Source organism: Ruegeria sp. AB9, assembly GCF_056542585.1.
Genome location: NZ_JBQGAA010000001.1, coordinates 1 through 51103 on the forward strand (window position 1 = coordinate 1; position 51103 = coordinate 51103).

79 protein-coding genes and 1 pseudogene (1 of these 80 cut by a window edge) are annotated in these 51103 nt (G+C 54.9%); 39 read left to right on the forward strand and 41 right to left on the reverse strand.

The genetic code is table 11. The features are described from left to right. From ACR0K5_RS00005 to ACR0K5_RS00125, 25 genes and pseudogenes are all read right to left on the reverse strand, one after another. Positions 1–406, reverse strand: a pseudogene (locus ACR0K5_RS00005) (hypothetical protein); the annotation flags it as partial. Next, positions 406–720 (reverse strand): phage head closure protein, encoded by a 315-nt coding sequence (locus tag ACR0K5_RS00010; RefSeq protein ID WP_480627688.1) that lies wholly within the window; start codon positions 718–720, stop codon positions 406–408. The gene ACR0K5_RS00010 and the pseudogene ACR0K5_RS00005, both read right to left, overlap by 1 nt. Continuing rightward, complete coding sequence (locus ACR0K5_RS00015) at positions 720–1133, reverse strand: DUF3168 domain-containing protein (RefSeq protein WP_480627689.1); 414 nt, start codon at positions 1131–1133, stop codon at positions 720–722. Before ACR0K5_RS00015 ends, ACR0K5_RS00010 begins: the two co-directional genes overlap by 1 nt. Next, a complete protein-coding gene (locus tag ACR0K5_RS00020) occupies positions 1130–1582 on the reverse strand; it encodes an HK97-gp10 family putative phage morphogenesis protein (RefSeq protein WP_480627690.1) in 453 nt (150 codons plus the stop codon). Before ACR0K5_RS00020 ends, ACR0K5_RS00015 begins: the two co-directional genes overlap by 4 nt. A gap of 34 nt (positions 1583–1616) precedes the next feature. Continuing rightward, a complete protein-coding gene (locus ACR0K5_RS00025; protein WP_480627691.1) occupies positions 1617–2087 on the reverse strand; it encodes a hypothetical protein in 471 nt (156 codons plus the stop codon). Positions 2088–2210: 123 nt separating this feature from the next. Continuing rightward, positions 2211–2600 carry a hypothetical protein gene (locus ACR0K5_RS00030; protein ID WP_480627692.1) on the reverse strand — a complete coding sequence of 130 codons (390 nt, stop codon included), beginning with the start codon at positions 2598–2600 and terminating at the stop codon, positions 2211–2213. A 104-nt stretch (positions 2601–2704) separates the two neighbouring features. Then, positions 2705–3289, reverse strand: coding sequence for a head-tail connector protein (locus tag ACR0K5_RS00035; protein WP_480627693.1), 585 nt, complete (start codon positions 3287–3289; stop codon positions 2705–2707). After that, complete coding sequence (locus ACR0K5_RS00040; RefSeq protein ID WP_480627694.1) at positions 3290–3472, reverse strand: hypothetical protein; 183 nt, start codon at positions 3470–3472, stop codon at positions 3290–3292. A 45-nt stretch (positions 3473–3517) separates the two neighbouring features. Then, on the reverse strand, positions 3518–4789 hold the full coding sequence (locus ACR0K5_RS00045) for a phage major capsid protein (RefSeq protein ID WP_480627695.1): 1272 nt from the start codon (positions 4787–4789) through the stop codon (positions 3518–3520). 104 nt (positions 4790–4893) lie between these two features. Next, positions 4894–5541, reverse strand: a complete 648-nt coding sequence (locus ACR0K5_RS00050) for an HK97 family phage prohead protease (protein ID WP_480627696.1) — start codon at positions 5539–5541, stop codon at positions 4894–4896. Beyond that, positions 5498–6715 (reverse strand): phage portal protein, encoded by a 1218-nt coding sequence (locus tag ACR0K5_RS00055; RefSeq protein WP_480627697.1) that lies wholly within the window; start codon positions 6713–6715, stop codon positions 5498–5500. The genes ACR0K5_RS00050 and ACR0K5_RS00055 overlap by 44 nt, the downstream gene beginning before the upstream one ends. A 5-nt stretch (positions 6716–6720) precedes the next feature. Continuing rightward, positions 6721–8568, reverse strand: a complete 1848-nt coding sequence (locus ACR0K5_RS00060; protein ID WP_480627698.1) for a terminase large subunit — start codon at positions 8566–8568, stop codon at positions 6721–6723. Next, complete coding sequence (locus tag ACR0K5_RS00065; RefSeq protein WP_480627699.1) at positions 8474–8827, reverse strand: hypothetical protein; 354 nt, start codon at positions 8825–8827, stop codon at positions 8474–8476. The genes ACR0K5_RS00060 and ACR0K5_RS00065 overlap by 95 nt, the downstream gene beginning before the upstream one ends. Positions 8828–8995: 168 nt before the next feature. Next, on the reverse strand, positions 8996–9283 hold the full coding sequence (locus tag ACR0K5_RS00070) for an HNH endonuclease (RefSeq protein ID WP_480627700.1): 288 nt from the start codon (positions 9281–9283) through the stop codon (positions 8996–8998). A 1683-nt stretch (positions 9284–10966) separates the two neighbouring features. Next, positions 10967–11191: a hypothetical protein gene (locus ACR0K5_RS00075; RefSeq protein WP_480627701.1), complete on the reverse strand. Its 225-nt coding sequence runs from the start codon at positions 11189–11191 to the stop codon at positions 10967–10969. Positions 11192–11194: 3 nt separating this feature from the next. Beyond that, the gene (locus tag ACR0K5_RS00080) at positions 11195–11869 is read right to left on the reverse strand and encodes a hypothetical protein (protein ID WP_480627702.1); all 675 of its coding nucleotides are present in this window, start codon (positions 11867–11869) and stop codon (positions 11195–11197) included. Then, entirely contained in the window at positions 11866–12081 is a 216-nt protein-coding gene (locus ACR0K5_RS00085) for a hypothetical protein (protein WP_480627703.1), read from the reverse strand. The genes ACR0K5_RS00080 and ACR0K5_RS00085 overlap by 4 nt, the downstream gene beginning before the upstream one ends. Further along, on the reverse strand, positions 12081–12725 hold the full coding sequence (locus ACR0K5_RS00090; RefSeq protein ID WP_480627704.1) for a hypothetical protein: 645 nt from the start codon (positions 12723–12725) through the stop codon (positions 12081–12083). The genes ACR0K5_RS00085 and ACR0K5_RS00090 overlap by 1 nt, the downstream gene beginning before the upstream one ends. A gap of 5 nt (positions 12726–12730) precedes the next feature. Beyond that, complete coding sequence (locus tag ACR0K5_RS00095; RefSeq protein ID WP_480627705.1) at positions 12731–13603, reverse strand: hypothetical protein; 873 nt, start codon at positions 13601–13603, stop codon at positions 12731–12733. Further along, on the reverse strand, positions 13600–13860 hold the full coding sequence (locus tag ACR0K5_RS00100; protein ID WP_480627706.1) for a hypothetical protein: 261 nt from the start codon (positions 13858–13860) through the stop codon (positions 13600–13602). Before ACR0K5_RS00100 ends, ACR0K5_RS00095 begins: the two co-directional genes overlap by 4 nt. Further along, entirely contained in the window at positions 13857–14057 is a 201-nt protein-coding gene (locus ACR0K5_RS00105; RefSeq protein WP_480627707.1) for a hypothetical protein, read from the reverse strand. The genes ACR0K5_RS00100 and ACR0K5_RS00105 overlap by 4 nt, the downstream gene beginning before the upstream one ends. Then, entirely contained in the window at positions 14054–14626 is a 573-nt protein-coding gene (locus ACR0K5_RS00110; RefSeq protein WP_480627708.1) for an MT-A70 family methyltransferase, read from the reverse strand. Before ACR0K5_RS00110 ends, ACR0K5_RS00105 begins: the two co-directional genes overlap by 4 nt. Next, entirely contained in the window at positions 14626–15834 is a 1209-nt protein-coding gene (locus ACR0K5_RS00115; RefSeq protein WP_480627709.1) for a hypothetical protein, read from the reverse strand. The genes ACR0K5_RS00110 and ACR0K5_RS00115 overlap by 1 nt, the downstream gene beginning before the upstream one ends. After that, complete coding sequence (locus ACR0K5_RS00120) at positions 15831–16346, reverse strand: hypothetical protein (RefSeq protein ID WP_480627710.1); 516 nt, start codon at positions 16344–16346, stop codon at positions 15831–15833. Before ACR0K5_RS00120 ends, ACR0K5_RS00115 begins: the two co-directional genes overlap by 4 nt. Further along, positions 16343–16693: a hypothetical protein gene (locus tag ACR0K5_RS00125; RefSeq protein ID WP_480627711.1), complete on the reverse strand. Its 351-nt coding sequence runs from the start codon at positions 16691–16693 to the stop codon at positions 16343–16345. Before ACR0K5_RS00125 ends, ACR0K5_RS00120 begins: the two co-directional genes overlap by 4 nt. Before the next feature lie 206 nt (positions 16694–16899). Between ACR0K5_RS00125 and ACR0K5_RS00130 the strand changes: the two genes are divergently transcribed. Continuing rightward, positions 16900–17511: a type VI secretion system-associated protein TagO gene (locus tag ACR0K5_RS00130; RefSeq protein WP_480627712.1), complete on the forward strand. Its 612-nt coding sequence runs from the start codon at positions 16900–16902 to the stop codon at positions 17509–17511. A gap of 2 nt (positions 17512–17513) precedes the next feature. On the opposite strand, the gene ACR0K5_RS00135 is transcribed toward ACR0K5_RS00130, so the two are convergent. Further along, a complete protein-coding gene (locus tag ACR0K5_RS00135) occupies positions 17514–17948 on the reverse strand; it encodes a hypothetical protein (protein ID WP_480627713.1) in 435 nt (144 codons plus the stop codon). 204 nt (positions 17949–18152) lie between these two features. On the opposite strand from ACR0K5_RS00135, the gene ACR0K5_RS00140 reads away from it, so the two are divergent. After that, positions 18153–18386, forward strand: a complete 234-nt coding sequence (locus tag ACR0K5_RS00140) for a hypothetical protein (RefSeq protein ID WP_480627714.1) — start codon at positions 18153–18155, stop codon at positions 18384–18386. A gap of 214 nt (positions 18387–18600) precedes the next feature. Here the strand turns inward: ACR0K5_RS00140 and ACR0K5_RS00145 are convergent, their stop codons facing one another. Beyond that, the gene (locus ACR0K5_RS00145) at positions 18601–18807 is read right to left on the reverse strand and encodes a hypothetical protein (protein ID WP_480627715.1); all 207 of its coding nucleotides are present in this window, start codon (positions 18805–18807) and stop codon (positions 18601–18603) included. Between the two features lie 96 nt (positions 18808–18903). Here ACR0K5_RS00145 and ACR0K5_RS00150 point away from each other — a divergent pair, with 96 nt between their 5' ends. Next, a complete protein-coding gene (locus ACR0K5_RS00150) occupies positions 18904–19200 on the forward strand; it encodes a helix-turn-helix domain-containing protein (protein ID WP_480627716.1) in 297 nt (98 codons plus the stop codon). 279 nt (positions 19201–19479) lie between these two features. Here the strand turns inward: ACR0K5_RS00150 and ACR0K5_RS00155 are convergent, their stop codons facing one another. Further along, entirely contained in the window at positions 19480–19908 is a 429-nt protein-coding gene (locus ACR0K5_RS00155; RefSeq protein WP_480627717.1) for a hypothetical protein, read from the reverse strand. 159 nt (positions 19909–20067) lie between these two features. Between ACR0K5_RS00155 and ACR0K5_RS00160 the strand changes: the two genes are divergently transcribed. Together ACR0K5_RS00160 and ACR0K5_RS00165 are read left to right on the forward strand one after the other, a co-directional pair. Then, positions 20068–20505, forward strand: a complete 438-nt coding sequence (locus tag ACR0K5_RS00160) for a hypothetical protein (protein ID WP_480627718.1) — start codon at positions 20068–20070, stop codon at positions 20503–20505. Then, on the forward strand, positions 20502–20765 hold the full coding sequence (locus tag ACR0K5_RS00165) for a hypothetical protein (protein WP_480627719.1): 264 nt from the start codon (positions 20502–20504) through the stop codon (positions 20763–20765). The genes ACR0K5_RS00160 and ACR0K5_RS00165 overlap by 4 nt, the downstream gene beginning before the upstream one ends. A gap of 90 nt (positions 20766–20855) precedes the next feature. Here the strand turns inward: ACR0K5_RS00165 and ACR0K5_RS00170 are convergent, their stop codons facing one another. Beyond that, positions 20856–21047, reverse strand: a complete 192-nt coding sequence (locus tag ACR0K5_RS00170; RefSeq protein ID WP_480627720.1) for a hypothetical protein — start codon at positions 21045–21047, stop codon at positions 20856–20858. Between the two features lie 545 nt (positions 21048–21592). Between ACR0K5_RS00170 and ACR0K5_RS00175 the strand changes: the two genes are divergently transcribed. From ACR0K5_RS00175 to ACR0K5_RS00310, 28 genes are all read left to right on the forward strand, one after another. Next, positions 21593–21838, forward strand: coding sequence for a hypothetical protein (locus ACR0K5_RS00175; RefSeq protein WP_480627721.1), 246 nt, complete (start codon positions 21593–21595; stop codon positions 21836–21838). A 5-nt stretch (positions 21839–21843) separates the two neighbouring features. Then, complete coding sequence (locus ACR0K5_RS00180) at positions 21844–22044, forward strand: hypothetical protein (protein ID WP_480627722.1); 201 nt, start codon at positions 21844–21846, stop codon at positions 22042–22044. Further along, positions 22041–22238 carry a hypothetical protein gene (locus tag ACR0K5_RS00185; protein WP_480627723.1) on the forward strand — a complete coding sequence of 66 codons (198 nt, stop codon included), beginning with the start codon at positions 22041–22043 and terminating at the stop codon, positions 22236–22238. Before ACR0K5_RS00180 ends, ACR0K5_RS00185 begins: the two co-directional genes overlap by 4 nt. Then, on the forward strand, positions 22235–22633 hold the full coding sequence (locus ACR0K5_RS00190) for a hypothetical protein (protein WP_480627724.1): 399 nt from the start codon (positions 22235–22237) through the stop codon (positions 22631–22633). The genes ACR0K5_RS00185 and ACR0K5_RS00190 overlap by 4 nt, the downstream gene beginning before the upstream one ends. Continuing rightward, positions 22630–22959, forward strand: a complete 330-nt coding sequence (locus ACR0K5_RS00195) for a hypothetical protein (protein WP_480627725.1) — start codon at positions 22630–22632, stop codon at positions 22957–22959. The genes ACR0K5_RS00190 and ACR0K5_RS00195 overlap by 4 nt, the downstream gene beginning before the upstream one ends. Continuing rightward, positions 22952–23182 (forward strand): hypothetical protein, encoded by a 231-nt coding sequence (locus ACR0K5_RS00200; protein WP_480627726.1) that lies wholly within the window; start codon positions 22952–22954, stop codon positions 23180–23182. The genes ACR0K5_RS00195 and ACR0K5_RS00200 overlap by 8 nt, the downstream gene beginning before the upstream one ends. Then, positions 23179–23559, forward strand: coding sequence for a hypothetical protein (locus ACR0K5_RS00205; protein ID WP_480627727.1), 381 nt, complete (start codon positions 23179–23181; stop codon positions 23557–23559). The genes ACR0K5_RS00200 and ACR0K5_RS00205 overlap by 4 nt, the downstream gene beginning before the upstream one ends. Further along, the gene (locus ACR0K5_RS00210; RefSeq protein WP_480627728.1) at positions 23556–23774 is read left to right on the forward strand and encodes a hypothetical protein; all 219 of its coding nucleotides are present in this window, start codon (positions 23556–23558) and stop codon (positions 23772–23774) included. The genes ACR0K5_RS00205 and ACR0K5_RS00210 overlap by 4 nt, the downstream gene beginning before the upstream one ends. Further along, positions 23767–24516, forward strand: a complete 750-nt coding sequence (locus ACR0K5_RS00215) for a hypothetical protein (protein ID WP_480627729.1) — start codon at positions 23767–23769, stop codon at positions 24514–24516. The genes ACR0K5_RS00210 and ACR0K5_RS00215 overlap by 8 nt, the downstream gene beginning before the upstream one ends. Continuing rightward, positions 24516–25679: a recombinase RecT gene (locus ACR0K5_RS00220; RefSeq protein WP_480627730.1), complete on the forward strand. Its 1164-nt coding sequence runs from the start codon at positions 24516–24518 to the stop codon at positions 25677–25679. Before ACR0K5_RS00215 ends, ACR0K5_RS00220 begins: the two co-directional genes overlap by 1 nt. After that, the gene (locus tag ACR0K5_RS00225; protein ID WP_480627731.1) at positions 25676–26020 is read left to right on the forward strand and encodes a hypothetical protein; all 345 of its coding nucleotides are present in this window, start codon (positions 25676–25678) and stop codon (positions 26018–26020) included. Before ACR0K5_RS00220 ends, ACR0K5_RS00225 begins: the two co-directional genes overlap by 4 nt. Next, the gene (locus tag ACR0K5_RS00230; protein ID WP_480627732.1) at positions 26020–26505 is read left to right on the forward strand and encodes a hypothetical protein; all 486 of its coding nucleotides are present in this window, start codon (positions 26020–26022) and stop codon (positions 26503–26505) included. The genes ACR0K5_RS00225 and ACR0K5_RS00230 overlap by 1 nt, the downstream gene beginning before the upstream one ends. After that, positions 26502–26918 (forward strand): zinc-finger-containing protein, encoded by a 417-nt coding sequence (locus tag ACR0K5_RS00235; protein WP_480627733.1) that lies wholly within the window; start codon positions 26502–26504, stop codon positions 26916–26918. The genes ACR0K5_RS00230 and ACR0K5_RS00235 overlap by 4 nt, the downstream gene beginning before the upstream one ends. After that, positions 26915–27265 carry an HNH endonuclease gene (locus tag ACR0K5_RS00240; protein WP_480627734.1) on the forward strand — a complete coding sequence of 117 codons (351 nt, stop codon included), beginning with the start codon at positions 26915–26917 and terminating at the stop codon, positions 27263–27265. Before ACR0K5_RS00235 ends, ACR0K5_RS00240 begins: the two co-directional genes overlap by 4 nt. An 83-nt stretch (positions 27266–27348) precedes the next feature. Then, positions 27349–27618, forward strand: coding sequence for a DUF6948 domain-containing protein (locus ACR0K5_RS00245; protein WP_480627735.1), 270 nt, complete (start codon positions 27349–27351; stop codon positions 27616–27618). A 137-nt stretch (positions 27619–27755) separates the two neighbouring features. After that, entirely contained in the window at positions 27756–28007 is a 252-nt protein-coding gene (locus ACR0K5_RS00250) for a hypothetical protein (RefSeq protein WP_480627736.1), read from the forward strand. A gap of 55 nt (positions 28008–28062) precedes the next feature. After that, positions 28063–28278, forward strand: coding sequence for a hypothetical protein (locus ACR0K5_RS00255; protein WP_480627737.1), 216 nt, complete (start codon positions 28063–28065; stop codon positions 28276–28278). Next, positions 28275–28856 (forward strand): hypothetical protein, encoded by a 582-nt coding sequence (locus tag ACR0K5_RS00260; protein WP_480627738.1) that lies wholly within the window; start codon positions 28275–28277, stop codon positions 28854–28856. Before ACR0K5_RS00255 ends, ACR0K5_RS00260 begins: the two co-directional genes overlap by 4 nt. A 55-nt stretch (positions 28857–28911) precedes the next feature. Beyond that, the gene (locus tag ACR0K5_RS00265; protein WP_480627739.1) at positions 28912–29286 is read left to right on the forward strand and encodes a hypothetical protein; all 375 of its coding nucleotides are present in this window, start codon (positions 28912–28914) and stop codon (positions 29284–29286) included. A 67-nt stretch (positions 29287–29353) separates the two neighbouring features. Then, positions 29354–30052, forward strand: a complete 699-nt coding sequence (locus tag ACR0K5_RS00270; RefSeq protein ID WP_480627740.1) for a hypothetical protein — start codon at positions 29354–29356, stop codon at positions 30050–30052. A 64-nt stretch (positions 30053–30116) separates the two neighbouring features. Then, a complete protein-coding gene (locus tag ACR0K5_RS00275; protein ID WP_480627741.1) occupies positions 30117–30791 on the forward strand; it encodes a hypothetical protein in 675 nt (224 codons plus the stop codon). Continuing rightward, positions 30791–31012, forward strand: a complete 222-nt coding sequence (locus ACR0K5_RS00280) for a hypothetical protein (protein ID WP_480627742.1) — start codon at positions 30791–30793, stop codon at positions 31010–31012. The genes ACR0K5_RS00275 and ACR0K5_RS00280 overlap by 1 nt, the downstream gene beginning before the upstream one ends. Further along, positions 31009–31836, forward strand: coding sequence for a hypothetical protein (locus tag ACR0K5_RS00285; RefSeq protein WP_480627743.1), 828 nt, complete (start codon positions 31009–31011; stop codon positions 31834–31836). The genes ACR0K5_RS00280 and ACR0K5_RS00285 overlap by 4 nt, the downstream gene beginning before the upstream one ends. A 175-nt stretch (positions 31837–32011) precedes the next feature. Beyond that, the gene (locus ACR0K5_RS00290; protein ID WP_480627744.1) at positions 32012–32344 is read left to right on the forward strand and encodes a hypothetical protein; all 333 of its coding nucleotides are present in this window, start codon (positions 32012–32014) and stop codon (positions 32342–32344) included. A gap of 261 nt (positions 32345–32605) precedes the next feature. Next, entirely contained in the window at positions 32606–32767 is a 162-nt protein-coding gene (locus ACR0K5_RS00295) for a hypothetical protein (protein ID WP_480627745.1), read from the forward strand. 14 nt (positions 32768–32781) lie between these two features. Further along, positions 32782–33297 (forward strand): hypothetical protein, encoded by a 516-nt coding sequence (locus ACR0K5_RS00300; protein WP_480627746.1) that lies wholly within the window; start codon positions 32782–32784, stop codon positions 33295–33297. Positions 33298–33350: 53 nt separating this feature from the next. Continuing rightward, complete coding sequence (locus tag ACR0K5_RS00305) at positions 33351–33635, forward strand: excisionase family DNA-binding protein (RefSeq protein ID WP_480627747.1); 285 nt, start codon at positions 33351–33353, stop codon at positions 33633–33635. A 101-nt stretch (positions 33636–33736) separates the two neighbouring features. After that, positions 33737–34513, forward strand: a complete 777-nt coding sequence (locus tag ACR0K5_RS00310) for a tyrosine-type recombinase/integrase (RefSeq protein ID WP_480627748.1) — start codon at positions 33737–33739, stop codon at positions 34511–34513. Here ACR0K5_RS00310 and ACR0K5_RS00315 read toward each other — a convergent pair. Next, the gene (locus tag ACR0K5_RS00315; RefSeq protein WP_480627749.1) at positions 34506–35054 is read right to left on the reverse strand and encodes an HNH endonuclease signature motif containing protein; all 549 of its coding nucleotides are present in this window, start codon (positions 35052–35054) and stop codon (positions 34506–34508) included. The genes ACR0K5_RS00310 and ACR0K5_RS00315 overlap by 8 nt on opposite strands. Before the next feature lie 302 nt (positions 35055–35356). Between ACR0K5_RS00315 and ACR0K5_RS00320 the strand changes: the two genes are divergently transcribed. Further along, complete coding sequence (locus tag ACR0K5_RS00320; protein ID WP_480627750.1) at positions 35357–36943, forward strand: APC family permease; 1587 nt, start codon at positions 35357–35359, stop codon at positions 36941–36943. A 49-nt stretch (positions 36944–36992) separates the two neighbouring features. Here ACR0K5_RS00320 and lon read toward each other — a convergent pair whose 3' ends face one another. The 4 genes from lon to ACR0K5_RS00340 all read right to left on the reverse strand — a co-directional run bounded on the left by lon (position 36993) and on the right by ACR0K5_RS00340 (position 42230). Beyond that, positions 36993–39401: an endopeptidase La gene (gene lon, locus ACR0K5_RS00325; RefSeq protein WP_480627751.1), complete on the reverse strand. Its 2409-nt coding sequence runs from the start codon at positions 39399–39401 to the stop codon at positions 36993–36995. A gap of 223 nt (positions 39402–39624) precedes the next feature. Further along, positions 39625–40032, reverse strand: coding sequence for a DUF6636 domain-containing protein (locus ACR0K5_RS00330; protein WP_480627752.1), 408 nt, complete (start codon positions 40030–40032; stop codon positions 39625–39627). Positions 40033–40123: 91 nt separating this feature from the next. Further along, positions 40124–41254: a tRNA guanosine(34) transglycosylase Tgt gene (tgt, locus tag ACR0K5_RS00335; protein WP_480627753.1), complete on the reverse strand. Its 1131-nt coding sequence runs from the start codon at positions 41252–41254 to the stop codon at positions 40124–40126. Positions 41255–41318: 64 nt separating this feature from the next. Further along, positions 41319–42230, reverse strand: coding sequence for a nucleoside hydrolase (locus ACR0K5_RS00340; protein WP_480627754.1), 912 nt, complete (start codon positions 42228–42230; stop codon positions 41319–41321). A 175-nt stretch (positions 42231–42405) separates the two neighbouring features. On the opposite strand from ACR0K5_RS00340, the gene ACR0K5_RS00345 reads away from it, so the two are divergent. The 3 genes from ACR0K5_RS00345 to ACR0K5_RS00355 all read left to right on the forward strand — a co-directional run bounded on the left by ACR0K5_RS00345 (position 42406) and on the right by ACR0K5_RS00355 (position 44031). Further along, complete coding sequence (locus tag ACR0K5_RS00345) at positions 42406–43296, forward strand: SPFH domain-containing protein (protein WP_480627755.1); 891 nt, start codon at positions 42406–42408, stop codon at positions 43294–43296. Continuing rightward, positions 43296–43574 (forward strand): NfeD family protein, encoded by a 279-nt coding sequence (locus ACR0K5_RS00350; protein ID WP_480627756.1) that lies wholly within the window; start codon positions 43296–43298, stop codon positions 43572–43574. The genes ACR0K5_RS00345 and ACR0K5_RS00350 overlap by 1 nt, the downstream gene beginning before the upstream one ends. Before the next feature lie 94 nt (positions 43575–43668). After that, on the forward strand, positions 43669–44031 hold the full coding sequence (locus tag ACR0K5_RS00355; protein ID WP_480627757.1) for an SUF system Fe-S cluster assembly protein: 363 nt from the start codon (positions 43669–43671) through the stop codon (positions 44029–44031). A 226-nt stretch (positions 44032–44257) separates the two neighbouring features. On the opposite strand, the gene ACR0K5_RS00360 is transcribed toward ACR0K5_RS00355, so the two are convergent. Then, on the reverse strand, positions 44258–44617 hold the full coding sequence (locus tag ACR0K5_RS00360) for a hypothetical protein (protein WP_480627758.1): 360 nt from the start codon (positions 44615–44617) through the stop codon (positions 44258–44260). A gap of 199 nt (positions 44618–44816) precedes the next feature. On the opposite strand from ACR0K5_RS00360, the gene ACR0K5_RS00365 reads away from it, so the two are divergent. Both ACR0K5_RS00365 and tpiA read left to right on the forward strand, forming a co-directional pair. Continuing rightward, entirely contained in the window at positions 44817–45182 is a 366-nt protein-coding gene (locus ACR0K5_RS00365) for a HesB/IscA family protein (protein ID WP_480627759.1), read from the forward strand. 149 nt (positions 45183–45331) lie between these two features. Next, positions 45332–46081 carry a triose-phosphate isomerase gene (gene tpiA, locus ACR0K5_RS00370; protein WP_480627760.1) on the forward strand — a complete coding sequence of 250 codons (750 nt, stop codon included), beginning with the start codon at positions 45332–45334 and terminating at the stop codon, positions 46079–46081. 9 nt (positions 46082–46090) lie between these two features. On the opposite strand, the gene ACR0K5_RS00375 is transcribed toward tpiA, so the two are convergent. The 6 genes from ACR0K5_RS00375 to ACR0K5_RS00400 all read right to left on the reverse strand — a co-directional run. Next, positions 46091–46537: a nucleoside deaminase gene (locus tag ACR0K5_RS00375; RefSeq protein WP_480627761.1), complete on the reverse strand. Its 447-nt coding sequence runs from the start codon at positions 46535–46537 to the stop codon at positions 46091–46093. A gap of 67 nt (positions 46538–46604) precedes the next feature. Then, positions 46605–46916 carry a DMT family transporter gene (locus ACR0K5_RS00380; protein ID WP_480627762.1) on the reverse strand — a complete coding sequence of 104 codons (312 nt, stop codon included), beginning with the start codon at positions 46914–46916 and terminating at the stop codon, positions 46605–46607. 153 nt (positions 46917–47069) lie between these two features. Then, positions 47070–48446, reverse strand: a complete 1377-nt coding sequence (locus tag ACR0K5_RS00385; RefSeq protein ID WP_480627763.1) for a TRAP transporter large permease — start codon at positions 48444–48446, stop codon at positions 47070–47072. Continuing rightward, a complete protein-coding gene (locus ACR0K5_RS00390) occupies positions 48446–49123 on the reverse strand; it encodes a TRAP transporter small permease (protein WP_480627764.1) in 678 nt (225 codons plus the stop codon). Before ACR0K5_RS00390 ends, ACR0K5_RS00385 begins: the two co-directional genes overlap by 1 nt. Positions 49124–49233: 110 nt before the next feature. Beyond that, a complete protein-coding gene (locus tag ACR0K5_RS00395; protein WP_480627765.1) occupies positions 49234–50235 on the reverse strand; it encodes a DctP family TRAP transporter solute-binding subunit in 1002 nt (333 codons plus the stop codon). A 362-nt stretch (positions 50236–50597) separates the two neighbouring features. Beyond that, positions 50598–51103, reverse strand: the final stretch of a protein-coding gene (locus ACR0K5_RS00400; protein WP_480627766.1) for a sigma-54-dependent transcriptional regulator. 724 nt of this gene lie beyond the right edge of the window; the window shows 506 of its 1230 coding nt (coding positions 725–1230); its start codon lies beyond the right edge, outside the window — the gene reads right to left on this strand; its stop codon occupies positions 50598–50600.

Consider the following 51103-nt stretch of genomic DNA (forward strand, 5'->3'; position numbering starts at 1 on the left):
CGACGCTGATCCGGTTCTGTTCGGCGACAAACGTCCATTCCTGAAAGCTCTGAAGCCCAAGGCCGGATCGCTTGGCTTCATCTCCGATCGAGGCGATGCCTTTGACTGTTCCAGCTATGTTGCCGGTGAACTTGGAAAACGCCGCAGTGATAGCTCCGCCAACCAACCCGCCAATCATCGCCTTGCTGAAGACGCCAATCCTCGTTGTGCTGGCCGCCAGCGCCCGGTTGATGTTCGCCGTGGATCGCATCATGTCCGCTTCCATGGCGCGCGTGGCTGAGCGCGAACCCCTGGACAGGCGTTTGTATGACCGCGTTCCAGTGCGTTCGGCCTTTTTCATTTTCTTCTCGAAATCCGCAACGCGGGCTTCAAGCTGAACAACGAGTCTTTCTTCAGTTTCTGGCATCAGTCCAACGCCTCACACCTGATTTCGAGGCCGTTGCGTCGGCCAATTTCGACCAGGCCCTTGATGTTGTAATCTGCGCCCCGGAACTGAACCCGATCCGCCGCCGTGATGTCTTGAACATAACGAGTCCGGAAGACGATGGTTTCGCGATCATTGGCACCTTGCGAGTTGATGTATTCTTCGGCGGATTGCTGGACAATCTCAGCGCGTAGCCGCTTATGATCCGACCACGTTTCAGTCGGGGTGCCGAACTCATTGGGCACGGTCGCAGATCTTTGAATACGAATGGTGTTAGTCAGTTTTCCTGCCCGCATCACGCCACCTCCGCAACTAGAATTTCGATGGTTACAATCGCGTGCGAGGTTTCCCCGTCAGGATCGCGCACGGATCGCGTGCCCGCGACCTTGATGTCTGCCGCGTGAAAGCCCGGATCAAGATCGATGCGAGTCCATTGCAGAGCGTTGCGGATGGCCCCGCTGATGCGCTTCACCCCTTCAAGCGAGGCTTCCTTTTTCCAGACATGGACCGTGTGATAGACGCGACTGTGCTTGCGCTTCATGGATGTGCCAGCATCCACCACCTGACATTCACCCAGCACGATAGACGGGCTTGGTGCTGGGCGTTGATTGCGATCCAGAATGTTTGCCGCAGGCACAAGGTCAGTGACGGACTGTGTGGCCACGAGGCGCGCGCGGATGGCTTTTTGAGTGGTGAGATCGGGTGTCACTTGCCAGCCTCCCTCACAGCCTTGGAGATGGCGCGTTTGATGCGCCCTGAGGCGCGCTTGCGAAAGAGACGGACAGACGGCCAGAAGAACGGTTGAGGGTCGGTTTTCGTGGTGCCGTATTCTACAAGGTGCGCATAGCGAACATCCTCGTTGCCAACGGTGACAACGGCGGCGTTTTCAGGAACCTTGAACGATCCGCCGGGTTGCGAATAGGGTGGCGTGGTTTCTCCCGGGCCCGTCACTTCGATACTGCCCTGCAAATCGCCGGTATCTTCGGGAACCAGTGCTTCCATAGCGTCTTGCATCTCGTGTGCAGATTGCAGCAATGCAGGCCTGACTGCCTTCCGAACCTCCTTCGGGATTGCGTTCAGGCGCCTCTGAAAACTGGACAGCCCGCCATCTTTCAAAACGTATACCCCCGGTATTCGTTGATGATCACCGCATTCCACGTCGCCCGTGGACCACAGTTAAATGGGAACGCCATCAGGCTGCGTCGACTCGCGTGATTGCCGTTTCGATCCAGAGCGAAACATTTAGTTTCATCACGTTGTCGGCACTGTCCACAGCCTCGCTTGCGGAACCGACCTTGACCAGGCAGTACCGTTCAGACGGCGTGCCGCCGGAGGGCGCATCGTTGAAAACGACCTTGATGGCGTAATCATCGATCGTTTTTTCAGCGGCGATCAGCGCGGCCTGTCCGGCATCGCCATAATCAGCCCCGAAAACAACTTCCATCGTGCCGCCATCGCGGGTGCCCTTGGCACGCCGCGTCCGGTTGTCGGACAAGGATGCGAATGTGATTTCATTCGATGTGTCGCCCAGGGAACCGAGGGTTTCGAGTTCACCACATTCCACATAGGACAGCGCCTGATATGCCGCGGCATCAGCAGGCTCAGAGGTTTGCGCCGTGGTGCAGAAGAACAGCTTTGTGCCGTTCGATGCGAAAATCGTCATGATACGATCCTTTCGTTGCATAAAATTGTGATGGAGTGGCAGTGCTAATTGAGGAACTGCTAAGTGGCACAATCACAGAGCAATGCCCTGCTGGTTTGTTTTGAGGTGCCAATCTCGTTTCGATCAACTCGGTCCTCGAAACACAGCGCGATTGGATGCAAAATCATCGACCTGAGCCTGCACCCACGTTGCAGCGGTTAGCAGACGGATCACGTTGGCTTGAGAAAATGGGATTTGCTCGCCGTATTCCTCGATTTCCCAGCCCAGAACGCACGCGGCCAGGCATTCGATGCGCAGTTTTTCCCGTTTCTCGGCTGAGACCCTACCATCTGGGTATGCGACCATGGCCATGTTGTCCGCGAGGGCCAACTTAGCGCGGTTTTGGGTAGAACTGTCCGGTCCAGCCACTCGCAATTTGATGCCGGTAGGCTCGCCGGTCACAGGATCGACCAGTTCCAACTCACGGCCGCGATCCTGATCCTGCGCGGCAGCTATAATTTCATTCAATTGCATTATCGATCTCTGCGTCTGTGTGCTTCCATTCCGACGGAACCACCGGGGACTGCGTCGCGAAAACCGAAAGCCAAGCTCTCGATCAATCTAACGTCCATTGCTGTTTACTCCCCAATCCAACTACGGCGATTGAGGTTGATGAGGTGCATGGCACCAAAAGGAATTTCCTTGCGCTTCACGTCCGTGCTTGCGGTCGGCTGCTCAAACCATTCGGCGGCAACCATTAGTATCGCTTGACGAAGACTGGGGTGCCTGGCTAGCGCACCACCAACCGTGAATGTAACGGACAAAGCGTCTGGACGGCGCGCCGTTTGTGGCCATGCATTGCCACTGGACGGTTCCAACCATGCGTCGGAGCCATCGTCGTACAGGGTGAAGTCTCCGACGTTTAGCGACTGAGCCGCGTCATTCACATCGAAGTAGTCAATCGAAACAATGCTGGTAACTGGATACCGCGGTAGATAAAATCTCTCTCCACGCAGGTTTTGCGCAGATATCCTCCACGTTTGATCAGAAACAGCGTATCCACTCATTTGCTCGACCATCGAACACGCGGACGAGACTGTTCGGATCAAAAGAATGTCGTCGTCATCCTCGGTGATACGAAGCTGGTCCTTGACTTCTCTCAGGCTGATCGGAGACGTCGCGGCTGCTGCAACCAATGACAGAAGGAAATTTTCGGGAAGCATTTATTTCGCGTCTCGCGTTTCGCTGACACGCTTCTTGGTCGCGGTCTGCCGCGTTTGCTTCACCACAATTGCGTACTTAGCCTTAACCAGGCGCTGCCCTTCATCGTCGGAAACATCGATCTCGTCACCTGGAGCGACGGAAACAGTTGGACCGGACATACCGGTCAGCATCTTGATTTTCATTCTGGCCTCCTTGGAATGGCGGGACCGAAGCCCCGCCGATTGGCTTTAGGCCATGATCAGGTGTTTGATCGCGGCAGTGTCACCGAGTTCACCGTCAAAACGGATCAGACCAGCGATGCCCAGATCTGGCCAGAACCGCTCACGCAAGACGCCGATTGCTGGGGCACCGACGCGGCGCACAAAGTACTTGCCGAAATCACCGAACAGCATTGGCTTGAGGCCGGTTGCAATGTTCGGCATTGCCTGGTTCACCTCGTAGCGATGGCCCAGCAACGTGCCGGGGGCCCCCTTGGTTACATCGCCCATCTGCCACAAGTAATTCCCATCGCCATCTTTCAGTTTCCGCACAGCTGCCAGAGTCGTGTCATTGAACATGAAGCGTACATTCGGGGACATCCGATAGGCCGGGTCCACAGAATGCTGAAGGTCGATGATCTCATCCGCAGCCAATGCAGACGCGGACGCAGCAGATTTGCCCAACGTGGAGGCGGTGACAACTCCATTAGGAGCACCTGATCCGGATCCAACCGTAAGTTGCTGGTTGGCAACCCGACCAAGGCGCTCGCCAAGCAGTTGCGCCAGGAGTGTTTCAACGTTGAATGCAGAGTCCTGGGCCAGTTCCATTGAAAAGCGCACAAACTCAGTATCAAACACATAGGCATCCAACGACTTCTGACCGATTGTGACGTCCTTGCCGCCATCATCTGTCAGAGCCTGACCTTCGGTGTGTGCTTCCGCAGTCACCGCCGTATCATCGACTGTTGGGATCTTGATCGGATTTCCCGAAGAAGTGTCGAAGGTCGTGGTGATACCAGTGTCGTACATTGGGCCCCACATAGCCATGGATTTGACGATCATGTCAGCCAGCTCGGTCGGAACCAGGAAGCCGCCAGCAGTGGTTGTTCCTGCCGTCTGAGCCCGGGTTTCAACCGCAACCGTACCCTGGCGCAGCAGAGCCCGCTCTTCACCGCTCATCTCGCCCATGTCGCCGCCACGTTTCAGGAAGTCGTGAAACACATCGCGATACTGAAGTTCATCTTCTTCCTCCTGGCCACGGGCTTCACCCGGCTTGGGAAGCGGACGTTTGTTCTCACGCTCTTCTTCTTCGGCCTCACGCACCCGACGCTCTGCCTCTTCGACTTTGGCTTCACGCTCGATCTGCTTTTCGATCCTGTCAAACTCTGCCATCGCGGCGTCGTGCTGAGATTCCAACTCTGCAGCGCGGGCTTCATCGGTTTCATCGTTGATTTGGTCGAGGCGCTCGCGAGCTTCTTCAGTGATACGCGCTTGCTTTTCGCGCAGTTCCTTGATGGACATAATGTCTCTCCAAGTAGAGCCGTTAAAACGGCTGTGCTTGGGCTTCAGCGCTCATCGCCTCAGCTTTACTCCGGAGACCCGGGTGCTCACCTGAAAAGGTGGTGTTAAGATTGATTTTGCCGGGATTTCATTACCCGCGTATCAATGCCAAGTTTCATCGCACGACGACGCGCGGCGGCATTGAAATTCTCTCTTTTACGCTCTTTGCGCGCCTCATCCAGCGAACGCAAAGCAACCTTGGTGCCGTCATAGGCGGGTTCGCTGACAATGCTGACCTCATATAGATCAACTGCCATGATGGTCCGCTTCGGTTGGTCCCCGGTTTCATCCCACTCTTCTTTGGTGACACGAAAACCGAAAGACATGCCGCGAATATCACCGCGTTCAATGAGTTCTCGGGCGTCCCGACCGTCGGTCGTATCCGGCAAGTCGATTTCTACAGCCAGCCCTTTGTTGTCTTCTTCGAGCCGGAGTGTTTTCGAGGATTGTCGACCCAATACTCGATTTCTGTCGTGGCCAAAGTAGGCCAGTGCGTCAGATTCCTCCAAGGTGTCCTTGAAAGCTCCTTGAGCAATTTCTTCAATGAAGTACCCACCAATATCCGAGGGTTCACCAAAGACCGCTGCGTACCCCGCAACGGTCATCTTTCCATCATCGTCCGCGCGCTGCTCTACCGGTAGAACGACGGAGCGGACTTCTGCTTTTTCATCAGGCATTTTCGTCTCCTGCATTCTGCCCTTCAGTTGATGCACCCAACGGCACAGTTGCCCCCTGCATGAAGAGATCATCTGCGTTCGGGTTTTCGTGCGCAGGCCGATTTGACAGTTCGCGGCTTTCATTTGGTGTTATCTGACCGGTCATCACTGCCTGTGCCAAAGCCTCCATTCTGCTCTTCAGATCTCCACGCAGCAGACCATCGAGGTTGTGTTCGACATATCGGCGGCGGGTTCTGCCGTAGATTTTGAGGCTCATCTCTCCTTCGAGAGCCTTAGCCCATTGGCCTATCAGGTGCTTCACGAGATGAAGGTCTTGCTGCTCGGCATTTGAGAATGTCGCCCGTGAAAGATCCTGCAGGAACACTGGCGGCAATTGGTACGCACGAGCAATTTCCTCGGTTTGCAACCGCTTGGCTTCGACCATTTGACCTTTTGCCGGATCGAAACCTACCTGCTTGATTTCGTGCCCCGGTGGGATCGGGAACACCGGCTTCTGCGACTGTTTCGCCGTTTCAATCGCGCGCATCATGTCGGACATTGCGCGCTTCAGGCCATCTGCCCCGCTTGGCAATGGGCCAACGAGCGCGAGCGGAGGAACACCGCCGCCAGCGAAGAAATTGGCGCTGTAATCGCTCATAGCAATAGAAAGCTGGATGGCTTTCGAGGCTACCTTGATCGGGCCGTAGTGTTCTATCTGGTTCGCCTTGAGCGCAAATGGAACATCAATGATATCCCCCGCCGGGTACTTCTGATCCCCCACATGGTAGTCGAGTTGCATCCCTGACCGGACAATCCGCACATCAGCCGGGTTCAAGGGCCACAGATTTATGACCTGACCCTCTTTTCTCTCGATCCACGCCAGACCTCGGCCGCATGTGAAGACTTGTTGCCAAAAGTATTGGCGAAACTTGTAGGAATCCATAAAGTCGTTGGCCGTCGTGTGGACGGTATTGGCCGTTACCGTCGTCAGCTTCTTCGGTCCGTCGTTTGATTTTCGGTACGCATGGAGCGGCAGGCTCGCCAGTGTGCGCGACAGGAATGTTACCGCGGCCCAAACCGGCATTACGGACAGTGCACTATCGATCGTGACATTCGGCAAGCCAGCAGAAGTGACGCCAAATAGTGCAAGGAAGTTATCTTGGCTCACCGGAACAGAGATCGTTTCGGCTGTTGGTCCCCGCTTTTCCTTTGATCTTAAAAAATCAAGCATCCCCATTACCCCACCAATGAAAAATCTGGATCATCCCATGGTGAGACAATCTCAGCTTCAGTTTCTCTCGCCGTTGCAGCACCAACTGCCATCGCGAGGGCAACAGCCATGTCAATGCGTCGTGCAGCCTTGTGTTTCGTAAACCGCCGCAAATCTGCTGGCGAAGTGTCGAATGTCGCGCCGGAAACCGCAGACCTCAGAGCAGGATTCACATGAACCCGAATTCTCTGTTCAAAAATAAGCGTTTCCAGTTCATCCACCGATCCCGGCATCCACAGCGTGATTTCCTGCCCGTCAGGGGCTTCTCGCTTTCGCTTATTCCAACCCTGCGGGTGATCCAGCATCGGCAGATCAGCCCCCAAATCCCCCACTACAGCTTCAAAATCGGCAATCAGATAATTGTCGTAAGCGACAAACTCAAAATCATACGCCGAGCTGTCTTCGATCAGGTCAGTGGCGACATAATCCAATCGTGTCTTTTTTCCGGGTGTTGCCGTGATGAACCCAGCTTCCGACCACAAATCATAGGGCGCTCCGTCTTTTTCAGCGCGCGCCTTCATTGTGTCCGCTGGCGTATACCCATGAACAAATGCCGCGAATTTGGGATGCCCATCATCTGTGAAACCATCTTCGAAAACCAGGGCCTTCGCCGTAAGGTCGGCTTTCGCCGACAAGTCCAATCCGGCAAAAGCTCTCTTATCCTTGAAGTCTTCGATGTTGAGAGTGTGATCCTCAATCGCTTCCCACGCAGCCCGGCTAATCCAAGCGCTTTCAGCGTCAGTCCATTCACAGAAATGCAGCCGCCTGATACCGTTAGCCTTCGCCGCAATATCCCGCGCCTGCTTTACCTGAATTCCAAGATAGTCCTCAGTTATTGTAACTCCGAGTAGTGGGTTTGCTTTGATCCAGCATGACGGGTCTTCAAACGGGTCTTCACCTTCGTCCAGCGCACAAACATAGGCGAAGGTGGTATCGTCCTCAACCTGTTGTGCCGCGACAGCGACAGCGTGTTGGCGTTCCTGCCAGCAGATGCTTTGCCGATTTGACCCGCTATTAGTGATCATCACCAGCAGTGGTTGTTCCCGGAACTTGAAACCACGTTCAAGAGTCTCAATCACGCCGCCGTCAGGGTGTTCGTGAATTTCGTCGCAAAGCGCAAAGTGGGGTCGCGGTCCCGAACCTGTCTTTTTCGTCTCTCGCGATACAGGCCTGAAAAATGACCCGCTCTTCAAGTGAGCTAGGTTGTATTCTCTGCCCGGCCCGCCGCTTCGGCGAATATTTGAGTCCAGAGATGGCGATTGATTTACCATTTTGACGGCATCCGCAAACAAAATAGCTGCTTGCGTTTTGTCCGCGCCAGCGCTGTAAACTTGGGCACCTGCTTCGCCATCAGCAACCAAGCCATATAGCCCGATCGCCCCAACCATGGGGGACTTGCCGTTTCCTTTTCCTTGTTCGATGTACGCCCTACGGAATCGGCGCTTGCCGTCTTTTTTGCGTTTCCACCCGAACAACGAACCACAAATAAATTTCTGCGACACGTGAAGCTCGAATGGGATTCCTTCGAATTGCCCCTCACTGAGACGGAGCACCGTGCGGCAGAATCGGAAGAACCGCTCGGCCGCATCCGCGTCAAAATAGAACCCCCGATCCCCCGCGGTGTGCAGGTCATCCATGTGACGCTTACAGGCGTCCCGGACGTGCGGACCCGCTACAATCTCCCCCGCCTCAACGGCCCTTGCATAGGCCGTTACCTCGTCAATTGAGGAATTCGCCTGCCGGGTCATCGTCGTCATCACTTTGAGCAGGCACCATAACCTTGCTGCGCGCTGCAGGTGTGGCGCCCATTGCATTAAGAATTTGTCGCATCTCGGTCATGGCGGTCAGCGACAGCGATCCTTCCTTCATCTTGGCCCGAATGCGGCAGGCCATCTCAAGAATCACGCGATCTGATGCGCCGAGCCAGGGCATTTCAGTTACAAACTGTTTCCAAGCCTTTTTCTCTTCCCGGTCTAGATAAGGCGGTGCAGCTCCTATCGGAGCAACTTTCGGATCGGATCGATCCTTGAAGCGCCCGGCATTCTTAGCAACCGCCCCTGTGATTTTCGCCACGGCCTGCGGCTGCCTTGGTCTACCGCCCATCAAAAAACCTTTTCATTTTGTGGATATGCACGTTTTCCTCCCCGCGCCGGTCCCCAGGTTGGTACATGGAGAAAACCGAATACCCCCCCTTTCCGGGAAGGCGTATATACATTGCATGTCATTTCCATTTGATCGCATTCATTTCAGAGGCCACCCGTCAATCCCAACAATCTCTCTGCTTTTGCTTTCCGTTTTTGTTTTCTCAGAATGACAGTCGCGGCAAATTGCTTGAAGGTTTTCAGGATCATCCGTCCCGTCTTGAGACTTAGAAGTAATATGATCGACTTCTGTTGCAGGCGTAGCTCTACCCAGCTTCCAGCACGGCTGGCATAAGTATCCGTCACGTCGAAGGATCGAGGCGCGCAACTTAGTCCACTGGTACCCGTATCCGCGTTCATGTCGGCTGGTTCTATGCCATCCGGGCATTTGCTCTGCTCATTGCCGAAAGCCGTTCTCAGTCGACGCGGGGTCTGGATCAATTGGATTCATCGCCGTGGCTTCATTACAAAACTATGCCCCGTTTCCTCTTTCAGACGGCGGTCGATGCTGTCGGACGAACCCCCAAGAACCCGGGCGCCTACCTCGGCAGTGCACTGGATTACACAATCAACTTAAGCTGTGCCAATTCGATATCGACCTTGGGCGGCCACCTTTGTTCTTTGCAGTGGTTTTCTTACGGGGTGCCATGGTTTTTCGGTTCTCCCGTGGTTCAAGTGACAAAAAGAACGCATGTGCCAAATTGCACATGCGGCCTAAGGCATCGGGTGAAATAAGTCGGTTGTGGGGGCTCAATCGACCAAATTGATAAGCACTAGGACGAAGAATGATGAATACACGGAAAAGATTAGTCGGGCTGTTTTGCCTGGCACTCACTGTCACTGCAAGCCAGGCATACGCGGCTCAATATCAACTGAAATCTGCGAACAGGTCTGGCGACCACGATGAAAGAATCCACGCTGTCTATGGAAGATACGATGACTGCGCTGTTGCCAAGCGATATGAACAGTCAAAATACCCACAGCGTTATTTCTGGTGCAACGCGATCGACTAAACCAGTTCACTACTGACCACTTCTTTTCAGATCGAAGTGGTGAGACGGGCGCACCTGCTGCCACTGGTGTACCCGTCTCTGCCCAAAGCCAAGTGCTGGTAAGCCCGAGGGGGGATTGTCCCGGAGGATATTGGCTTTGGATAGGTTAAACACGGCGGTCAAACATGCATTCCATTATGCCAGCCGCCTAGGTTCTACCTACACTGGCTACCGTGTGTTAATTGAGCGCGGGCCGGTCGCTAATCCGGCTAGACGGCCTTCCGAGGACGCCCTTTTCACCACCGAGGGAATCCGTCCTTCTCAGCGTGCAGGTTATCGTATCCGTCTCTGCTGTTTCGTGCGTGTCTGCTTTCCACGCCGCCGCGCTCAGGAGTGTGTGCTGATAAGCATCCTTCCGGGTAGCTTCCGCCATCGCACGCAATGGACGGTTGCAACGGAGCACACACACCAAAGAGCGGTTTTGTGAGAGGGCACCGGAACGCCCCCTCTCAAGGCGGCTGACTTCTCGACTCCGGCTGTGAGTCAGCAGACCATTGCTAAAACGTCAGCTTCCATTTGAATGAATGCCAGGCTTTCCCTAGCGAAATGCATGATTGCCTCCCAGAAAGAAAAAAGCGCCGCTACATCTAGTAGGGCGCATCTTCTGATTAAACCCTATGTAGAATCCTGAGGACTCCTTTGCAAGGATTTTTTGAAGATCACGAAGATTATCGCGGTGGACTGTTCAATTCCTTCCTCATCTGAACGATGTAAAGTTCCAAGACTGCTATCGCTCCACCCCAAGTGACCGGCGGGGGAGTGGATCCTATGCTCTCTGCCACATCTTGAGGCGACATTCCTCGCATTCGACACCAATTGACGTGTTCGAGGGCTTCATCGAACGCAGACATTGAATGGTCGTTTTCGATCATCTCTGGATCGGGTCTCTTATCCTGAGGCGGCCGTGGTCTGCGTGGTAGTTTGGCTGGGTAGCGGGTGCTACCATCAACCTGCCAAGCCTGTTTCGCTGCTTCGTTTTCCTGTGACGCTATGACTTGAGGACTAAGCATATCTGCACCTCAAAATGGTATGTTATCGTAGGTGAATTGATTCATATCGATGGGCTGGGCTGATGGCTTTGGAGCCTCGAAACCACCAACCGATTTCAAGACAATGAACTGTTGGCCGGGGTTTTCCTCTGCGAGGCGGCGGGCCTCTGCGTCAGCGCTTTCGCGTGACTCGTGCATGTGACGAGGATTGCGACCGTTAGGGTTCCACACAAACCAAAATTTACCTTGTTCCATCTTTCACCTCACTTTCACGATGCCTATCCTTTGGGCATCTATTCCGTACTCCTGAAATGCGCTGTCGATTGCCTCCAGGGCATCGACCAGCGCGGCCTTGAGTTTCTGGGATTGCTGCTTGGGGACACGGCGCAATTTGGTGTCCTTGTTTTCGACCCACCAACCGAAGCGCATGGCCACCTCTGTTAGGTCGAAGCCATGCACACAAATCGGATCAACCAGGCTCTGTGCCGTGATGTTATTATGTGCGCCCGTCCGGTATTTGCGGCTGTTGACCCGGTGGCGGATGACCGGAAGGGCCTTCATGCACCGCTGCGCGATGTCCGCGATCTGGCGGGCCTCGATCATGGCCGGGGTAACGCCACCCCCTGCCCCATGCTTGCCGCCGTCGACGGACTCCTGCGCGAACGTGTTGCCGTGACCCATTTCCGCCAGCTGCACGCTACCGCCATAGAGGTTTCCGACCGCGCGCAATTCATCATCAATCGTCAGCCGGGCAGACATGATGAACCGGGCGTCGTTTGAGTGGTCCAACCATGTCAGACGCTCTTCCTTGTCTTTCGATCCACCGGGTTTTCGCTCGTAAAGAACCTGTCCGGGCACGAATGACCGACGGGCACCACCTGCCGTCATTCGCCGCATAAACGCAGCTTCTCGCTTATCCGGCTTTTTTGTCACCGCCGCCGCTCCCCATACTGCTTCGTCGCCTCGTTAACGAGCGCCTGACGCGTCCAATCATCCAGAACCGTATCCGGATCGATCACGATGAGGCCGAGCCTTTGCCATGCCTGCCTGTAAGCCTCGTGATTGCGTCGATCCGCTTCCGCCCCGGTTGGCGGTTCAGCGTTCGCCATGCCGTAAATCGAGCTTATCCGGGGGTGTCCGCGCATCAGCTCGCCTTCTTTTCTTCGAAGTCAAAACCGGCGGAGGCTGACTTAGCCTTGTTGCCGTCGATCAGGTCATCCTGTCCACTGAGGCGACGAACTGCATCCTCGTGGATTCGCTCCCGACGGGCTCGTTGATTAAGGGCGTAAACTTCGTCGTATTGCCGTTTTTCGGTCTCAAAAAGACCAACCCGGTAACGGTTCAGATCGACATCATCGATCAAACCGCGATGAACCAATTCGGCGGCGTTTTGACCGTAAATCCAAAACTCCGGTACTGCCTCACCCGATTTAATGCGTGCAGCGTTGATCTCGTGGGGCGTTCGAGGTTTGGTAATGATATCCTCATCATCGAGATCAATTTGTTCGAGCGCCGCGCCCGTCGCAGTGAGTAAAATCTTGATGGATGGCCAACCACGAGCCCCATGCCGGCGACGGACCTGCTGGCCAATGCGCGTCAACAATATGTTGAACGAAGCATCTCCGATCGATGACGGGATTTCCCGATTGACGTCCCCGACCATCAAGTTGATCTCATCTCGGATCCGAACATCCGAAAGGTGCGATGGGACTTCGTATTGTCTCAGCATTCCATCGACGTCGTTGTACAGAAATTGGAAAATCCGGGCTTCGCGGTCTTCGCACTTCAAGGCCATCAGTTGCCCCCTTTCTGGTGCTCAAGGAAGGAATGGCTTCCCTGCGGAAACAGGTTGTTCAGCCGATCGTCAGAAGTGACTTGCGGCGCGCCGCCGCCCTGCATGAGGCCGTCCAGGCGCTGGTCCGAGGTCATCGCAGCGTTGCGGGCATGGGTCTGGTCATCGGTCCAGCGCTCTTTGTTTAGCCAAGTTGCAAAGTGTGGAATTTTGTCCTTGGGGGTGCCTTTCACGCAGCGAATGAACATCCCTAGCGGCTTTGCAATTTCATCAAATTCGAGCTTTTTCCGCGCTTTTTTCCAAGCTATGAGCGCATCCTTTCGACTCACTTTGCGCGGGTAGTATTCCCAAACCTGATCGAACTCTTCCTCCAAGAGCTTTTCTTGTTCGCGCTTTGGAGGCATTCGAACAACATTCGGATCATCACCAAAATTAAACTGACCAGCCCCCTCTGGGGGGTTGGGGGGATGTTTACCAACTGTGTTTATAACTGGTTTACTATCTGGTAATGGTCGGCCCTCTAGGGCAAATGTGTCTGCCCCTGAGGGCAAATCGGTCTGCCCTGTAGGGCAAATGCAATCGCCCGCTACGGCATACCATTTTGTCCGGTCGCGAGCGTCTTTGTTGAAGTTTCCAACCTCAACTAGCCCTTCTTCTTCGAGCCTGTCCAAAGCCGATCTTATTTGCTTCGGCGAGAGGTATGGGAAAAGGTCCTGAAACGCACTCAAGCTGTTGAAAGTCCAAGCCTTATTGTCGTGCATGTTTTTTTTGTTGGCAGCGTTTTTTTCACACCACCATTTCAGGTTTTGGAAGATGACCGCAGCGTTGAGCCCGACCCGTTCTGCAACCTGTGGATCAAAAGAATGGCGGCTCAATGATACACCCTCCAAACGAGTTCTTTGTCATCGACGAAGAAATTCACTCCCTTGAGACGAAGGGAAAATATGGCCTCAGATGTGTCACGCTGAGTAAGCCGACCGTCGGACTGAATGACGCCCATTGGACCACGAAATTCTTGATCTTCAGGATATCCGGTAAGCAGACAGAGAATTCGAAACTCAACGTGCGAGATTTTCGGGCCCATCTCTTTCAGGATGGCCATGCCTTCGGAAGTAGATAGCTGTTTGCTCATTTGCTCACCTCAAGGGCTTTGAACAGCGTCAGAGCCTTTAGATCCGCGCTGTAGTTTTGGGGTCTTTTCTTGGAAAGCTTGCGGTAGAAGGCGATCCAGCCGTCCAGTTCAGACAGCGGGTATTCATTCGTCCACGTCGTCTTTTCGTGGCGGTATTTGGTCCCGCAGGGGCACATGGTAACAACGGCTCGGCTCATGCTGCCACCTCGCCGAATTTACCGACCTCGTTGCCGAAAACATCCCACCCGGGACGCTCCTGCCTACTGAACAGTTCAAGCCGTTGAACGTCACCACATAGCTTTTCTGCCGCCTGAAACGCTTCCTCTGGTTTGCGGGAGTGTTCGCGCGCAACGCCTTCAATCAAAGACCTGACAGAGTTTGAGGTTTGGGGTCGCCCGATCGTTCCAATCAGGAACGGCTCACCCGCGCTTCGAAGAACATAACCCGTTCCAAACACCTGTCGCCCACTAGCGGTTTTCTTCGACCAATGGCCGGCGGTTTTATACGCAAACCCCCAAGCTTTTAGAACTTCGATCGCTTCGGGCAACATTGGGTTGGTAGCCCATAACCACAGCACGCAGTTATTCGCGGCGAGGTGGCCTACCGGTAGTTTCTTGATCCGTTCTTGATCCCAGCATTCATATTGAGATTTGGCGTTCTTTTCATTTCCACCAACAGACCAATTCTCAAAACTCCAGGGCGGATCAGCCATGATCAGGCCATATCGGAACAAGGGGATCTGGTTGAAATCGGTGAAGACAGCCATCAGTGCACCACAAACGCTATGGGCCGGTCAGTGGCCCAACACGCTCCGCAATTGCCGCAATGGATTGATCCTCGGGTTTTTCCCCGGAACCTGGCTTTCTCGTCATTGCTTGCCAGCATGGAATACCGCTGTTCAGGGCAAACCAGGGCGTCTCCGATGGTTTTGGCTGCAGTTGGGAAATCGACCGTGAAGGAGCCCCAGAGGCCGCTTGTGCCGCTCGTGCGGATCATGAATCGGTCAGGGTAGACATCCCGTAGTTTTTCGATGGCGTCGCCAATCTCAGTGCCAGGTTGACGCGCTGTGAAACCAAACACTGTCAGGTTCTCGTGGGTATCCAACAGCTCAGCCCAGAGGCACACATATTCGAAGCTGTAAAAGTCACCGAGAACATGTAAGCGGATCAGAACGTGGTCGTTCTTTTCACAGGCGATTGCGACCTCTTCGCGCAATTGGCTTTCCAACTCTGGACCAGCGGTCCAACGCCGAGCGTGATCCATGGAATTGCCGTAGCAAGATTGCCAATGTCGGCAACTACGGGGACAGGTCGCGCGCTCTTCCAGCGTCAGCGTCGCGATGTAGGCCCCTTTAAGACGGCCAACCAAAACGTCCCCGCCGATCTTGGAGTTATTGGCCCCATCTTTCAGTACCAACTCTTCACCATCAGGTGTGAAAACCCGATTTGGGAACCGAGTTCCTTCAACCGAGGCCGGGAGGATGATCGATGGTTGCCCCATCGGAACCGGAGCAGTCTTAAACCGGCGGCGGTCTTTGACTTTCTTGGCTTTCTTTGCCGCGCGCTCAGCCTTCGCAATTGCCGCGGTATCCCCGCCTGATCGAGGCTTGCGCTTGCGGCTGATCTTAACACCGAGGATACTGACATCGTTATAGATCGTGGATTTTGGAACGGACTCCATCTGTGCGACTTCACCCGCCGATTTACCCTCCGTAACGGCGCGGGCCACCCGTTCACGACGCGCGGCAACCTTCGGATCGGGGGCCTTGCCCCGGTTTTTGCTGTAGAATTGTGTCGTTGACCTGCCAGCCCTCGCTTTGGCGGCGTCCTGGTCGACGTACACCACACGGTTTTTCTCGCCGTCCCACTTCATTTCATGGTTTTGGCCAGAGACGCCTTCGGGGATCTTCTGAAGCTTCCCCTCGGCTATGGCGTTATCGATCAGGGCGCGATCTTCTGGTGACAGGTCTTTCATCCAGTCCTCCGAGATAACAAAGACCCGCTCTGGGCTGCATAGCTGGGGCTCATGTGGACGCACATGGTCTCCCATACGGACCCCGCGTCGGCTTCGTCTTGGGTCTTCGGATTCCACCCACGTGCGCGACACATGTTCCAAATGGCAGCTTTTCGGGCATCCCTGCCCGAACGCTGAGCACACCCGAGGAAGGTGACATCGATGTGAGAAACCTCATGCGTCTTGCATGGGATTTTCTTGAGCGCCGCCCAACTACGAACGTTGAAAATCAATCCCATAAGAAGTTCGTTTTGGGACTTCCGGTGGTGCTTCGCCTGAACCGGCGCTTCGATACCAATGGCTTGAACGCCGTGGGTTTCGATCAAACGATAGGCCAACTTGAGCAGCTTGGCGCCGCGCTCCTCATGTGGGAGCCCGCGGCCAAGATCCTCGGTCCAGAATTCCGGTTTCTGCCCCAGTTTCCCAAGGCAGACTCCGGTTTGCGTGGCAATGTCGAGACCCGCGACGATCATTCGCTCATTGCCCCTTCCATACCCTTGGTCTCAGCTTCCGCCTGATCGACCAGATCACCCATGGTCTGAGACCACTTTGCAGACCACATGGCCTGGTACATCGGCTGGAAAGACCGCATGAAATCCATCAATTTGTCATCAGACATGCCATCAATGCGTTCGATCATTGAAAGCGCGTCTTTGTGGCAACCCAACTGCTCGGCAGACGTCTTGCGCAAATGACCCAGCGCAGACGATGCTTCGGAACTCGACTGCTTCTTGTTGTGGATACGCTCCAGTTCTTTTAGCAGCTTGTTAGGGTCCACCTCGATCAACTGGTTATCGATCTTCGTCGTGTCTTTGGGCATTGTTCGTACCTTTCAAGAAAAAGGCCCCAACCGCGCTAAGCGGTCAGGGCAGTTGTCCAACAGGGAGTGTCCGTGCATTCCCCGGCACGGTCGGGATGTCGCAACCAGTGATTGAGCCATTGAATGGCCGCAATTCTGTTGATTTTATCGGAGCAGATTCGAACCAGATCGGCACATTTTGCCGAAACCATACCTAGGAAAACCTTATGAAGACGCTGATTTCTGCCGCTGTCGCGGCAACCGTTATGTCCTGCGGCACGGCATTTGCCTTGGAAGAATGCGCTGCGATTGACAACGATCTGGACCGCTTGACTTGCTACGACAAAGCCTCTGGCCGCACCCCAAAGACAGAAGTCAATACCGTTCCGACAGGAGATTGGTTGGTGCGGAAGGACAAATCTGATTTTGAAGACACAACGGACGTCTTTGTGTCGATCCGATCCAATGAACCAGCCCAATGTGGCCGCTTCGGCTCCCCTCAAAAAGCAAACCTGATGATCCGGTGCATGGAGAATACAACGTCCATCTATATCTCCACCAATTGCCACTTGGCGTCTGGTCATGGCGGATACGGGATCATCGACTACAGAGTTGACGACAAACCGGCTGGCGATCGTGATTTCGAGGCCAGCACTGACAACAGTGCGCTTGGCCTTTGGCGCGGAGGGAGTTCTATTCCATTCATTAAGAAACTGATCGGGTCGGACCGCCTTCTCATGCGCTTTACGCCGTACAGCGAGTCCAAGACGACGGTCGAGTTCAAAACGACTGGGCTTGAAGAAGCCATCGCACCGCTGAGAGAGGCATGTGGCTGGTAGCGTCATGATCCGGCCTCGATACGAGTACGAGCACGCTCAAGGGCTTCTATCGCTTCGTCTATCTCGACCAACGCCTGGGCGTCGTCTTTGTCGCAATTGGATTGTTGAGCCGAAAGAATTGCGCTGACAGCTTCCCCAGCTTCTTTACTGATCGCGCCGGCATACATGATCATCGAACCGCGAGCTGTTCGCTCATCCGGGTTCAAACGGCGCGCCAATAACCGAGTTACCGGGTGGCATCCGCAGGCGTCCTCAAGCGCGACAACATCATCCACCGGCCAGCCGTGCTGACCTGACAGGCGCTTTGACAGGGTGCCTTTGTTGACACTTTGGCCGGTGCGCGCATTGATCGCCTCAAGCGCGGCATCCAGGCAACCGAACCGCCCGTCGATCATAGCCGACATCTGCGCGTTAATGACTTTCCGCCAGTCAGCCATGAAAAACCCCGTTTCCTTGGTGACTTACCGAGAGCAAGCCATGTTCAGGGCATGTTCGTGAGTGATTTGAGTACGAAAGAAATTGCATGTGGGAGTTCATGCCGACCCTCCCACATTCCGCCCGGGGCGGAGCAAGGGTTTACACAACCCCTGCTCCGCTTCACCTTCGGTTGCGCGACCAAACACAATCGAAGGAATTACCAAGTGATCAACTATTACAGACACGTCACCAAGTACGGAACTTGGATGATCGTCCCTGAAAATTACCTCTGGGAAATTTACTGGAACGATCACAGCATCGGCCATGCAGACACTGCTATCGAAGCTGTGGAGAAGTTGACCGGAAACGATGTCAACTGGCCGAGCGACCAATTCACGGTCAACGATTGCGCGTTTCCTACAAGTATCAAGGATTGGGAAATTGTTCGTCATCGCTAAATCAAATCTTTCAACGGTGGCGGTAGATGTCCGGGCGGGAGCAAGCGACCAATGCTGTGCTGGATCTTCCACATGTCATCGAAAGACAGCGAAAGACCGGTCTTTTTTCCGCTCTCATCGCGGACGAACAAAACAAGACGATCATCAGCGTGATTGTCACCGGACGTCCCAGACCACGTGTAGCGAGGAAACTTCGGAAGCGTCGAACGATAGCTCATTCCACGGCCTCGCTTTCTTCCTCGACCGGGTTGTCATCAATCCAGTTGAGAATTTTCTTCGCGTGAAACTCGTGAAAGTAGCCCTTGAGCATCCGGTCGTAGAACTTCCGGTTCGAAATCGCGTATTGACAGATCGTCGTGGGTTTCAGACCCGACAGAGTTGCATAAGCGTCGATTTTTTTGATTGTAGATGCACGGTCCATACCCCATGAGGTAGACTATTGTCTAATTTTCGTCAACAGACTTCGTTAGACTATCGGCTCGTGGAACCGAGTCATCCATTGGATTATTGTCCAATTATGGAAGAATTAGCGTTTCGCGACCGCGTGTTGCAGGCAATGGAAGAGCAAAAAATCAAGAAAATGGAGCTGCACCGCAGATCCGGCGTCTCTTATCATGCCTTGGACAAATTCTTGAAAAGGGATGGTGCGACGACTAGTGCGGAGAACGCCACAAAGATAGCTCAAGCGTTAGGGATTTCAGTCGAAGAAACTGATGACTACGAAGAACTTCGCTCTATCTACTACCAACTGAGCGAAGAAAAGAAGAAGTTCGCGTTAATGAGTTTGAAGGGCCTTCTGGATCAAAAAGCATAGACCTAAGATCGTCCAACAAATGTGGCCAGGCTTCACGGGGAAGCTTGTCAACCAGCTCAAAGAATTCCTCATCCACACTACTCGCTGCCCCATCTAAATCACTCACTTCCGCAATCCTTCATAATCAGGTCACTCCACCTCCTCCCCGCTCGGGAAGTGTCCGTGCCTTTCATCTCTATTCATCGAAGATAAAACACTGAAATAACGTGTCTTTTTGATAGTAGGATTTTGGAATGTGAAGCGTCAACAGTAGGGGTGTCGAAAATCGACACCCCTAAATCACCGAAAAATGGATAGTTTTTTTTCGAAACAGATTGTTGATGATTCCGGAACAATCTTAGGCAGCCCCAGATCTCGAAACGTGCGAATCAACTCAGTCGAAAAGCCGGTCTGGTATCCGCAAGATATCTGGACCGTTTCGCTATGTACCTGAATTAGCATATCAGAACCCACATCTGAAATACTCCATTTTCGGCAGCCTCCACTGACATAACCCTCTTTCGCGTTCCGCCGGATGACTTTCGCAACTGTTTCCCTGGACGCTCCGACCTGCCGCGCGAGTTCGGAGACCGTCAGGCATTCATCCCGCAGGTAAAGCTCGCGGAAAATTGCCCGGCTGACACGCGTGATCCCCAAAAGCCTGGTTGCATACTCATACCGCTGCATGAACTCCAAAATATCGCGATCTGGTGTAACAAAACCCAGCACAACGGCATCCCCTCACCCTGCTTCGACCAATAAACACATTCATATTGTAACTTTTGTTTGTTCAAAGTCAGTGTCAGAGTGAGATTTTGGAGATTTTACCAAGATTGCCGAATCTACGTACGCTACGTACTATTCAGGTGTTTGACGCTGGGATTTTTTATGTCCGATTTAGAAGATGTCACCTCAGAAACTGTGGCAAGCAAAGGCGATGATGACCTTCGGTCAAGGATTGAAGCCCTGGAAGAAAGGGTAAGAAATCTGGAGAGGATCGAAGGACTTTTGACCAGACTTGAAGGGGCGGTGAAGAGGAGTCTGGAACAATCACAACGGATTGCGGCTATTTCTGAAACCCTTTCCGATGTTGAAAAGAGTATCGAGCCTGTTTCTCAGTGGATAGAAGTTTTGGCAAAACAAGACGCTACCACTGTCTCTGTGATCGGCTTCATGCTCCACAAAGCTCATCCTTCGCTTTATCCAAAGCCAGACATTTCGACCGAAGCGGTAGCAACATTCCTTAACCAGGTGCTGGCCAACGCGCTATCCTTCGATTTGGAAAAAACTGACGAAGGTGCCGACAAGGGAGGAGAAAAACAGTGAGCAAAACACTCCCACGTCCGATTTCTCAAAATGTCGTCGACCTCCCTCATGTAGACCCATCCTTGAAAGGTGGTGGCGGAGATGGCACATATGAAGATATGGAACCGCGTGTAAGACAGCTCGAAACCGATATGGCTTACATAAAGGGTAAGCTTGAGGACATGCCAACAAAGGACTGGATGACAACCCGCCTCATCTGGGTTCTTGGCGCTTTTGTCGTGATTTCTGGCGTTATCCAAGTCATCATCGAAAAGATTTAGGATTAGCTTTAAGGCTGTCGATTTAACCCCGCCCTGACGGGGTTTTTTCATTGCGCGCCGGAGTTTCCTCACACTTCAGCTGGCATTCCCCTACTGAGGGAAACGCCCGACCGCTTCGTCAAAGGACAGTTGCACAAGGAACTCGATGAACTCACGCAATTCCTGGCCCTGCAACTCTGTCGCAGTGTCGATCAGTGCTGACATGTATCGGCTGTGCGACCACTCTTTTGCCTTAGAACTGATATTGCTTAAAAGCGCGCGGATCTCTTCATCAGGTGTCATTTCATCCTCCTACGGGTTGCGCGGAATTTTCATAAAATGTGTATCGATGCCCTATGATAATGAAGAAGGTGTGCTGTCCTATTTGCTTTTCTTTCTTGTGTAAGCCGTTAATCTTAAAACGCTAAAATCAAGAGGTATTTTGAATGGAAATTTTACTCGTAGTTTGGCTGCTGTGTGCAGGTATTAGTTATATGGTTGCCCGGGATCGAGCACCGTCAAAGGCAGGATTGGCCGCGCTACTCGGTTTCTTTCTGGGGCCGATAGGGGTTCTCATCACCTTCTTTCTGAAGGATTAACAACCCAACCTCACGCCGGTCATTGATTTAGCCCCCGATTTCCGGGGGCTTTTTCTTTGGTGAGTCTCCAAGCCGGTGCCACGAGTAGAATCTGCGCGAGTTTCCCTGACATTTCCAAGGATAGGCAGGCACTGATTCTGTTTTTATTTACCAACACCTCGCCTTCTGTCTAACTTTTTTTAGACTTTTGTCTTGTATTTAGACTTGTGTCTAATTATTGTCTCTCTTGTGACACGAAGGAGGACGGACATGCTTACAGCCGTAAACAGCGACAGAGTTTGCCCGGAATGCGGAGGGCACGGCCTAGTCAATATGGGCCCCACCCTGCGCAGCGGAGCGAGTGTTCACGAGCGCTGTGACTGCCAGCCGATCCAATCCGAAACCGATCAGGACTACTTTGCTCGACGCGCTCTTGAAGCGAACGACGAGGCAGATCGGTTGATGGCCCTCCGTGAAACAAAACGCGCCGCAGTTACGGCGTTGGCAGCGGAGTGATCGTCATGGCTTTTCGTTTCAAAAACTCCGTTTACAAAACTTGGGATGGCCGAATTTGCGATGATGCAAATGACCTTCACTACTCCGCGTCAACCAACAAAATCTATGATCGCCACAACCGCTTCCCACCTGTCGAGGTCACTTCGACGGTATGGAACGCGATGGTCAAAGCGTGCGCAATCTACAACCGCGAAGTCACGTCATGAAACGCTGCATCCAGATTGGCGGGACGAACGGTCCCATCACGCAGGGCGAGCTTTGCCGCGCTTGGGAAGAGCCTGTCCGCCGCCCGCCTTTGTTTGAATTGAAGCAACAGCGCCGCGCGACGGTGGAAGTCGATGACCAAGAGCGCACCGGCGATCTGATCCCGAGTGCTCGCCATGGGGAGACTGTTCAGTGAGTGATTATGGAGATTTCTGCCGCGCTCAACGCATTGAGCGTCAAGAGCTTCGCAGGTTCTGGCATGAGTGCCCTCACTGCGCTGTTCGTTTTGGAACTGGCACCAGCGTAGCGCCCGGATCGAAGTGTCGGAATTGCGACTGGATTGCACCGGGCACACGTGGCGATGATCGGCGCTCAGTCGAAGCCATGAAGCGGAAGCAGGAAGAACTGAGAACTGCGATTCAAAAGAAAAAGGAACGCGATTTCGAATTCGAGTGCCCGTACTGCGACCGGAAGTTCAAGAACCCGTTCAATCGCGGCCAGCATGTTCAGAAAGTTCATGCGGAGATTCATGAAGAACGACGCGTGAAAATGGGCAAGCGCAAGACCTTCGAGACGGAGGTCACGTCATGACCCGCACCTCCTCATCCCTTAACGCCGACCGGCCCCTGGCCACTCAAACCCACGGAACCACCTTCCGGTCGGAATGCGCGCAGCCCATCACCAGTGTGAAGGGTAACGAGTACGGCTGCGCGTCCGAGAGTGATCCCCTGACCTCTTCCCCAGGGGATCACTCTCAAGAATCCAACTCAGAAAGCCCGGAAATCCCACGCTATTCAACGGGGGAAATCCTTGGGGTTTACGCGATCTGCGTGGCTCTCGGTTTTGCAGCGATGGCGCTGGCCCACGTGAAACTAGAGCGCGACCTTGATGTGAATTGGGAGCGGATCAATGACTGACATCCGCATTATTCCCGACATGACCCACAGCTTTGTAGACGATACTCCCGTTCCACTCGGCGCCTATTTGGCAGGCGGTTTGCGGTCGGGTCTGCGCGAGGCTGCGCTGATCGCTGCCCTACTCACTCTCCTACACGTTTTCTTGCCTGTGTCCGTACCGGGCGAGGAAAGCCTCGGCGGACGTCACCTATCCACCCAGATAGCCGCCGAGGCACCTAAATGAGACGCCCGTCCACATACGCCGAGATCTACGCGTGGCATCGGGCGTGTCTCGCGGGTGAGCGTCCTGCCACCTACGAAGATGAAGTCCAATGTGGCTGGTTCAGGACACGCATGGTTCGCGGTGGGCCATGGGTTCCCGCCCGCATCTGGCTAACGCGGGTTATCGACATCGAAACCGGCGAGCTGGCCGAGGATGAGACCTACCATGCAGCGATGGACGGTGAATTGCGTGATCCGATCACTGTTTGGAATCGCTGCAACGGCAACCCGATCAGCAAAGAACAATTCGAGGAACTTTGCACCTTGCGTGAGCGCATGCCGTCGATGGCCGCGACCCACGTTCATTTCAACCTTTCAGAAAGAGCAATGAGACCATGACACAGTTCGTAGCCGTTAAGTTCAACCCCGAACACAGCCGCACCTACACCTACGCCAACAATGGCGAACTGGTGGGACCAGGTGACCGCGTGAATGTCCTGACACCGCAAGGTGAAAAGACCGTCGTGGTGGATTCCGTGACGGACGAGGTGCCACCCTTCGCGTGTAAGGAAATCCTCGGAAAGTTCATTCCGGAGGCCACGGCCAATGAATGATCTGTCCAACACCCCCGCAGGTATCGGAGATAACAAGCCTCCCGTTTATGACCCTGAGATTTACGGCGGCTTTGAAAACCGTGTCCGTGATTTCTCAGACGCCGCCGCCGAATGGAAAGAACGCGGTGCTATCGAGAATGAGGAAACCGCCGAAAAAGCCAACGATTTCATAAACGGCGCACGAAAACTGTTCAAAGAGATCGAGGACCAGCGCGTAGTTGAAAAGAAACCGCACCTCGACGCCGGTCGTTCCATAGATGCCGACTTCAAGAAACTGACCACAGTGATTGAGACCGCGGTCAAGTGGGTCAAAGAACCCCTGCAAGCATTTATGCAAGAGCAGGAACGTCTTGAAGCCGAGCGGAAGGCCGAAGAGGAACGGAAAGCCCGCGAAGAAGCTGAAGCCGCCGCACGCGCTCAAGCCGCCGCTGAAAGCCGCAACGACATCATGGGTATGGAACAGGCCAAAGCCGCTGAAGAAGAAGCCCAACAGCGTGCGGAAGACGCTCAGAAGGTCGAAACGGCCAAAGTGGGTTCTGCAACCGGTGGCGGCCGCCGAACAGCCATGCGGACAGTTCGCAAAGCCGAGATCACCAACATCAACTCAGCCATGCTCCACTACCGGGAACACCCGGAAATGACGGCGCTGCTTAAGCGCCTGGCTGATGCCGACATTCGCGCATCCAAGGGCGCAGACATCACTATTCCCGGTTTCAAGATTACCAGTGAAAGGAAATTGTAATGGCTCAGGCCGTCGCTAAATTACCTCTTCGTCAAGTTCAAAACGTTCAACAACTCCTGATGAACGACATGGCGCGCGAACAGTTGGCAATGGTAGCCGCTGAACACATGAAGCCAGAACGCATGATGCGGATCATGGCTCAATCCATTCGCAAGACACCCAAACTAGGCCAGTGTGAACCACTATCCCTGCTGGGCGCGATGATGGCTTGCGCGTCCCTCGGATTGGAGCCGGGCGGCCCTGATGGACACGCCTACCTCTTGCCGTTCGAAAACAAGCGAAAGGGTATTACAGAGGTTCAACTGATCATCGGATACAAAGGCTATCTGGCTCGCGCGTGGCGATCTGGTATCGTCAAATCCATTCAGGTGGGCATTCACTACAGCGACGACGAGCATTGGCTGTTTCGCAAGGGAAGCGACGCGATCCTCGAACACGTCGAAGGCCCGCAGGAAGGCGAGAAACTACACGCCTACTGCATCGTGAAAGTGGTCAACGGCGGTCTTGAAGGCGAGATCGTGACCTGCCTGCCCTGGAAGCAAATCCTCAAAACTCGCGACACCTCGAACGGCTGGAAAACTGCTGTTCACTTCAACAAGACCAAAGACAGCCCGTGGTTCACGCACGAGGACGCGATGGCTATCAAGACCGCCGTCCGCAAGACCGCGCAAAGTGGCCTACTGCCGATGTCCTCCGACTACGTCAACATGGACGGTGTGGATGATGGAAAATCTGATTTCCGCTCCTTCGCCATGGACCCGACCGGTGGCCTAATGGGCTCAGACGACGGCGTGACCATCGAAGGCGAAGCCACCGAGGCAGATCAACCCGAAACGAACGAGGGCAGTGAGCCCGAGCAGAAGCCGGAAGCCAAGCAGGACGAGGCCCCGAAGGCGGAGACTAAGAAGAAAGCCGCCAAGAAGGACAAACCGGCAGAGAAAGAGGCCGAGCAGCCTCAAGAAGAGCAGACCGGACCCAGTGACGAGGAAATGTCCGCCAAGCTGGTCGGATTGATCAAAGACGAGCTCGAGAACGCCACAGACCTGGGCGACGTCGAGGGCGTCATGGAGCTTTACGGCGAGCAGGTCGAACAGATGAAGGGCACGCCCTTCTTTGACCAGATCCAAGAGGCCGCAGACGAGCGCCGGGAGAAACTGGCATGAACTCGGCCGAACTCTTTGAGCAAATCGACGCGGATCCGGTTGTGGCGTTTGCCCGCCACACCGGACGCCCCACAGCAGTCCTTTCTCGTTTGCCTGACTACATGCGCCCCGGGTTGGTTCGATTTGTCCTGCTAGGGATCGTACCCGGTTCCTTTCTGCGCGCCGTTCTTTCGGACGAACCAGAAATTGCACGTGTCCGCGCGGATTCAACGAACAAAGGTCTGCTGGATCGTTATCGGGATTTTCTGGAATTAGAAGCACCGGACGATTGCTGGGGATCATCTGAAAAGGTGCGTGCCTGGCACGAACGCGGCGGTCTGTTGGGAAAGGTTGCTGCCTGATGTCCGTCGACCTGCTCAACGAACGCCCCTTGCCCACGGAGATTGATGGGCGTTGGTGGATGCCGATGGAATACACCGAGCAGGTCGAGAACGCACTGCGGGAAGACATGCGCGAGAAATCAGCGCTGCGGGGCTACATGGCTGAAATCAACAAGCTGTGGCAGAACATCCCCGAGAAATTCGAAAGCGCCTCCTGGGCACAGTCATCTGATACCTTCCGCAAATTTGGACTTATCAAAACCGGATATTGCGACGTTTCTATAGACTGCTTTGCCACCCCCGAGGATGCAGTTCGCGCAGCGTCACTGGTCGGGTACATGGCGCGCATGGCTCACGGCTTCGCCATTACGCGTGCCAAGGGCGATATTGTTGAGTGCATCACTCCACACAGCCAAAGTCTCAAAGACATGGGTAAAGACGAGTTCAAGGCATCAAAAAATGCCGTTCTCGATTTTTGCCGCGGAATCGTGGGGGTGACGGAATGAGCAAGCCCCGTGAAATCCATTGCTGCGGTTGCAACAAAAAGATCAACGCCCGGCTGACTAATGGCGCTGAGATTTACCCGCACCGAAAAGACCTTTCAGGGTTGCCGTTCTGGAAGTGTGACATCTGTGGCAATTTCGTAGGCTGCCACCACAAAACTAAAGATCGGACACGCCCTCTAGGCTGCATCCCTACCCCAGCCATCAAGAATGCGCGTCAGCACATACACAAACTCTTGGACCCGATCTGGAAGCGCGGCGATATCAAGCGCACCGATCTCTACGGGATGATTGCTAAAAGGTTGGGTCGCAAAACCTACCACACCGCAAACATCCGCAGCGTTGAAGAAGGTCGTGAAGTCTATCGCATCGTCCTCGCCATAGAGTCCGAGCTGAACGGCGAGGTGATCGAATGACCCGTCGTCGCATGTCCACAACCCGCCGCGCCCGCATTTTCCAAGCGGCAAACGGCATCTGCCACATCTGCAAACAACCGATCGATGGAACGCGCGAGAGATGGGAGGCCGAGCATATCATTCCGCTTGAGGTAAGCCGGGATGACTCAGACGACAACCTGCGCCCGGCACATGTGCGCTGCCACAAATCGAAGACCAAAGAAGACGCGGCAGTAATTGCCAAGTGCAAGCGCGTCGAGGCGAAGCACAACGGGACATTCCGAACAGGAAGCCCCCTGCCCGGCGGCAAAGACGACAAATTCAAGCGCAAGATCGGCGGCGGTGTCGTTCTGCGAGACGAGGATTGAACACCCAGCAATCCCACCAATCCCTTCCCGTTGTGAGTGACAGCGGGAAGGGGGAGCAAAAAACCAAAACAAAGGAGAAAACCATGAAACCAGTTTTAATTACGACAAAGCATCGCGGCGTATTTGCGGGGCTTGTATCCGAAGGTCAGGACATGTCGGCGCGATCCATGCCTCTCTATCAGGCTCGCATGGCGATCTATTGGGGAACATCCAAGGGCGTAATGCAATTAGCTGAGACCGGGCCAACAGCTAAGAGCAGGATTAGCGCCACTGCAGATGTCCCGATGCTCAACGATATCACCGCAGTTTTTTCAATCACCGAAGAGGCGTGGGAAAAATGGAAAAGCGCCTAATCACAGCGGATGACCTCGTTTCCGGGGGCTGCTGTCGCGATGGCGTCATGGAGTCAGCTTCACCAGATTGGCCGGCTGCGTTTACCGAATCCGAAGCCCTTAAAGAAGCCTCTAAGCGTGGAGAAAAATCACTTGTGATGCGCGCGCTGAAACTGGACGGCTACGGCTACGGCAACGGCTACGGCTACGGCTACGGCAACGGCAACGGCGACGGCAACGGCAACGGCTACGGCGACGGCAACGGCTACGGCTACGGCTACGGCTACGGCGACGGCTACGGCGACGGCTACGGCGACGGCAACGGCAACGGCGACGGCGACGGCAACGGCAACGGCTACGGCGACGGCAACGGCAACGGCGACGGCGACGGCGACGGCAACGGCTACTGACTTCTCTTTCTGGGCCTCAGCAATGGGGTCCAGCGACGGAAAGCAGGAGAGACGGATGCAAATCGAGACAATCGAAGACCTGAACAATGTCGATGATGGAGCACGCATTAAGCTGACCCCGAATTCGCTTAACCCCATTCACAGCAAGCCGGTAATGGCGACGTTTTCAGGCGGCTATTTCATTTGTGACGGCAGCAATCCGATGGATGGGCCGGACTACTACTTCCGTGACGTCTTCCAATTTAATGACAAGATCGAAGTTGTCGCATGACCCAAGCATTTCCCCTCCAATGGCCGCACGGTCGCGCACGAACCAAATCCCGCAGGGATAGCGGTTTTCGCGTGAAGCCCACCCAGGCATTCGAAGAGATGATGCAGGAGCTGGGCCGGTTCAGCGCAAAAGGCGTGGTCGTATCCTCCAACATCCCGACGCGGCGCGACGGAACACCCTACCGCGACGGCCTGACCGAGTTGCTGGAAGATCCCGGCGTGGCGGTGTTCTTCACTAAAGGCAAGCGCCTGATCTGTCTGCCTTGCGACACCTACCGCCGTCCGTGGGAAAACTGCCGCGCAATTGGCAAAGCCGTCGAGGCGTTGCGGGCGATGGAACGTCACGGCGCGCAGCAGATCCTTGACCAAGCCTTCGAAGGATTCACCGCCCTGCCCGCCCCTGACAGCATGTCTGATGCTCCGGACAAGGCGTGGTGGCTGGTTCTCGGTCTGGATTCCGGAGCGAACACAGATGCGATCCGAGCCGCGTACAAGAAACGAGCACGCGAAGCCGGTGGAGCATCCGTTGAACTGAATACCGCCAAGGAAGCCGGACTCAAGGCGCGAGGTTCCGCATGACCCAGCAGACCAAGATAGAGTGGACCGCCCCCGCAGCGCTGATGGGGGGAGAAGGATGAACGTCACCCTGCTAGACGAAGGCACTCGCAAGGCCAGAAAGCGACACCAGTGCTTTGATTGCTACGCGTCAATTCGACCGGGCGAAGAGTACAGGTTCTCTACCTGCCTAAATGACGGGTCAGTTTATACACTGGCTCACCACTCGGACTGCTACAGCGCTTCTGATTTCTACCGAAACTTTCACGAATTGGATGTCTGGAGCTTTGACATGGAAGGCATCCCCCCTCTGGCGGACATGATCAGAGATGCGGGGGAATTCAAAGCAGACATGTGGTTGCTACGCGGTCACTTCCCACACGTAGTCTGCCGCCTGGAGTTCTTCGAACAGATAGCTGCGATCCGGGTCAACGAATGGGAGTGCCCGCAATGACCGACTTCCCCACCCTCCCCGAGCGCGCCTTGTCGATCCGCCAGCCATTTGAACCGGAGCATCAATCATGAACGACCACCCTATTCTTTTCTCTGGCCCGATGGTCCGCGCCCTGCTCGACGGGCGCAAAACCCAGACACGGCGCATTTTGGGCGACAAACAATGCAAACGTGTCTGTGATGTTTCGCCCGAGGAACTAGAGACATTGGATCAGATGGGCTGGAACATCTCCGACAGTGATACTTGTATCGGAGATTGGCTGTTCAAAGTCCCTGTTAATGTGGGCCATCGCCTCTGGGTGCGCGAGACATGGCAAGCGCACGGTTGGGCAACAGATTGCGTGACGATCCGTTACAGAGCGGAAGAAAAAACAAAGGGCTTCACTGCCCAGATCGAGCAAATCCCCTACCCCAAAGGCGACAAGAACGCTTTCAAGTTTGTTGCTTGCAAAGGTCCAAACCATTGGCGGCCGGGTATCCATATGTTCCGCTGGGCGTCCCGCCTGACCCTGACCGTGACCGACGTGCGGGTGCAGCGTTTGCAGAAGATCAGCGAACCTGACGCGCTGGCCGAGGGTTGCACCGATGGGTCCGTGCAAGATCAGATTTCTGGGATTGAAGAGGGTTGGTCGGCACGATCAAGTTTTCGCAACCTCTGGGACAGCCTGAACGAAAAGCGCGGCTTTGGCTGGGACACTAACCCTTGGGTCGCCGCCTACACCTTCACCGTCCATCAAGAGAACATCGACCAGATGGAGGCAGCATGAGCATCCCCGTTAAAGGCGCTCTCGGCCTGTTCCGCTGGCGCAATAACCTGGAACGGGGGACGGTATGACAGACAGCAGAACCATTGCCGCGCTCTACGTGCAGAAAGGCGGATGCTACTTCGACCTTCCGGGGGTCGATCCTTGGGACGAAGAACGGGACGCGCGTATGTATCTGGGGCCGTGGCCAGTAATCACACATTCGCCGTGTCAGCGGTATGGGCGGTTTTGGAAGGGCCAGCCGGGAAACATCAACAAAGGCATTGTCGAACGCAAGGGAGATGACAAAGGCTGTTTCAAGTCTGCGCTGTTTGACGTGAGACGCTGGGGCGGTGTCATGGAACACCCTTGGGGCAGCCACGCATGGCCGATGTTCGGATTAAACAAGCCGCCAAGAACAGGCGGCTGGATCAGGGCCGATGAACACGGTTGGACCTGCTGCGTAGAGCAAGGACAGTATGGTCACTACCACCCGAAACCAACGCTCCTATACGCCGTTGGCGTTGATCCCCTGCCCGAGCTTCGGTGGGGCGTGACGAAGGTTCGGGATGAGGATTTTCCGGCCGAGGTCGTAGCCAGGCACGGTATCGAATACTGCCGCAAGGCTGGCCTCATGGCCTTCAAGGGTGGTGGCAGGGACAGCACAGCCCGGATCGCCACACCCGTCGAGTTTCGGGACCTTCTTATCTCAATGGCTCGATCCGTTTTCGCAACCCGAACCAACACAGGGGAGCTTGTTTGATGCCTTCTGAACCCACCAACAGCATGACTGAGCAGCCGTATGACGACTTCGGAGAATGGGTCGATTGCTGGGACTGCGGCGGCGAAGGTGAATACAGCGACATGTGCCAGTGCGAAGACTTCGAAGACATTTGCTGCTGCGCCACGCCGACACCAAAGCGTTGTTCGACCTGCAAGGGAAAAGGTGGATGGACCCTAACGGAAGGAAAGGCAAAGCAATGACTGACACACGCCGGGAAGCGATAGCGGTGAAACCTTTGGTTTGGTCCCATCGACCAGACGATCCAGACAACACCACGTGTGCCGACACCACCTATGGAAGATACAAGGTCGTTCATCGGGGTGAATACGGGTATGGGCTAATACGTCCGGGGGATAAGTCGCCCGATAGCTATCATGAGTACGTTGATGACGCCTGCGACGAAGCATGGCACCAACATCAAAAGCGTATCCTACCCGCCCTCACCCCTGCACCAGAGGCCGACGTTTCCATTCTGACAATGAAGCTGTCAGGAAACCGAGAGGAACATTGGGTTCGGATCACACACGATGGCCGCACGTTCGATGTTCGCAAGTATGGCGGAGAGTATCTGAACCGGGCAGAATACGAGCGCGACACGTTACGGCATGTCCTGTTGGGCGAACCTAAGCCGGATTTAATGGACCCGATTTACGCGGACCCGGCACCCGGTGCAGAGCCTGCCACGGAAGGTCATTTGGCCAGAAATCAGCCATGCGGTTGCATAGTCTGCTACTGCGAAGACGATGAGCAGTGTCAGGGCTGTGGGGCAAAGAGCTGTGGAAACCATCCGGTAGGTGAAATTCCGAACCCGGTTTACGAAGCTCCCGCCACGGAACAGCCGAGCGTGAAGGACGCGGCGATTACCGCAGCAAAGGACGGAATTGCTCAAGCTGTTTTAAACGCGGACGATGTTTGGGCGGACTACGGAGGTGGCTACAGAATTCACCTGTCATTTGGTTCAAGGTCGGATCACACCGCGCATCATTTCGCCACCCTGCGTTCCCTAGCACAGGGAGATGAGTGATGGCTCTCCCCTATGATGTCGCCCGCTGCCCCAACGAAAATTGCCACCTGAGCAATCAGTGCCTGCGGTGGCTTTCACCCGGCAACTTCAACGGTCAGCTTTTCGCAGATTTTCCAGTTCCCAAGGATGGGCAGACTTGCAGTCACCAAATCCCCGTTTCGGAGGACCCCACCCCATGACCAATGACAGTACATCGCCAGACCTGATTGATCGGTTGCGGGCATACTCTCACGATTACCCGTGTATCCACTGTGAAAGCCCTGTTTTGGAAGTGAACAGCAGGGGGCAAGCAATCTGCGTTCGCTGCTTGGGGGAAAACCCGATTGACGTAAAAGGTCGGACAATATCGGAAGCCGCCGACGCCCTCGAAGCAGCACAGGCACGTATTGCGGAGTTGGAGCGCGAGAACGCCATCATTCAGGCCGCGAAATCCGGCGTCACCTATGTTTGCCCTGAGTGCGACATAGCGGGTTGCAAGCACGTCCGCGCAGCACTGGAGGGCAAGTGATGACTAACCTGATACTGAAAACAGGCGCACTGCCTTATGAGGATGGGTCGGGCTTTGAGGTGGAAATTGTCGTCGAAGGTCCCAACACCCACTTTTCAAGCGTCCGTTTGGAACTGAACCCGGACACAGAGTTTTGCAGCTTTGACTTGGATAAATGGCCGGAGGTGCGCGCCGCAATAGACCGCGCCGTTCACGCCTATCAACTGCTTAAGATGCCCCCACCCCCACGAGTTGAGAGAGAACGGATAGAGAGGAACGGACATGAAACCACAGCGCGGCGAAAAGTTCTTTTGGCGCGGAGATTGGGCCAAGGTCATGACGTTCTGTGACGGCTATGTGATGGCTCGAAAGAAGGGTGCGATGCCCTTCGTGATTTCCCAAAAGGAATGGGCGTCCTGCCCGCAATCAGAAAGTGTCGGATAGAGAGGAACGGACGGATGCCAATTGTCACACAGAAGTGGACACACAACCTGACTTGTATGCAGCAAACCGTGTTGCTGACTGCGGTTCGTGGTCCCGATGGCGTAGCAAAGTACCACCCGTGCAAGTTTCTGATCCGCTGGTTTCGTCGCTGCGTTTTACTTGGCGCGCTGGATCACAATGTCTTTGAAAACCCTTATGATCCCAGAGGTGGTTCTTTCACTGGCCCCAGCTACGAATGGCCTCCGGGCCTAGATCACGACTGGACCGAGAAGATGAACTCGGTTGTTGAAAGATACCTGCAAAGCCTGGACGAGTTGCCACACCACTTCCAACTGCATTTCATGCACGCGGCTGAGATCATTGGGTACAAGCACCCAGATTTGAAAGTTCGGGATTGGTGGAACTGGCTCTATCGCGAACTTGTCAAGGATATGCATCTGTCGCCGGAGACAGAGGAAGAGCTCGATTATCGCCTCGGGGATAGCGAGGAACAGTGGCGCGCTACAAGCTCAGTAGCCACTCAGGCCTAGGCCCCCACCATGTCCCCGCTCTACGTCAAAGAACACAGGAAAAGGAGGGTAAGATGACGCCAGCAAAACCCTACACACCAGACGACCTTGCCAACCGCTGGGGATGCTCCGGTGAGACCGTCCGTCAAATGGCCAAACGTGGCGAATTGAGATTTTTTCGCGTCGGGCGCATGATCCGCATACCTATCGACGCTGTGGAGGAGTACGAATCATGCCGGACATCAAGCTTGGACACCTGCGCGGCGGATTCTGCGTCTACTGGACAAACGATGACGGCAAGCGAGCCCGTCATAAGCTTAACGCACGCACCGCGAAGGAAGCAGAAGCGGAAGCAATAGACCTTTACCGCCGGAAAGCCCACACGGCCAAAGGGCAGACGGTCAAAGAGCTATGGGATAACTATCTCAAAGACCGCAGCGGCAGATCTATCGCTGAGACCATGAAGTACACAGGCAAGGCCGTTCTTCCCCATTTCGGATCACTCCGACCCGACCAGATATCCGCCGACCACAGCCGTAGCTACGCGGACAGCAGGCGCAAGGCGGGGATCAAGGATGGCTCCATCTGGACCGAACTTGGGCACCTGCGCTCTGTCATGAATTGGGCTTACAAGCACGGGATGATTGATCGAGCGCCGGTCATCGAACGCCCCTCAAAGCCCGCACCGAAAGAAAGATACCTCACCAGATCCGAAATCGACCGGCTCCTATCGGTCAAGTGCGAACCGCATATTCGCCTCGCTATGATCTTGATGCTTTCCACCGCGGCGCGCGTTGGCGCAATCCTGGAATTGACATGGGATCGTGTCGATATGGACAGAGGTCAAATCAATCTGCGCGCAGGCGATACGCAAACTCGAAAAGGCCGCGCAGTCGTACCAATCAACTCCGGCCTTCGCGCCGCCCTGCAGGAAGCCAGGAAGGCAGCCCTGAGCGATTACGTCATTGAATGGGCTGGTGGCCCTGTGAAGAGTGTCCGGAAGGGCATCGTGAACGCGGCACAACGTGCAGAGGTCCCCGAAGTCAGCCCCCATGTTTTCCGACACACAGCAGCAGTTCACATGGCCGAGGCAGGCGTGCCAATGAGCGAGATTAGTCAGTACCTTGGGCATTCGAACGTTCAGGTCACGGAGCGTGTTTACGCCCGCTATAGCCCCGATCACCTACGCAGAGCGGCAGATGTCGTGGACTTCACCGCCGTTCGAGGTGTCAGTTAATCTTTCCATGGTTTTCATGGAACCCATGTTCGCGTTCTGCATTTTCACGTGCCCTTACCGCTTCAGCATAGGTTCTAAATCTACCAAGGAACTTCTTCTTCCCGTTGATTTTAAGGTAGGCCTCCCACCTTGCCGGGCAAAAACTGACACCGACCCTCGAGAACTTGCCACCGATGCCCCCGCTTCGGTTCATCGAGTTTTCCACGCTGGTGACAACCCGCAGGTTCTGAATTCGGTTGTCCGTCCGAACATGGTTGATGTGATCGATCTCATTGTCAGGCCACTCCCCGAAGTGCATGGCCCAAATTACTCGATGAGAGCGGTACTTTACGCCATCAATCTGACCAATGAGATAACCCTTATTGTCTGTGGTCGCGAATGCTCTTGTGCCGGCATGCGCAGAGTTCCATCTGTGCGCTGCTATATCTCGCGATACTTTCGTTGCATTAAAGTGGCTCGGTGGGCGGTCTCTCCAGATCAGAAGCCCTAGATCGGCATCGCAAAACAGGCACTCGTGTAGGTAATCAACAGAAACGGTCATCTTCTTTTTATATTCGGTTTACGAAGCGTTCTCCAGTTCACTGAACTGGAACACGCTGGACAAACCCGGAATCATTGGCGAACACCCCTGATAAGAAGTGCGCCTTTGACGAGATATCAATATCTTGGCGAGAGGCATCTTTTTTCACATCGAAGATGTCAGGAGTTCAAATCTCTTATCACCCACCATTCCCTGCATGAAATTTTACTGAAGACCGGCAGGCTTGCCACAGCGCGTTTTTAGAGACTATCGTGACCCATTTGGCCCAAAAAAAACGGCCACACGCGGAGGCTTAGGTCACCATGACGGGTTTAAAGCGGGACATAGGCCTTTTAGGACTGACTTTCATTTCAGTCGGAGGAATCATTGGTTCGGGGTGGCTTTTCGGTCCCCTACTCGCGGTTCAACATGCGGGGCCTGCGGCCGTAGTCTCGTGGATTATTGGCGCGGTTGCCATGTTCATTTTGGCAATCACCTTCGCAGAGATTTCCGCCATGCTTCCGATTCCGGGCGGGATTGCGCGTGTGCCACAGTTTTCGCACGGCAACATCGTGTCGATGGCTATGGGGTGGACCGCCTGGATCGGGTACAACACCACAGCGCCCATCGAAGTAGAGGCCATGCTGAAATACCTCGCTCCTTATGCGCCTTGGCTGCATACGGTGGAAACCGGCGATCTGACCGGGGCCGGAGTATTTGTCACGTTGGTCTTCATGCTGCTTTTCGTTGCGGTGAATGCGCTTGGCGTCAAGTTTTTCACGCGGGTAAACGCAGCACTTACGTGGGCCAAGATTGCCATACCTGTCATCCTTTCCGTTTTGCTTATCGCCAGTCGTTTCAAGGTTGAAAACTTCACGCAGCCAGATGGATTTGCACCCTACGGCTTGCAAGGAATTATGGCCGCAGTTTCAACTGGAGGCGTTATTTTCTCGTTCATTGGATTTCGCCATGTGGTTGATATGGCCGGAGAAGTTCGAAATCCAAAGTTTGCCATTCCGGCTGCTTTGGTTTTGTCGATTGTCTTGTGCGCCGCCATCTACCTTGGTCTGCAAGTGGCTTTCATTGGTGCGCTGGACCCATCCATGCTTTCCAAAGGGTGGGCACAACTGAGTTTTGGTGGCGAAGGCCCTCTGGACGCAATAATCATTTCCGTCGGCTTGGTGTGGTTTTTGAGCTTGCTCAATGTCGGTTCTGTCATAGGCCCCTTCGGCAATGGGCTGGTTGCAACCGGATCGAATGCGCGTATCGCCCTCGCCCTCTCCCAAAACGGTTTCCTGCCCAAACGACTGCAGACCCTATCATCCTTTGGGATCCCGTTATGGGCGCTGGCACTGAATTTTCTGATTGGAACGCTGTTCCTGCTAACGGTGCCCTTTACCACCGTTATTGCCTTGAACGGCGCGGCCATCGTCTTGTCATTTGCCGTGGGACCGATTGCGGTCGTTTGTCTGAGGGATCTTTTACCGGATCACCCGCGGTCGATCCGCATTCCGGCCGTTCGCCTTGTCGCGCTATCGGCCTTCGCCATTGCCACGTTAATCGTCTATTGGAGCGGATGGGACACGGTCTGGCGGCTTGGTATCGCGTTGATCGTTGGCAAGGTTCTGTTGCTGGTCCGGTTCCGAGGGCGGTTGGATGAAATGGACATAACCGAAGCCTTGTGGCTCATGCCATATTTTGCCGGTCTTGGGCTAATCTCGTTCCTTGGGCAATTTGGAACCGGATCATTGAAACAGATTCCCTTTGGGTGGGATATTGTGCTTTGCACTCTGTTTTCTGCAATCATCTTCGTTCTTGCGGTGCGCTCAGCACTTTCGCAAGAAAAATTCAGGGAATACATTGCTGAAGAAGAGATACTTGATCCAAAGAAACCCGTCATTGGATTGTAGAAAAGGCGGAGCAATTGCCCCGCCTTTTTCATTCTTTCAATCCGTCTGCTTAGTGCGCAGTGGCTGACGGGCCATTGGCTTCCGGCGAGGCAGCCGCAGCTGCAGCGGCCTCCTCAGCGGCTTCGTCCCATTCAATCGGCTCCGGTGTACGAACCAGAGAATGCTCCAGAACTTCCGAGACGTGCTTGACCGGGATGATTTCCAGCCCTTCCTTTACGTTGTCCGGGATATCCGCCAGATCCTTTTCGTTTTCCTCTGGGATCAGGACCGTCTTGATCCCACCGCGCAATGCTGCCAGCAGTTTCTCTTTCAAACCGCCAATCGGCATTGCGTTCCCACGCAGTGAAACCTCACCCGTCATGGCGATGTCTTTGCGCACCGGGATACCCGTCAGAACCGAGACGATCGAAGTCACCATCGCCAGACCCGCTGACGGACCATCCTTGGGCGTCGCACCATCGGGCACGTGCACGTGGATGTCGATCTTGTCGAACTGTGGCGGCTTCACCCCGATCTTGGGGGAAATCGACCGCACATAAGACGAGGCCGCGTCGATGGATTCTTTCATCACGTCGCCCAGCTTACCGGTGGTCTTCATCCGGCCCTTGCCAGGCAGTTTGAGCGCCTCGATATGCAGCAGGTCGCCGCCGACCGAAGTCCAGGCCAAACCAGTCACAACACCGATCTGGTCATCCTGCTCGGCCAGACCATAACGGAATTTCGGGACACCCAGAAACTCATCCAGATTGTCGGGCGTGACCTTAACAGTTTCCGCTTCTTTCTTGATGATCTTGGTCAGCGACTTCCGGGCGACTTTGGCGATTTCGCGCTCAAGATTCCGTACGCCCGCTTCGCGGGTATAGGTACGGATCATCGTTTGCAGCGCCTCATCGGTCAGTTCAAATTCCTTGTCCTTCAGACCATGGTTTTTGACCTGCTTGCCGATCAGGTGTTGCTTGGCAATCTCGCTCTTTTCGTCCTCGGTGTAGCCGGCCAATGGAATGATCTCCATCCGGTCCAACAGAGGTCCGGGCATGTTGTAGCTGTTGGATGTCGTCAGGAACATCACGTTCGAGAGGTCATATTCGACCTCAAGATAGTGGTCCATGAACGTGCTGTTCTGTTCCGGGTCCAAAACTTCCAGCATCGCCGAAGCCGGGTCACCACGGAAGTCCTGCCCCATCTTGTCGATTTCATCCAACAAGATCAGCGGGTTCGTGGTTTTCGCCTTTTTCAGCGCCTGAATGATCTTGCCGGGCATAGAACCGATATAAGTCCGGCGGTGACCCCTGATCTCGGATTCGTCACGCACGCCACCCAAACTGATGCGAATGAACTCGCGCCCCGTCGCACGTGCAACCGACTTACCAAGCGAGGTTTTACCTACACCCGGAGGGCCGACAAGGCACATGATTGGGCCCTTCAGTTTTTTCGACCGCTGCTGAACAGCCAGATATTCAACGATCCGCTCTTTGACCTTTTCAAGGCCATAGTGATCGGCATCCAGAATGTCCTGCGCGCGTGCCAAGTCCTTTTTAACGCGGGACTTGGTGCCCCACGGCAGAGACAGGATCCAATCCAGATAGTTACGTACAACAGTGGCTTCGGCTGACATAGGCGACATGTTCTTGAGCTTTTTCAGCTCGCCTTCCGCCTTCTCCAGCGCTTCTTTCGACAGCTTGGTCTCGGCGATCTTGGCTTCCAGTTCCGCAACTTCGTTGCTGCCATCCTCACCATCGCCAAGCTCTTTCTGAATGGCCTTCATCTGCTCATTCAGATAGTACTCGCGCTGTGTCTTCTCCATCTGGGATTTGACCCGGGTCTTGATCTTTTTCTCGACCTGCAGGACCGACATTTCTCCCTGCATCAGGCCATAGACTTTCTCAAGCCGCTCGCTGACACTGAGAGTTTCAAGCAATTCCTGCTTTTGTTCGACCTCGATACCCAGGTGGCCCGACACAAGGTCGGCCAGTTTTGCCGGCTCGGTGGTTTCACCGACGGCCGTCAATGCTTCTTCGGGGATGTTCTTGCGCACCTTGGCATAGCGCTCAAATTCGTCCGCGACAGTGCGCAAAAGGGCTTCTGTCGTAGTCACGTCACCCGGAATTTCCGTCAGATATTCCGCACGGGCTTCGAAAAATTCTTCGTTTTCAAGGAACTCCGTGATTTGCACACGGGCCTGCCCTTCGACCAGCACCTTCACGGTGCCATCGGGAAGTTTCAGCAGCTGCAGCACATTGGCCAGAACGCCGGACTGGTAAATACCGTCCTCATCCGGATCATCTACACCAGGATCGATCTGACTGGACAAAAGAATTTGTTTGTCATCCTGCATCACCTCTTCCAGCGCGCGGACCGATTTGTCTCGGCCTACGAAGAGCGGCACGATCATATGCGGAAACACCACAATATCGCGCAGCGGCAGGACGGGGTACGAGGAATTCAGAGGCTCTTGCATGCTCTATCCTTATCATTGGCAAGACGGCGCTTGTCCCTCATCGAGGCAACACTTGGCCATCTCCTGTCTTGGACGATAAAGGTGGGGCCTCATCGCCCTTTTTCAACCTTACCGCCGTGTATCGTGTTTCAGCATGAACCGAGGTTTTCGGGACTGCAAGACGTCCTGGGAACATATCCACCGAAATTAGCGCGGCATGCATAGGCATTGCGCAATTCAACGGTCAGAACACCCGCTGCACCGCCCGGGACAGAAAAAACCCGTGGCCGTCCATGTTGCGACACTCCAGACCTTTCGTTGAAGAACTGCAAGTGAATCCACCAAACCGACCAGTGACGCCATATTCCGCACGATCAAATCCGTCTTGGTTCCGATTCAGCGGCTGGCACAGCATTTCCACAGGGCCAGTGTTGAACATCAGGAAATCATGCCCCCAGTCAGATTGGCAATTCGACGGGCGTGGCATCGCCGGTGGGCCATGTTTTTCTATGATGGTGCACTGGATATCCGAGGACTGTGCACTTTCCCCAACCGAGCACTGAATATTTTCGGATGGGGTTTCAAAGGTCCAGACGTCTGAAATGGCAGGTGTCGCGCAGAAAATTGCTGCGCCGAGAACAACGCGAAACATGAAAACACTCCGGGTTACGAACTAAAATAGCATTGCTTGAAGTGGCCCCAGAATACCGGAAAGCCACGCAATTGTCACCCGGAGGGGTAAGTTACAAAGGCTCGATATCGCCCTGTGCCCGCTTCGCGTGAAACTCAGTCTGCCACGCGTCAAAGGTGCCTGCGGCAATCGCGTCGCGCATGCCCTGCATGATTTCCTGAAAGTAATGCAGGTTATGCCAGGTCAGCAACATGCCCGAGATCATCTCATTGGCGCGGAACACATGGTGCAGATAGGCGCGCGAATAATTCGAGCAGGCCGGACATGTGCAGTCTTCATCCAGCGGGCGCGGGTCGTCCGCATGGCGGGCATTCTTGATGTTCACCACGCCATAACGGGTGAACACCTGACCTGTACGACCCGAGCGGGACGGCAGGACGCAATCCATCATGTCGATCCCCCGCGCCACCGCACCGACAATATCGTCCGGCTTTCCAACACCCATCAGATAACGTGGCTTGTCAGCAGGCAGAAAATCTGGGGCGTAGTCGAGACAGTCAAACATGGCCTCTTGCCCCTCGCCCACAGCCAGACCACCAACGGCATATCCTTCGAAACCGATGGACTTCAGAGCCTCGGCGCTTTCTTCGCGCAGGTCCTGCTCAAGGCCACCTTGCATGATGCCAAACAAGGCATGACCCGGACGGTCCCCAAACGCGTCGCGAGACCGTTCAGCCCACCGCATCGACAAACGCATGGATTCGGCAATGCGGTCTCGGTCGGCGGGCAGTGCAGGACATTCGTCAAAGCACATCACGATATCCGAACCTAAAAGGCGCTGTATCTCCATTGACCGTTCAGGCGTCAACTCGTGCTTTGATCCATCAATATGAGATTTGAAGGTCACGCCCTTTTCGGTCAGCTTGCGCAGACCGGCGAGCGACATGACCTGAAAGCCCCCCGAATCCGTCAGAATGGGCCGGTCCCAGTTCATGAACTTGTGCAACCCGCCCAGACGGTCGATCCGTTCCGCCGTCGGACGAAGCATCAGGTGATAAGTGTTGCCAAGCAGAATATCCGCCCCAGTGGCGCGAACACTTTCCGGCATCATCGCTTTGACCGTGGCCGCTGTTCCCACGGGCATGAATGCCGGTGTTCGCACTTCGCCACGCGGTGTATTGATCACACCGGTACGGGCCTTGCCGTCAGTGGCCTTCAGTTCAAATGAAAACTTCTGGGTCATGTCATCGCCTTCGGATCGCCGAACCGGGCAGGCTTTGCCCGATCCATTCGGTCTTTGCAACCCGTCAGGGCAAGGACGCAACGCGTTCGGTAAACAGGTGCACGACCCCTGCCCCATCCACATCGCGACAAACACGAACCACGGGACGATCCGGATCAGGTTGCGTCGCACCCATCCGATCACCTTCCGTTACAACACGCAGCCCCGTTTCGACCATGTCGAACATGGCGCCATGAGAACAGGCGATTACGGCGGTTGAATCGTGCAGGCCGCATCCCTCTAAACCGCCGACCTCCTTGTAGAACTTCAGACAAAAGCGAGAGATGTCGCGCAGGAAAGACCCCATGTCAGTTGATCTTTGTGCCAGCGCTTCAAAATCTGCTGTCTCGTAAAGCGTTTTCAGTGTGACATCCAACCCCACAAGAACAGTCTGGGGCGGAGCTGAAAAGACCTCCTCAGCGGCAAGGGCATCGTGGTAGATATTGGCTTCGGCATGTTCGGTGATGTTGCCCGGACAGAACACGGCGCCGCCCATGATCACCAATCGACCAAGATTTCCAGCGAATTCCGGGTCTAGTCGCATGGCATTGGCAATGTTGGTCAGCGGCCCCACTGCACATACCACCAACTCGTCTTTATGTTTTTGCGCCATTGCGACCAGAAATTCCGCCGCTGAAAGATCGTGGTTCCTGCCAATTTCGGGAATTTCGGTCAGGTCGCCAAAACCCTCGGGACCGTGCACATGTTCGGATGGCGCATGCGTATCTGCCCCCAACGGGAAAGGCGCACCTTCTGCAACCGGAAGGTCGAGGCCCAGCTTGTCCAGCAAAAATCGGGCATTGCGGCTGGACTGGTGAACATGCGTATTGCCGAACACCGTAGTCAGGCCGATCAAGTCAAATTCGGACGCAGCGGCAGCATAGGCAATGGCCATGGCATCGTCGATGCCTGGGTCAGTATCGATAATCAGTTTCATCCCTGCCCGATACCGCAAACAAGCCGGGATGCAAAGCAGTCACAGCGGTTCAGTTCAATGTTGAATTCTCATATAGGGACGTTTGCATCCAGCGGTTTTCCCTCCATACCAGAGTTGAAATCGGGCGACTCAATCCCCACATGTATACCATAGTACACAATAAAAAGAGGACAGAATGACCGAAGAACAGATCATCGGATTGCTTTCGTCAAACATCATTTACCTGCTGGCCGCCGTGCTGGTGGTTATCGTTATTTTCAAAGGCATCAAGATCGTGCCCCAATCCGAGAAATACGTGGTCGAACGATTCGGAAGGCTGCATTCTGTGCTTGGCCCCGGCATTAACTTCATTGTTCCGTTTCTGGACGTTGCACGGCACAAGATCTCGATCCTCGAACGCCAATTGCCGAACGCGACACAAGACGCGATCACCAAGGACAACGTGTTGGTGCAAATCGACACTTCGGTCTTCTATCGTATTCTTGAGCCGGAAAAGACAGTCTATCGCATCCGCGATGTTGATGGTGCTATTGCAACCACGGTGGCTGGTATCGTCCGCGCCGAGATCGGTAAAATGGACCTGGACGAGGTACAATCGAACCGCGCGCAGCTGATCACACGCATTCAGGAAAGCGTTGAAACCGCCGTGGACGATTGGGGTATCGAAGTCACCCGGGCCGAGATTCTGGATGTAAATCTGGACCAGGCCACCCGCGATGCCATGCTGCAACAGCTGAACGCGGAACGTGCTCGCCGCGCACAGGTGACCGAAGCCGAAGGCCAGAAACGTGCCGTCGAACTGCACGCCGATGCCGAGCTTTATGCGGCGGAACAAACCGCCAAAGCGCGGCGCATTCAGGCCGAAGCCGAGGCATACGCGACCGGCGTTGTCGCCAAGGCCATTCAGGACAATGGCATCGAAGCTGCCCAGTATCAGGTTGCGCTGAAACAGGTTGAAGCTCTTAATGCACTGGGCAACGGTTCCGGCAAGCAGACCATTGTTGTGCCGGCCAACGCACTTGAAGCCTTTGGTGATGCGTTCAAAATGCTCAAAGGAGGTAGATGATGGCTGATCCCTTTTGGCTGACCTGGTGGATCTGGCTGGCGGCCGCGCTGGCTCTGGGAATCCTGGAAATCGTTCTGCCCGGGTTCATCTTTCTGGGCTTTGCAATCGGGGCAGCAATTACGGGTCTTGTTCTCATCATTCCGGGCCTGACATTGTCGCTGCATGTTCTCGCGCTGATCTTCGCAGTGCTGTCGCTGATCGCATGGCTGGCTCTGCGCAAGCTGTTTGCCTTGCCGCATGGTCAGGTCAAAACCTTCAATCATGACATCAATGACTAAATTGCCGCGGCGCCCAATTGGGCGTCGCTGCCCCACTGGACGCTGTTGCGGGCATTCCCTATATAATCAGTCAGGCAACTGACCCGAGGCAAAAATGACTCACCCGAGCGAACAGTTTGAAGGCACCCCGCTGATTGCGCCGTCAACGATTGAACACCCGCTGTACGAACTTGTGGTCGAGGCGTGCCGCACAGTCTACGATCCGGAAATTCCGGTCAACATTTATGATCTCGGCCTGATCTACACGATCGACATTGCTGCCGACAACGCGGTGAAGGTCATCATGACCCTGACTGCGCCCGGATGTCCGGTCGCAGGCGATATGCCCGGCTGGATTGTGGAGGCAATTGAGCCTGTTGCAGGTGTCAAAGAAGTTGACGTCGAACTGACCTGGGAGCCGCCCTGGGGCATGGAGATGATGTCAGACGAGGCGCGTCTGGAACTGGGCTTTATGTAGCCACCGGGCACTTCGCCCCGGCCAACAGTCACAAAACATTGGTTTTGTCGTTACCCAATCGTGCAGTACCTGTCACAATCATGACGGATAACACCTGCGGTTGGCATTGACGGATGCTGTACCACGGGCTGGGTATGCTGTGACCGCCCCCCGATTCCTAGCTCAAGACTATGGACCGTTCTTGCCCGAGAACGGTCCTTTTCGGTTCTCGCTCAAGAATCGGCGGTTAATTCAGATTGCAGGTTTTCTTGATCTCTGCCGCCCTGTTATCCAGCTGTTTGATGTAATCTCCTGACAGCATTTGCAGTCTTTTTTGCTCGGTACCAGTGACCAGTCCCAACAGAGCCCCAGCGGGAGTGATGGCGGCGATGCTCTCCAGTTGTTTGTCTTCCGCGTGTTTCTTTTCGGACTCAATGGCACGCAAATCCCCTTCGGCCGTTGCACAATTCACCGGATGTCGTTCAGACCCGGTGGCCGCCCACGCCCCTGCAGACGCCATACACGCGATCACGGCAATCAGCGCCACCAAGTGAATTGATACTTTAATATCACCTCGTAAAATATTCATATTTATATCCTTTCCCATCCAGATTTGTATCCACGAAATACTCACAATATCCACAGGACCAATGCTAAGCCTGCTTCCCGCACCAAAGCAAGTTTGCGGATCAGCTTCGCAGAAACACAAAGCGCTTAAGCGAATTCACATTCTTTACCCCACACCGCCTTGAGCCCAAAGGTCTTGGGCCCTAAATTGGGTGTAACGCGCGACCACGGAGACTTACATGTTCGGCATTCCCGGCAAACAGGCTGTGACCATGACGCCCAAAGCCGCAGAGCAGATCACCCGCCTGATGAATTCAGGCGGTCATGCTGGTTTGCGCATCGGCATCAAGAAAGGCGGCTGTGCAGGCATGGAATACACCATGGAATATGTCGATCAGCCAGATCCACATGATGAAGTCGTCGAACAGGATGGCGCACGTATCATGATCGCGCCCATGGCGCAGATGTTCCTGTTCGGAACCGAGATCGATTACGAAGTGTCGTTGCTGGAAGCCGGTTTCAAATTCAAGAACCCGAACGTTGTCGATGCCTGCGGCTGCGGAGAATCGATCAAGTTCGACGATAACATCGCCCAGCAAAGCTAAGCTCGCCTCCCATCTCAGTATGCGAGCCTCGCGTGACGTTCCAATCGCCGATTTGTGCGCCCGAAATCATCTTTCGAGCAGAATTGTAAGATGACCCCGACAGTGTTATCCGCGTCCTTAAAGCACCGAAGGATCAGGGAGATACGAAAATGCGGCAGAAGCTGGCGGCTGGAAACTGGAAAATGAATGGGACCGGCGCTGAGTTGAGTGAGTTGAAAGCGCTGTCCCATAACCATCCCTCAGCATCGGTCGATATCCTGATCTGCCCCCCGGCGACATTGCTCAGCCGTGCATCAATTACCGTCCAAGGGACCGCAATCACAGTCGGTGGTCAGGATTGCCATGCTGCGACGTCTGGCGCGCATACCGGAGATATCAGCGCAGAGATGCTGATGGATGCCGGTGCAACATCAGTCATTCTGGGCCATTCCGAACGCCGTGTAGATCATGGTGAGCACGACGAAGATGTGCGCGCCAAGGCGCGTTCGGCAATGGAAGCCGGATTGAAGGCGATCATTTGCGTCGGTGAAAGCCTAGAGCAGCGTGAGGCTGCCAATACGCTCGATATCATCGGCGGCCAGATGTCCGGCTCGATCCCTGATCTGTCCACCGGCGAAAACCTGATCGTTGCATATGAACCGATCTGGGCGATTGGAACGGGCAAAGTTCCGACCCTGGAAGAGATTGGAGAGGTTCACGACTTCATGCGCGCGCGGCTGGAGCGTCGTTTTGGCGAAGGAGTGGGTCGTTCCGTCCGCCTGCTCTACGGCGGTTCGGTTAAACCCGGCAATGCGGCTGATATCTTTGCTGTTTCCAATGTTGATGGCGCACTTGTGGGCGGGGCCAGTCTGAAGGCTTCTGATTTCTCTGGCATCATTCAAGCGCTGGAAAGCGTCTGAACCAGGAATTCACTCTGCAATATCCTCGGCCCAAAGTTCGGGCTTTTCTTCTATGAATCGCCGCATCAGCGCGACACAGTCGGTGTCGTCTGCAATCACCACCTCGACCCCGCGTTCGCGCAGGAAGTCTTCGTTGCCACCGAAATTCTGTGTATCGCCGATTACGACGCGCGGGATGCCGAACTGAACGATCGTGCCTGAACACATCATGCAGGGTGATAGCGAGGTATACAGGACCGTATCGCGATAGGTTTTCTGACGCCCCGCCTTGCGCAGGGCATCCATCTCTCCGTGAGCTATTGGATCGCCGCCCTGTACACGTTGGTTGCGACCTTGTGAGACAACTTCGCCACCCCGTGCCAGAACAGCCCCGATGGGACATCCGCCCTCATCAAATCCGGCCTTCGCCTCTTCATAAGCCAAACGCAGCAGGCGTTTGTCGGTCTCGGTCAGCATTCCGGGCTCCGTTTCAGTTCTTTTTTCGCAGCCTGCCCAAGTGCTCGGGCTTGGTCAATGAGAGGCTTTAGGCCAGCTTCATCACAACAAGGCCGGTCACGATCAGAACGGCCGCAAAAATCCGCGCGGGTGTCAGGGCTTCGCCCAGAAACAGGATACCCACACTGAACGCCCCTACTGCGCCAATGCCGGTCCAAATCGTGTAAGCGGTGCCCAAAGGCAGGTCGCGCATCGCCAACGCCAGCAGACCGAAAGATCCAATCATCGAAACACCCATCAAAGCCGTCGGCCACAACCGGGTGAAACCAGCCGATTGCTTCATCGCAACCGCCCAGACGATTTCCAGCAAACCAGCGAATAAAAGAAAGACCCATGGCATGAGACAACCTCGTCGAACTTCGGGTCGTCCCGAATGATGTCCCAAAATGGGGAGGTCGTCCTCTGAGATCCAGATATGAACCCATCGGGTGGTTTCAAGACACAAAAAAGCCGGGCAGTCTAAACCGCCCGGCTGCGTGTATCGTCAGACCATCTAATTTGTTATGATTTCAGGTCCCATGAAGGTGTTGGGCAGGAAGGTCGATATCCATGGAATATACGTCACCATGATCAGGAAGACGAAGAGAACAGCGAGGAAAGGCAGTGCCGCCCTCACAACGCTCATCATCGGCATCCCTGCAACGCCCGAAGTCACGAACAGGTTCAGCCCGACCGGAGGCGTGATCATCCCGATCTCCATGTTCACCACCATGATGATGCCCAAATGGATCGGATCGATGCCCAATTCGATGGCAATCGGGAACACTAGCGGAGCCACGATGACCAAAAGTCCCGAGGGTTCCATGAACTGACCGCCAATCAGCAGGATGACGTTGACCACGATCAGGAAAGTGACCGGTCCCAGACCCGCTGAAAGCATGGCGCTTGCGATGTGCTGCGGCACTTGCTCGTCCGTCAGCACGTGTTTCAGGATCAGCGCGTTGGCAATCACGAACAGCAGCGTGACGGTCAGTTTGCCTGCCTCAAACAGCGTATGCTTGGTGTCGGGATGGAAGAACGCCGTGATCAGAGCATAAGGCTTCTTAAGCAGCGGCAAATTCTGCGCACCTTCTTCCGTGCTCAGCGGTCCCATGTCTTTGTAAACGAAGCTGGCAATGAAGAACGCATAGACGGCAGCAACTGCAGCGGCCTCGGTCGGGGTAAAGATACCGCCGTAGATGCCACCCAGAATGATCACGATCAGGAACAGGCCCCAACCGGCCTCGCGGGCTGAGGTAAAGACCTCTCCCCAGCCTTTCCATTCGCCCTTGGGCAGGTTCTTGACCTTGGCCATGACATAGATGGTGATCATCAACATCAGACCAGCCATCAGCCCCGGAATGACACCAGCAAGGAACATGCGCCCGACCGAGACTTCAACGGCCGCGGCATACACAACCATCACGATGGATGGCGGGATCAGAATACCCAACGTACCCGCGTTACAGATCACACCGGCAGCAAATTCCTTGGAATATCCAACCTGACGCATCCCCGCGATGACGATCGAACCAATGGCCACAACGGTTGCCGGGGACGAGCCGGATAGCGCGGCAAACAACATACATGCAAACACGCCCGCAATCGCCAGACCACCGGGCAAATGCCCGACGCAGGCGATCGAGAACCGGATAATCCGCCGGGCCACACCACCCGTTGTCATAAAGGACGACGCCAGGATGAAGAACGGGATCGCCAGAAGGGTGAAATGCCCTTCGAACGCCTCGAACAACGTACCTGCGACCGAAGCCAGCGAACTATCGGAATAGATCAGCAGGAACAGAGTCGAGCTGAGGCCAAGCGCCACCGCAATCGGAACACCGATCAGCAGCAGGCCGATGACCATTGAGAAAAGAAGAATGACGTCCATTAGTTGTGCTCTCCCTGCTGAGCGCGGACTTCTTCGATCTCGTCCTCGACTTCATGGCTGGCAACAAGGCGGTCTGTTTCACCGCGCCAGATTTGAACGGCAACCTGCGTGAACCGGATCACCAGCAACAGCATCGACACCGGCAGAACCAGATACGGCACAACCTTGGGAAGTTTTTCGTACCCTTCACCATAGTTGATCAGGTCTTCCAGAAAGCGCAGCGGAGCGACCATTGGGATATCGTCCACTTCATAGAAGCTCTGGCTGCGGGCGTCGAAATTAAACCCGGTCGGGAACCAACGACCGGATGTCGGCGGCAAATCGGCGAAGACGGCCCAATAGTCATAGGCGCCTTTCAGCAACAGCAACGAGAACACCAGACAGCACCCCACAGCGATCAACGCCAGTACGCGTCGTGGCGCCGGGGCCAGCATGTTCAGGATAGCGTCTACACCCAGATGAGAATGCTTTTTGACTGCGTAAGATGCACCCAGCAGCACCAACCACCCGAAGGTGAACACCGTCAGCTCAAGCGCCCACAAGATATTGGAATTAAACACAAACCGCGCGATCACATTGGCGAATGTCACGACCGTCATAAGGCCCAACAGCAACGCAATCAGGGTTTCTTCGATATGGTCGACCAGCCCGCCTTGGCCGGAATTCGCACCAGACATCTCTCTGTCCCCACAATTTTATTGATGAGAAGGGTTGGGGCGGGCTTTGTCAGCCCGCCCGGCCTGCGCGTCGATAACTCCCCAGTCCCCGGACGCGCGGCCTATCCGGATCAGAATCCGGCGTTGATGGCCTGTGCGGCGTCGATCTTGTCCTGACCGACGTCACCGGCGAACTGATCCCAAACGGGCTTCATTGCGTCGACCCAGGCCTGACGCTGTTCAGGGTTCAGTTCACGAATGATACCACCCGCGTCTGTAATCGACGCTTTGGCCGCTTCGTTCACGGCAAAGGCTTCCTTGTTCCGAGTCTCGGTTACTTCGGCCATGATGGTCATGAACTGATCGCGCACTTCCGGATCCAGGCTATCCAGCCAGTCAACGGAGGTTACAACCAGATAGTCGATGATGCCGTGGTTGGTTTCGGTGATGCCGTCCTGAACTTCGAAGAACTTCTTACCGTAGATATTCGACCACGTGTTTTCCTGACCGTCCACAACACCCTGCTGCAACGCACCATAGACTTCCGAGAAAGCCATTTTTTGCGGGCTGCCACCGATCGCTTCCATCTGCGCCACCAGAACGTCCGAGGACTGAACACGGAACTTCAGACCGTTTGCATCTGACGGATCTTCCAGCGGCTTGTTCGCGGACATCTGCTTCATGCCATTGTGCCAGAAAGCCAGTCCCTGCAGGCCGCGGCGCTGCATGCTGTCCTTCATTGCCTGACCGTCAGCCGACGCCTGGAATGCGTCCACAGCATCGATGTTCTTGAACATGAACGGCAAATCGAACAGGCGGAACTGCTTGGTGAACTTCTCGAACTTCGACAGCGACGGCGCGGCCAGTTGAACGTCGCCTTGCAGCATCGCCTCAAGCACCTTGTCGTCATTGTAGAGGGTCGAGTTCGGATAGACCTCCATGCACATCACGCCGTTCATCTCGTCATTGACGCGCTGTTCCAGCAGCGATGCGGCGATGCCCTTGGGGTGTTTATCAGTGTTGGTCACATGCGCGAATTTGACGACGATCTCACCATCGTCACAGGCTGCCATACCTGCAGTGGCTGTGACTGTCAGCGCCAGAGCGGTTGCGGCCGTTGTCAGGAATTTCATCTGTCTTTTCCTCCCAGACTTCCATGAAACTGTCCTTCGACACCAGTTCGGCGTCGGATGCAGCGAAGTGAAACGAATCAACGCGATCCGCTCAACTTTTTGTTCCTCGCCTCCTAAATTTCAGATTTTTACTTTGATTACAGTGTGTTTTACGGCATTTTGAAACATGTACTCTACACACTTCAAATCCTGAGTGCGAGAATCCGCACAGCGATGACCCAAGTTGTGCGAAATTCCGCACAACTCTCGAATCAAAACAAACGAATCAACAGGGGCGAAACCGCAGCCCGCGCCCGCTGGTTGCACGGCCCAACAGCTTTAGACGCATGTTAATGCGGAAAAAGGTGGCGGGAGCCCTACCGCTACCGACGGTAATCTTCGGCCCGAATCTGATAGCGTGCCAGCTTGTCATAGAAAGTCTTGCGCGGCAGCTTCAAAGCCTTCGCCGCATCTGACGCTTTACCGTTATGACGACCCAGCGCTGCGATCAGCAGCGACCGTTCCACCCGCGCCATCTGTTCGCTGAGGCCGAGGTCTGTCGCCTGCGCGACCTCTTCCGGCATACCCAGCACAAAGCGCATTGCGGCTGACATCAAGGATCGTGCGTTCCCCGGCCAGTCGCTTGCCATCAGCGACGCCAGATGCTCGGACGAAATCTCTGGTGCGGCTATCCCTGCCTGTTCAGCCGCCTGTGCCACGTAATGGCGGAAAATCACCGGAATGTCGTCGGGACGCTCTGCCAGAGATGGAATGCGCACACGCATCACGTCCAGCCTGTAAAACAGGTCTGCGTTAAACCGGCCTTCCGAACTCAGTGCAGACAAGTCGGCGGTTGTTCCCGCAATGGTACGCCCGCCCGGCCCACGCT

What these genes read in the sequence shown, in the direction of transcription:
- ACR0K5_RS00160 (WP_480627718.1), top strand. Translation starts at nt 20,068, where the DNA reads ATGTCCGATTTAGAAGATGTCACCTCAGAAACTGTGGCAAGCAAAGGC.
- ACR0K5_RS00200 (WP_480627726.1), top strand. Translation starts at nt 22,952, where the DNA reads ATGACTGACATCCGCATTATTCCCGACATGACCCACAGCTTTGTAGAC.
- ACR0K5_RS00270 (WP_480627740.1), top strand. Translation starts at nt 29,354, where the DNA reads ATGAACGACCACCCTATTCTTTTCTCTGGCCCGATGGTCCGCGCCCTG.
- ACR0K5_RS00290 (WP_480627744.1), top strand. Translation starts at nt 32,012, where the DNA reads ATGACCAATGACAGTACATCGCCAGACCTGATTGATCGGTTGCGGGCA.
- ACR0K5_RS00350 (WP_480627756.1), top strand. Translation starts at nt 43,296, where the DNA reads ATGGCTGATCCCTTTTGGCTGACCTGGTGGATCTGGCTGGCGGCCGCG.
- ACR0K5_RS00305 (WP_480627747.1), top strand. Translation starts at nt 33,351, where the DNA reads ATGACGCCAGCAAAACCCTACACACCAGACGACCTTGCCAACCGCTGG.
- ACR0K5_RS00385 (WP_480627763.1), bottom strand. Translation starts at nt 48,446, where the DNA reads ATGGACGTCATTCTTCTTTTCTCAATGGTCATCGGCCTGCTGCTGATC.
- ACR0K5_RS00175 (WP_480627721.1), top strand. Translation starts at nt 21,593, where the DNA reads ATGCTTACAGCCGTAAACAGCGACAGAGTTTGCCCGGAATGCGGAGGG.
- ACR0K5_RS00340 (WP_480627754.1), bottom strand. Translation starts at nt 42,230, where the DNA reads ATGAAACTGATTATCGATACTGACCCAGGCATCGACGATGCCATGGCC.
- lon (WP_480627751.1), bottom strand. Translation starts at nt 39,401, where the DNA reads ATGCAAGAGCCTCTGAATTCCTCGTACCCCGTCCTGCCGCTGCGCGAT.
- ACR0K5_RS00025 (WP_480627691.1), bottom strand. Translation starts at nt 2,087, where the DNA reads ATGACGATTTTCGCATCGAACGGCACAAAGCTGTTCTTCTGCACCACG.
- ACR0K5_RS00375 (WP_480627761.1), bottom strand. Translation starts at nt 46,537, where the DNA reads ATGCTGACCGAGACCGACAAACGCCTGCTGCGTTTGGCTTATGAAGAG.
- ACR0K5_RS00125 (WP_480627711.1), bottom strand. Translation starts at nt 16,693, where the DNA reads ATGCCCAAAGACACGACGAAGATCGATAACCAGTTGATCGAGGTGGAC.
- ACR0K5_RS00075 (WP_480627701.1), bottom strand. Translation starts at nt 11,191, where the DNA reads ATGGAACAAGGTAAATTTTGGTTTGTGTGGAACCCTAACGGTCGCAAT.
- ACR0K5_RS00120 (WP_480627710.1), bottom strand. Translation starts at nt 16,346, where the DNA reads ATGATCGTCGCGGGTCTCGACATTGCCACGCAAACCGGAGTCTGCCTT.
- ACR0K5_RS00215 (WP_480627729.1), top strand. Translation starts at nt 23,767, where the DNA reads ATGAATGATCTGTCCAACACCCCCGCAGGTATCGGAGATAACAAGCCT.
- ACR0K5_RS00320 (WP_480627750.1), top strand. Translation starts at nt 35,357, where the DNA reads ATGACGGGTTTAAAGCGGGACATAGGCCTTTTAGGACTGACTTTCATT.
- ACR0K5_RS00330 (WP_480627752.1), bottom strand. Translation starts at nt 40,032, where the DNA reads ATGTTTCGCGTTGTTCTCGGCGCAGCAATTTTCTGCGCGACACCTGCC.
- ACR0K5_RS00395 (WP_480627765.1), bottom strand. Translation starts at nt 50,235, where the DNA reads ATGAAATTCCTGACAACGGCCGCAACCGCTCTGGCGCTGACAGTCACA.
- ACR0K5_RS00230 (WP_480627732.1), top strand. Translation starts at nt 26,020, where the DNA reads ATGTCCGTCGACCTGCTCAACGAACGCCCCTTGCCCACGGAGATTGAT.
- ACR0K5_RS00355 (WP_480627757.1), top strand. Translation starts at nt 43,669, where the DNA reads ATGACTCACCCGAGCGAACAGTTTGAAGGCACCCCGCTGATTGCGCCG.
- ACR0K5_RS00365 (WP_480627759.1), top strand. Translation starts at nt 44,817, where the DNA reads ATGTTCGGCATTCCCGGCAAACAGGCTGTGACCATGACGCCCAAAGCC.
- ACR0K5_RS00185 (WP_480627723.1), top strand. Translation starts at nt 22,041, where the DNA reads ATGAAACGCTGCATCCAGATTGGCGGGACGAACGGTCCCATCACGCAG.
- ACR0K5_RS00240 (WP_480627734.1), top strand. Translation starts at nt 26,915, where the DNA reads ATGACCCGTCGTCGCATGTCCACAACCCGCCGCGCCCGCATTTTCCAA.
- ACR0K5_RS00180 (WP_480627722.1), top strand. Translation starts at nt 21,844, where the DNA reads ATGGCTTTTCGTTTCAAAAACTCCGTTTACAAAACTTGGGATGGCCGA.
- ACR0K5_RS00150 (WP_480627716.1), top strand. Translation starts at nt 18,904, where the DNA reads ATGGAAGAATTAGCGTTTCGCGACCGCGTGTTGCAGGCAATGGAAGAG.
- ACR0K5_RS00275 (WP_480627741.1), top strand. Translation starts at nt 30,117, where the DNA reads ATGACAGACAGCAGAACCATTGCCGCGCTCTACGTGCAGAAAGGCGGA.
- tgt (WP_480627753.1), bottom strand. Translation starts at nt 41,254, where the DNA reads ATGACCCAGAAGTTTTCATTTGAACTGAAGGCCACTGACGGCAAGGCC.
- ACR0K5_RS00265 (WP_480627739.1), top strand. Translation starts at nt 28,912, where the DNA reads ATGAACGTCACCCTGCTAGACGAAGGCACTCGCAAGGCCAGAAAGCGA.
- ACR0K5_RS00055 (WP_480627697.1), bottom strand. Translation starts at nt 6,715, where the DNA reads ATGCTTGATTTTTTAAGATCAAAGGAAAAGCGGGGACCAACAGCCGAA.
- ACR0K5_RS00245 (WP_480627735.1), top strand. Translation starts at nt 27,349, where the DNA reads ATGAAACCAGTTTTAATTACGACAAAGCATCGCGGCGTATTTGCGGGG.
- ACR0K5_RS00220 (WP_480627730.1), top strand. Translation starts at nt 24,516, where the DNA reads ATGGCTCAGGCCGTCGCTAAATTACCTCTTCGTCAAGTTCAAAACGTT.
- ACR0K5_RS00110 (WP_480627708.1), bottom strand. Translation starts at nt 14,626, where the DNA reads ATGGCTGTCTTCACCGATTTCAACCAGATCCCCTTGTTCCGATATGGC.
- ACR0K5_RS00285 (WP_480627743.1), top strand. Translation starts at nt 31,009, where the DNA reads ATGACTGACACACGCCGGGAAGCGATAGCGGTGAAACCTTTGGTTTGG.
- ACR0K5_RS00085 (WP_480627703.1), bottom strand. Translation starts at nt 12,081, where the DNA reads ATGCGCGGACACCCCCGGATAAGCTCGATTTACGGCATGGCGAACGCT.
- ACR0K5_RS00030 (WP_480627692.1), bottom strand. Translation starts at nt 2,600, where the DNA reads ATGCAATTGAATGAAATTATAGCTGCCGCGCAGGATCAGGATCGCGGC.
- ACR0K5_RS00255 (WP_480627737.1), top strand. Translation starts at nt 28,063, where the DNA reads ATGCAAATCGAGACAATCGAAGACCTGAACAATGTCGATGATGGAGCA.
- ACR0K5_RS00100 (WP_480627706.1), bottom strand. Translation starts at nt 13,860, where the DNA reads ATGAGCAAACAGCTATCTACTTCCGAAGGCATGGCCATCCTGAAAGAG.
- ACR0K5_RS00260 (WP_480627738.1), top strand. Translation starts at nt 28,275, where the DNA reads ATGACCCAAGCATTTCCCCTCCAATGGCCGCACGGTCGCGCACGAACC.
- ACR0K5_RS00210 (WP_480627728.1), top strand. Translation starts at nt 23,556, where the DNA reads ATGACACAGTTCGTAGCCGTTAAGTTCAACCCCGAACACAGCCGCACC.
- ACR0K5_RS00390 (WP_480627764.1), bottom strand. Translation starts at nt 49,123, where the DNA reads ATGTCTGGTGCGAATTCCGGCCAAGGCGGGCTGGTCGACCATATCGAA.
- ACR0K5_RS00280 (WP_480627742.1), top strand. Translation starts at nt 30,791, where the DNA reads ATGCCTTCTGAACCCACCAACAGCATGACTGAGCAGCCGTATGACGAC.
- ACR0K5_RS00135 (WP_480627713.1), bottom strand. Translation starts at nt 17,948, where the DNA reads ATGGCTGACTGGCGGAAAGTCATTAACGCGCAGATGTCGGCTATGATC.
- ACR0K5_RS00170 (WP_480627720.1), bottom strand. Translation starts at nt 21,047, where the DNA reads ATGACACCTGATGAAGAGATCCGCGCGCTTTTAAGCAATATCAGTTCT.
- ACR0K5_RS00010 (WP_480627688.1), bottom strand. Translation starts at nt 720, where the DNA reads ATGCGGGCAGGAAAACTGACTAACACCATTCGTATTCAAAGATCTGCG.
- ACR0K5_RS00060 (WP_480627698.1), bottom strand. Translation starts at nt 8,568, where the DNA reads ATGCAATGGGCGCCACACCTGCAGCGCGCAGCAAGGTTATGGTGCCTG.
- ACR0K5_RS00070 (WP_480627700.1), bottom strand. Translation starts at nt 9,283, where the DNA reads ATGCCCGGATGGCATAGAACCAGCCGACATGAACGCGGATACGGGTAC.
- ACR0K5_RS00045 (WP_480627695.1), bottom strand. Translation starts at nt 4,789, where the DNA reads ATGTCCATCAAGGAACTGCGCGAAAAGCAAGCGCGTATCACTGAAGAA.
- ACR0K5_RS00115 (WP_480627709.1), bottom strand. Translation starts at nt 15,834, where the DNA reads ATGAAAGACCTGTCACCAGAAGATCGCGCCCTGATCGATAACGCCATA.
- ACR0K5_RS00040 (WP_480627694.1), bottom strand. Translation starts at nt 3,472, where the DNA reads ATGAAAATCAAGATGCTGACCGGTATGTCCGGTCCAACTGTTTCCGTC.
- ACR0K5_RS00380 (WP_480627762.1), bottom strand. Translation starts at nt 46,916, where the DNA reads ATGCCATGGGTCTTTCTTTTATTCGCTGGTTTGCTGGAAATCGTCTGG.
- ACR0K5_RS00035 (WP_480627693.1), bottom strand. Translation starts at nt 3,289, where the DNA reads ATGCTTCCCGAAAATTTCCTTCTGTCATTGGTTGCAGCAGCCGCGACG.
- ACR0K5_RS00195 (WP_480627725.1), top strand. Translation starts at nt 22,630, where the DNA reads ATGACCCGCACCTCCTCATCCCTTAACGCCGACCGGCCCCTGGCCACT.
- ACR0K5_RS00310 (WP_480627748.1), top strand. Translation starts at nt 33,737, where the DNA reads ATGAAGTACACAGGCAAGGCCGTTCTTCCCCATTTCGGATCACTCCGA.
- ACR0K5_RS00130 (WP_480627712.1), top strand. Translation starts at nt 16,900, where the DNA reads ATGAAGACGCTGATTTCTGCCGCTGTCGCGGCAACCGTTATGTCCTGC.
- ACR0K5_RS00360 (WP_480627758.1), bottom strand. Translation starts at nt 44,617, where the DNA reads ATGGGAAAGGATATAAATATGAATATTTTACGAGGTGATATTAAAGTA.
- ACR0K5_RS00250 (WP_480627736.1), top strand. Translation starts at nt 27,756, where the DNA reads ATGCGCGCGCTGAAACTGGACGGCTACGGCTACGGCAACGGCTACGGC.
- tpiA (WP_480627760.1), top strand. Translation starts at nt 45,332, where the DNA reads ATGCGGCAGAAGCTGGCGGCTGGAAACTGGAAAATGAATGGGACCGGC.
- ACR0K5_RS00205 (WP_480627727.1), top strand. Translation starts at nt 23,179, where the DNA reads ATGAGACGCCCGTCCACATACGCCGAGATCTACGCGTGGCATCGGGCG.
- ACR0K5_RS00300 (WP_480627746.1), top strand. Translation starts at nt 32,782, where the DNA reads ATGCCAATTGTCACACAGAAGTGGACACACAACCTGACTTGTATGCAG.
- ACR0K5_RS00145 (WP_480627715.1), bottom strand. Translation starts at nt 18,807, where the DNA reads ATGGACCGTGCATCTACAATCAAAAAAATCGACGCTTATGCAACTCTG.
- ACR0K5_RS00105 (WP_480627707.1), bottom strand. Translation starts at nt 14,057, where the DNA reads ATGAGCCGAGCCGTTGTTACCATGTGCCCCTGCGGGACCAAATACCGC.
- ACR0K5_RS00225 (WP_480627731.1), top strand. Translation starts at nt 25,676, where the DNA reads ATGAACTCGGCCGAACTCTTTGAGCAAATCGACGCGGATCCGGTTGTG.
- ACR0K5_RS00235 (WP_480627733.1), top strand. Translation starts at nt 26,502, where the DNA reads ATGAGCAAGCCCCGTGAAATCCATTGCTGCGGTTGCAACAAAAAGATC.
- ACR0K5_RS00345 (WP_480627755.1), top strand. Translation starts at nt 42,406, where the DNA reads ATGACCGAAGAACAGATCATCGGATTGCTTTCGTCAAACATCATTTAC.
- ACR0K5_RS00295 (WP_480627745.1), top strand. Translation starts at nt 32,606, where the DNA reads ATGAAACCACAGCGCGGCGAAAAGTTCTTTTGGCGCGGAGATTGGGCC.
- ACR0K5_RS00315 (WP_480627749.1), bottom strand. Translation starts at nt 35,054, where the DNA reads ATGACCGTTTCTGTTGATTACCTACACGAGTGCCTGTTTTGCGATGCC.